52 protein-coding genes and 2 pseudogenes (1 of these 54 running past the window's edge) are annotated in these 55,062 nt (G+C 62.4%); 27 read left to right on the top strand and 27 right to left on the bottom strand.

The window, feature by feature from the left end; all coding sequences use genetic code 11:
* The 4 genes from LPJGGPFB_RS29770 to LPJGGPFB_RS29755 all read left to right on the top strand — a co-directional run.
* Window positions 1-1,489: the 3' portion of a branched-chain amino acid ABC transporter ATP-binding protein/permease gene (locus tag LPJGGPFB_RS29770; RefSeq protein WP_173423544.1), read on the top strand. Its footprint begins 389 nt before the window's first position; 1,489 of the gene's 1,878 nt are visible here — the last part of the coding sequence; its start codon lies off the left edge, out of view; its stop codon occupies window positions 1,487-1,489.
* A gap of 34 nt (window positions 1,490-1,523) precedes the next feature.
* Window positions 1,524-2,687, top strand: a complete 1,164-nt coding sequence (locus LPJGGPFB_RS29765; RefSeq protein ID WP_173423543.1) for an ABC transporter substrate-binding protein — start codon at window positions 1,524-1,526, stop codon at window positions 2,685-2,687.
* 91 nt (window positions 2,688-2,778) lie between these two features.
* The gene (locus LPJGGPFB_RS29760; protein WP_234903143.1) at window positions 2,779-3,516 is read left to right on the top strand and encodes an ABC transporter ATP-binding protein; all 738 of its coding nucleotides are present in this window, start codon (window positions 2,779-2,781) and stop codon (window positions 3,514-3,516) included.
* A 26-nt stretch (window positions 3,517-3,542) separates the two neighbouring features.
* Window positions 3,543-4,430, top strand: coding sequence for a branched-chain amino acid ABC transporter permease (locus LPJGGPFB_RS29755; RefSeq protein ID WP_173423542.1), 888 nt, complete (start codon window positions 3,543-3,545; stop codon window positions 4,428-4,430).
* Window positions 4,431-4,908: 478 nt separating this feature from the next.
* Here LPJGGPFB_RS29755 and LPJGGPFB_RS29750 read toward each other — a convergent pair whose 3' ends face one another.
* Complete coding sequence (locus LPJGGPFB_RS29750) at window positions 4,909-5,919, bottom strand: amino acid ABC transporter substrate-binding protein (RefSeq protein ID WP_173423541.1); 1,011 nt, start codon at window positions 5,917-5,919, stop codon at window positions 4,909-4,911.
* Between the two features lie 212 nt (window positions 5,920-6,131).
* Window positions 6,132-9,189, bottom strand: a pseudogene (locus LPJGGPFB_RS29745) (aminotransferase class III-fold pyridoxal phosphate-dependent enzyme).
* Between the two features lie 80 nt (window positions 9,190-9,269).
* Between LPJGGPFB_RS29745 and LPJGGPFB_RS29740 the strand changes: the two are divergent.
* Complete coding sequence (locus LPJGGPFB_RS29740) at window positions 9,270-9,752, top strand: Lrp/AsnC family transcriptional regulator (protein WP_051509126.1); 483 nt, start codon at window positions 9,270-9,272, stop codon at window positions 9,750-9,752.
* Between the two features lie 54 nt (window positions 9,753-9,806).
* On the opposite strand, the gene LPJGGPFB_RS29735 is transcribed toward LPJGGPFB_RS29740, so the two are convergent.
* Window positions 9,807-10,748 carry an AraC family transcriptional regulator gene (locus LPJGGPFB_RS29735; RefSeq protein ID WP_173423540.1) on the bottom strand — a complete coding sequence of 314 codons (942 nt, stop codon included), beginning with the start codon at window positions 10,746-10,748 and terminating at the stop codon, window positions 9,807-9,809.
* Between the two features lie 219 nt (window positions 10,749-10,967).
* Between LPJGGPFB_RS29735 and LPJGGPFB_RS29730 the strand changes: the two genes are divergently transcribed.
* Window positions 10,968-12,017: an NAD(P)-dependent alcohol dehydrogenase gene (locus LPJGGPFB_RS29730; protein WP_173423539.1), complete on the top strand. Its 1,050-nt coding sequence runs from the start codon at window positions 10,968-10,970 to the stop codon at window positions 12,015-12,017.
* A 56-nt stretch (window positions 12,018-12,073) separates the two neighbouring features.
* Here LPJGGPFB_RS29730 and LPJGGPFB_RS29725 read toward each other — a convergent pair whose 3' ends face one another.
* Window positions 12,074-12,538 (bottom strand): Lrp/AsnC ligand binding domain-containing protein, encoded by a 465-nt coding sequence (locus tag LPJGGPFB_RS29725; RefSeq protein WP_077502818.1) that lies wholly within the window; start codon window positions 12,536-12,538, stop codon window positions 12,074-12,076.
* A gap of 22 nt (window positions 12,539-12,560) precedes the next feature.
* Entirely contained in the window at window positions 12,561-13,724 is a 1,164-nt protein-coding gene (locus tag LPJGGPFB_RS29720) for a M20 aminoacylase family protein (RefSeq protein ID WP_115421169.1), read from the bottom strand.
* A gap of 185 nt (window positions 13,725-13,909) precedes the next feature.
* Here LPJGGPFB_RS29720 and LPJGGPFB_RS29715 point away from each other — a divergent pair, with 185 nt between their 5' ends.
* The 3 genes from LPJGGPFB_RS29715 (at window position 13,910) to LPJGGPFB_RS29705 (ending at window position 17,291) form a co-directional block, all read left to right on the top strand.
* Window positions 13,910-14,986 carry a D-alanyl-D-alanine carboxypeptidase family protein gene (locus tag LPJGGPFB_RS29715; RefSeq protein ID WP_173423538.1) on the top strand — a complete coding sequence of 359 codons (1,077 nt, stop codon included), beginning with the start codon at window positions 13,910-13,912 and terminating at the stop codon, window positions 14,984-14,986.
* Window positions 14,987-14,998: 12 nt separating this feature from the next.
* The gene (locus LPJGGPFB_RS29710; RefSeq protein WP_173423537.1) at window positions 14,999-16,159 is read left to right on the top strand and encodes a CobW family GTP-binding protein; all 1,161 of its coding nucleotides are present in this window, start codon (window positions 14,999-15,001) and stop codon (window positions 16,157-16,159) included.
* A gap of 451 nt (window positions 16,160-16,610) precedes the next feature.
* Entirely contained in the window at window positions 16,611-17,291 is a 681-nt protein-coding gene (locus LPJGGPFB_RS29705; RefSeq protein WP_173423536.1) for a response regulator, read from the top strand.
* 139 nt (window positions 17,292-17,430) lie between these two features.
* On the opposite strand, the gene LPJGGPFB_RS29700 is transcribed toward LPJGGPFB_RS29705, so the two are convergent.
* Window positions 17,431-18,924, bottom strand: a complete 1,494-nt coding sequence (locus LPJGGPFB_RS29700; RefSeq protein WP_234903142.1) for a sensor histidine kinase — start codon at window positions 18,922-18,924, stop codon at window positions 17,431-17,433.
* Window positions 18,925-19,155: 231 nt separating this feature from the next.
* On the opposite strand from LPJGGPFB_RS29700, the gene LPJGGPFB_RS29695 reads away from it, so the two are divergent.
* Entirely contained in the window at window positions 19,156-19,401 is a 246-nt protein-coding gene (locus LPJGGPFB_RS29695; protein WP_173423535.1) for a beta-barrel domain-containing protein, read from the top strand.
* Between the two features lie 115 nt (window positions 19,402-19,516).
* Here the strand turns inward: LPJGGPFB_RS29695 and LPJGGPFB_RS29690 are convergent, their stop codons facing one another.
* The 5 genes from LPJGGPFB_RS29690 to LPJGGPFB_RS29670 form a co-directional block, all read right to left on the bottom strand.
* Window positions 19,517-19,753: a sulfurtransferase TusA family protein gene (locus LPJGGPFB_RS29690; RefSeq protein ID WP_173423534.1), complete on the bottom strand. Its 237-nt coding sequence runs from the start codon at window positions 19,751-19,753 to the stop codon at window positions 19,517-19,519.
* The gene (locus LPJGGPFB_RS29685) at window positions 19,753-21,198 is read right to left on the bottom strand and encodes a L,D-transpeptidase family protein (protein ID WP_173423533.1); all 1,446 of its coding nucleotides are present in this window, start codon (window positions 21,196-21,198) and stop codon (window positions 19,753-19,755) included. Before LPJGGPFB_RS29685 ends, LPJGGPFB_RS29690 begins: the two co-directional genes overlap by 1 nt.
* 212 nt (window positions 21,199-21,410) lie before the next feature.
* Window positions 21,411-22,364 (bottom strand): acetyl-CoA carboxylase carboxyltransferase subunit alpha, encoded by a 954-nt coding sequence (locus LPJGGPFB_RS29680; protein ID WP_173423532.1) that lies wholly within the window; start codon window positions 22,362-22,364, stop codon window positions 21,411-21,413.
* A 64-nt stretch (window positions 22,365-22,428) separates the two neighbouring features.
* Window positions 22,429-23,391, bottom strand: coding sequence for a site-specific tyrosine recombinase XerD (gene xerD / locus LPJGGPFB_RS29675; protein WP_173423531.1), 963 nt, complete (start codon window positions 23,389-23,391; stop codon window positions 22,429-22,431).
* Window positions 23,388-23,537 (bottom strand): hypothetical protein, encoded by a 150-nt coding sequence (locus LPJGGPFB_RS29670; RefSeq protein ID WP_139353876.1) that lies wholly within the window; start codon window positions 23,535-23,537, stop codon window positions 23,388-23,390. The genes xerD and LPJGGPFB_RS29670 overlap by 4 nt, the downstream gene beginning before the upstream one ends.
* 241 nt (window positions 23,538-23,778) lie before the next feature.
* On the opposite strand from LPJGGPFB_RS29670, the gene LPJGGPFB_RS29665 reads away from it, so the two are divergent.
* From LPJGGPFB_RS29665 to LPJGGPFB_RS29655, 3 genes are read left to right on the top strand one after another with little or no spacing between them, the layout of a single operon-like run.
* Window positions 23,779-24,369, top strand: a complete 591-nt coding sequence (locus LPJGGPFB_RS29665) for a shikimate kinase (protein WP_173423530.1) — start codon at window positions 23,779-23,781, stop codon at window positions 24,367-24,369.
* Window positions 24,362-25,495: a 3-dehydroquinate synthase gene (gene aroB, locus LPJGGPFB_RS29660; protein ID WP_173423529.1), complete on the top strand. Its 1,134-nt coding sequence runs from the start codon at window positions 24,362-24,364 to the stop codon at window positions 25,493-25,495. Before LPJGGPFB_RS29665 ends, aroB begins: the two co-directional genes overlap by 8 nt.
* Window positions 25,492-26,799 carry an HlyC/CorC family transporter gene (locus LPJGGPFB_RS29655; protein WP_173423528.1) on the top strand — a complete coding sequence of 436 codons (1,308 nt, stop codon included), beginning with the start codon at window positions 25,492-25,494 and terminating at the stop codon, window positions 26,797-26,799. Before aroB ends, LPJGGPFB_RS29655 begins: the two co-directional genes overlap by 4 nt.
* A gap of 3 nt (window positions 26,800-26,802) precedes the next feature.
* On the opposite strand, the gene LPJGGPFB_RS29650 is transcribed toward LPJGGPFB_RS29655, so the two are convergent.
* Window positions 26,803-27,084 (bottom strand): BolA family protein, encoded by a 282-nt coding sequence (locus LPJGGPFB_RS29650; RefSeq protein WP_025424659.1) that lies wholly within the window; start codon window positions 27,082-27,084, stop codon window positions 26,803-26,805.
* Between the two features lie 143 nt (window positions 27,085-27,227).
* Here LPJGGPFB_RS29650 and LPJGGPFB_RS29645 point away from each other — a divergent pair, with 143 nt between their 5' ends.
* From LPJGGPFB_RS29645 to LPJGGPFB_RS29630, 4 genes are all read left to right on the top strand, one after another.
* A complete protein-coding gene (locus LPJGGPFB_RS29645; RefSeq protein WP_173423798.1) occupies window positions 27,228-27,863 on the top strand; it encodes a J domain-containing protein in 636 nt (211 codons plus the stop codon).
* A gap of 73 nt (window positions 27,864-27,936) precedes the next feature.
* The gene (gene cobS / locus LPJGGPFB_RS29640; protein WP_077501023.1) at window positions 27,937-28,932 is read left to right on the top strand and encodes a cobaltochelatase subunit CobS; all 996 of its coding nucleotides are present in this window, start codon (window positions 27,937-27,939) and stop codon (window positions 28,930-28,932) included.
* Window positions 28,933-29,037: 105 nt separating this feature from the next.
* Window positions 29,038-30,933 (top strand): cobaltochelatase subunit CobT, encoded by a 1,896-nt coding sequence (gene cobT, locus LPJGGPFB_RS29635; protein WP_173423527.1) that lies wholly within the window; start codon window positions 29,038-29,040, stop codon window positions 30,931-30,933.
* Between the two features lie 105 nt (window positions 30,934-31,038).
* Entirely contained in the window at window positions 31,039-32,031 is a 993-nt protein-coding gene (locus LPJGGPFB_RS29630; RefSeq protein WP_173423526.1) for an esterase-like activity of phytase family protein, read from the top strand.
* Between the two features lie 47 nt (window positions 32,032-32,078).
* On the opposite strand, the gene LPJGGPFB_RS29625 is transcribed toward LPJGGPFB_RS29630, so the two are convergent.
* Together LPJGGPFB_RS29625 and rpmB are read right to left on the bottom strand one after the other, a co-directional pair.
* Window positions 32,079-32,717, bottom strand: a complete 639-nt coding sequence (locus LPJGGPFB_RS29625; RefSeq protein ID WP_173423525.1) for a VUT family protein — start codon at window positions 32,715-32,717, stop codon at window positions 32,079-32,081.
* A gap of 150 nt (window positions 32,718-32,867) precedes the next feature.
* Window positions 32,868-33,164 (bottom strand): 50S ribosomal protein L28, encoded by a 297-nt coding sequence (gene rpmB / locus LPJGGPFB_RS29620; protein WP_025424653.1) that lies wholly within the window; start codon window positions 33,162-33,164, stop codon window positions 32,868-32,870.
* A 390-nt stretch (window positions 33,165-33,554) separates the two neighbouring features.
* On the opposite strand from rpmB, the gene LPJGGPFB_RS29615 reads away from it, so the two are divergent.
* Entirely contained in the window at window positions 33,555-34,331 is a 777-nt protein-coding gene (locus LPJGGPFB_RS29615) for a DUF3108 domain-containing protein (protein ID WP_173423524.1), read from the top strand.
* Between the two features lie 97 nt (window positions 34,332-34,428).
* Window positions 34,429-35,319, top strand: coding sequence for an aromatic amino acid exporter YddG (gene yddG, locus LPJGGPFB_RS29610; RefSeq protein ID WP_173423523.1), 891 nt, complete (start codon window positions 34,429-34,431; stop codon window positions 35,317-35,319).
* 119 nt (window positions 35,320-35,438) lie between these two features.
* Here yddG and LPJGGPFB_RS29605 read toward each other — a convergent pair whose 3' ends face one another.
* Both LPJGGPFB_RS29605 and gloB read right to left on the bottom strand, forming a co-directional pair.
* Entirely contained in the window at window positions 35,439-35,882 is a 444-nt protein-coding gene (locus tag LPJGGPFB_RS29605; RefSeq protein ID WP_173423522.1) for a cupin domain-containing protein, read from the bottom strand.
* Window positions 35,882-36,652, bottom strand: coding sequence for a hydroxyacylglutathione hydrolase (gene gloB, locus LPJGGPFB_RS29600; RefSeq protein ID WP_173423521.1), 771 nt, complete (start codon window positions 36,650-36,652; stop codon window positions 35,882-35,884). Before gloB ends, LPJGGPFB_RS29605 begins: the two co-directional genes overlap by 1 nt.
* A gap of 171 nt (window positions 36,653-36,823) precedes the next feature.
* On the opposite strand from gloB, the gene LPJGGPFB_RS29595 reads away from it, so the two are divergent.
* From LPJGGPFB_RS29595 to LPJGGPFB_RS29585, 3 genes are all read left to right on the top strand, one after another.
* The gene (locus LPJGGPFB_RS29595) at window positions 36,824-37,588 is read left to right on the top strand and encodes a class I SAM-dependent methyltransferase (protein WP_139353875.1); all 765 of its coding nucleotides are present in this window, start codon (window positions 36,824-36,826) and stop codon (window positions 37,586-37,588) included.
* A 91-nt stretch (window positions 37,589-37,679) separates the two neighbouring features.
* Window positions 37,680-38,786 carry a histidinol-phosphate transaminase gene (hisC, locus tag LPJGGPFB_RS29590; RefSeq protein ID WP_173423520.1) on the top strand — a complete coding sequence of 369 codons (1,107 nt, stop codon included), beginning with the start codon at window positions 37,680-37,682 and terminating at the stop codon, window positions 38,784-38,786.
* Entirely contained in the window at window positions 38,783-39,709 is a 927-nt protein-coding gene (locus LPJGGPFB_RS29585) for a prephenate/arogenate dehydrogenase family protein (protein ID WP_173423519.1), read from the top strand. Before hisC ends, LPJGGPFB_RS29585 begins: the two co-directional genes overlap by 4 nt.
* A 101-nt stretch (window positions 39,710-39,810) precedes the next feature.
* Here the strand turns inward: LPJGGPFB_RS29585 and LPJGGPFB_RS29580 are convergent, their stop codons facing one another.
* Window positions 39,811-40,824 (bottom strand): DUF2125 domain-containing protein, encoded by a 1,014-nt coding sequence (locus LPJGGPFB_RS29580; protein ID WP_173423518.1) that lies wholly within the window; start codon window positions 40,822-40,824, stop codon window positions 39,811-39,813.
* Between the two features lie 194 nt (window positions 40,825-41,018).
* Between LPJGGPFB_RS29580 and LPJGGPFB_RS29575 the strand changes: the two genes are divergently transcribed.
* Window positions 41,019-41,582 (top strand): gamma-glutamylcyclotransferase, encoded by a 564-nt coding sequence (locus tag LPJGGPFB_RS29575; protein ID WP_173423517.1) that lies wholly within the window; start codon window positions 41,019-41,021, stop codon window positions 41,580-41,582.
* Here the strand turns inward: LPJGGPFB_RS29575 and LPJGGPFB_RS29570 are convergent.
* The 4 genes from LPJGGPFB_RS29570 to ftsE form a co-directional block, all read right to left on the bottom strand.
* Complete coding sequence (locus LPJGGPFB_RS29570) at window positions 41,579-42,370, bottom strand: lysophospholipid acyltransferase family protein (protein WP_173423516.1); 792 nt, start codon at window positions 42,368-42,370, stop codon at window positions 41,579-41,581. The two genes, LPJGGPFB_RS29575 and LPJGGPFB_RS29570, sit on opposite strands and share 4 nt — an antisense overlap.
* 125 nt (window positions 42,371-42,495) lie before the next feature.
* The gene (locus tag LPJGGPFB_RS29565) at window positions 42,496-43,194 is read right to left on the bottom strand and encodes a YdcF family protein (protein ID WP_173423797.1); all 699 of its coding nucleotides are present in this window, start codon (window positions 43,192-43,194) and stop codon (window positions 42,496-42,498) included.
* A gap of 96 nt (window positions 43,195-43,290) precedes the next feature.
* Entirely contained in the window at window positions 43,291-44,238 is a 948-nt protein-coding gene (locus LPJGGPFB_RS29560; RefSeq protein WP_412728434.1) for a cell division protein FtsX, read from the bottom strand.
* A gap of 70 nt (window positions 44,239-44,308) precedes the next feature.
* A complete protein-coding gene (gene ftsE / locus LPJGGPFB_RS29555; RefSeq protein WP_173423514.1) occupies window positions 44,309-44,968 on the bottom strand; it encodes a cell division ATP-binding protein FtsE in 660 nt (219 codons plus the stop codon).
* 294 nt (window positions 44,969-45,262) lie between these two features.
* Between ftsE and LPJGGPFB_RS29550 the strand changes: the two genes are divergently transcribed.
* From LPJGGPFB_RS29550 to LPJGGPFB_RS29540, 3 genes are all read left to right on the top strand, one after another.
* Window positions 45,263-45,928: a hypothetical protein gene (locus tag LPJGGPFB_RS29550; protein ID WP_173423513.1), complete on the top strand. Its 666-nt coding sequence runs from the start codon at window positions 45,263-45,265 to the stop codon at window positions 45,926-45,928.
* A 63-nt stretch (window positions 45,929-45,991) separates the two neighbouring features.
* On the top strand, window positions 45,992-46,537 hold the full coding sequence (gene hpt / locus LPJGGPFB_RS29545; RefSeq protein WP_173423512.1) for a hypoxanthine phosphoribosyltransferase: 546 nt from the start codon (window positions 45,992-45,994) through the stop codon (window positions 46,535-46,537).
* Between the two features lie 293 nt (window positions 46,538-46,830).
* Window positions 46,831-47,190: a response regulator gene (locus tag LPJGGPFB_RS29540; RefSeq protein WP_173423511.1), complete on the top strand. Its 360-nt coding sequence runs from the start codon at window positions 46,831-46,833 to the stop codon at window positions 47,188-47,190.
* 128 nt (window positions 47,191-47,318) lie between these two features.
* Here LPJGGPFB_RS29540 and LPJGGPFB_RS29535 read toward each other — a convergent pair whose 3' ends face one another.
* The 4 genes from LPJGGPFB_RS29535 to argH form a co-directional block, all read right to left on the bottom strand.
* A complete protein-coding gene (locus tag LPJGGPFB_RS29535; RefSeq protein WP_173423510.1) occupies window positions 47,319-49,940 on the bottom strand; it encodes a TIGR02302 family protein in 2,622 nt (873 codons plus the stop codon).
* Between the two features lie 153 nt (window positions 49,941-50,093).
* Window positions 50,094-51,362 (bottom strand): diaminopimelate decarboxylase, encoded by a 1,269-nt coding sequence (lysA, locus tag LPJGGPFB_RS29530; RefSeq protein ID WP_173423509.1) that lies wholly within the window; start codon window positions 51,360-51,362, stop codon window positions 50,094-50,096.
* A 15-nt stretch (window positions 51,363-51,377) separates the two neighbouring features.
* The gene (gene lptM, locus LPJGGPFB_RS29525) at window positions 51,378-51,572 is read right to left on the bottom strand and encodes an LPS translocon maturation chaperone LptM (protein ID WP_077501004.1); all 195 of its coding nucleotides are present in this window, start codon (window positions 51,570-51,572) and stop codon (window positions 51,378-51,380) included.
* Between the two features lie 150 nt (window positions 51,573-51,722).
* Window positions 51,723-53,126, bottom strand: coding sequence for an argininosuccinate lyase (argH, locus tag LPJGGPFB_RS29520; RefSeq protein ID WP_173423508.1), 1,404 nt, complete (start codon window positions 53,124-53,126; stop codon window positions 51,723-51,725).
* Between the two features lie 26 nt (window positions 53,127-53,152).
* Between argH and tlpA the strand changes: the two genes are divergently transcribed.
* Window positions 53,153-53,824: a thiol:disulfide interchange protein TlpA gene (tlpA, locus tag LPJGGPFB_RS29515; RefSeq protein ID WP_173423507.1), complete on the top strand. Its 672-nt coding sequence runs from the start codon at window positions 53,153-53,155 to the stop codon at window positions 53,822-53,824.
* Between the two features lie 74 nt (window positions 53,825-53,898).
* On the opposite strand, the gene LPJGGPFB_RS29510 is transcribed toward tlpA, so the two are convergent.
* Window positions 53,899-54,771 carry a 3-hydroxybutyryl-CoA dehydrogenase gene (locus LPJGGPFB_RS29510; RefSeq protein ID WP_173423506.1) on the bottom strand — a complete coding sequence of 291 codons (873 nt, stop codon included), beginning with the start codon at window positions 54,769-54,771 and terminating at the stop codon, window positions 53,899-53,901.
* A 157-nt stretch (window positions 54,772-54,928) separates the two neighbouring features.
* A pseudogene (locus tag LPJGGPFB_RS29505) lies at window positions 54,929-55,062 on the bottom strand (electron transfer flavoprotein subunit alpha/FixB family protein); the annotation flags it as partial.

The raw sequence follows: 55,062 nt of genomic DNA, 5'->3' as shown, positions 1-55,062 counted from the left end.
CGGTTCATCGGCGTCGATCGCGACGCTCGGCTTTCTTGTCATCGTCCACGTGGTGCTGGTTGCATCGACCGACATCACTCGCGGCAGCCAGACCTTCTTCGGCATTCCGCGCGCGGTCAACCTGTGGGTGGCGCTGCCTTTTGCCATCGCCGCAATTGCCGTTGCGCGTCTCTATCGGGACTCGAGCGCCGGCTTGAAGCTCCGGGCGTCACGCGAGGACGAGATCGCCTCGACGGCTGTCGGGGTCAACGTCAAGCTCCATCGTTTCATCGGCTGGGTGCTTGGCGCCATTCTGGCGGGGGCCGCCGGCGCGCTGCTGGCGCATTTCCTCGGCGCCTTCTCACCCAAGGATTTCTACTTCAACCTGACCTTCGTGCTGCTCGCCATGTTGATCCTCGGCGGCGTCACCACCGTATCGGGTGCCGTCGGCGGCACGGCGGTGATCATGCTGATCGTCGAGCTTCTGCGCAAACTCGAAGGCGGCGTCGACCTCGGCTTCGTCACGCTGCCGACGGTTTTTGGCCTGACCGATATCGGCATCGGCGTCGCGATCCTGGTGGTGATGTACCGGTTGCAGGACGGGCTTTTCGGTGTCCGGGAGCTAGACGAGCGTCTCGGCTGGCTGAAGCGCTTCGCCGCCAAGCCTGCGGTATTGTCTGACGGTGCGCAAAAGATTGCGCCGATCCCGGCGGGCGGAACGCTCAAGGTCGAAAATCTCGGCAAGAAATTCGCCGGCCTCGTTGCGCTGGAAAATGCCAATTTCGAGATCAAGCCTGGCCTCGTCACTGGCCTGATCGGCCCGAACGGCGCCGGCAAGTCGACCCTGATCAATAGCGTTTCCGGCGTCGTGCCGCCCTCGAGTGGCCGCGTGCTGATCGACGGCAAGGATATCGCGTCGCTGCCGGTGCATGCCGTTCCCGTTGCCGGGCTTGCACGCACGTTTCAGAACATCCGCCTGTTCAAGAACCTGACCGTGCTTGAGAACGTCACAGTGGCGGCAAGCGCGCTCAAGGGCAACGGCGAGGACCCGATGGAAAGCGCCCGGCTGGTGCTGGCCGAGGTCGGGCTCGACGGCTTTGCCGATCAGCTCGCCGGCACGCTCTCCTATGGTGCGCAGCGTCGTCTCGAGATTGCCCGCGCGCTGGCGCTGAAGCCGCGTTACCTGCTGCTCGACGAGCCGGCGGCCGGCATGAACCCGGCCGAAACGCAGGAGCTGATGCATGTGCTCGACCGCATCCGCACGAAGTATCGCCTCGGCCTGCTCGTCGTCGAGCACGACCTGAAACTGATCATGCGGCTCTGCGATATCGTCGTCGTCCTCAACAAGGGCCAACAGATCGCCATCGGCACGCCGGCGGAGATCCAGGCCAATCCGGCCGTGATCGAAGCCTATATCGGCCGTCGCCGCTCGGCGGGGCAGGCAAAACGCGAAGCTGTCGAGGCCGGAGGCCTCCAGCCGAGTGCAAGCGGTCTTCAAAATCCAGCTTGATCAGCAAACGAAATCAGAAAGAGGGAGCTTACCGATGAAATCCAGTCTCAGGACATTGTGCCTCACCACCATCCTTGGCGGCTTCGCGCTGTCGCCGCTGCCGGCATTCGCCGAGGATCTGGTGATCGGCCTTGCCACCGCCCAGACCGGCGGCCTTGCACCCTATGACCAGCCGTCGCTGAAGGGCCTGGAAATGGCGGTCGAGGAAATCAATGCGGCCGGCGGTGCTGCCGGCAAGTTCCCGATCAAGCTCGTTGCCAAGGACACCCGCTCGGACGCCGCCCAGACCGCGCTGGTGGCGCAGGAACTGGTCGACGAGGGCGTCAAGATCATGATCACCCCCTGCGACGCCGATCCGTCGATCGCTGCCGGCCAGGTGACGCAGGCTGCGCAGATCCCGGCCTTCTCGTTCTGCGCGACGACCCCGACCATGCCGCTTGCTGTCGGCGACTACATGTTCGGCAACTATCCGGCCGACAACGTCCAGGCCTCGGTGCTTGCAACCTACGCCGTCGAGAAGGGTTACAAGAAGGCCTATATCCTGAAGTCTCCCGACAGCGCCTATACGCTGAAGCTTCCGGAATATTTCGGTGTAGCCTTCAAGGCCAAGGGCGGCGAGCTTCTGGGCGAAGGTACCTTCAGCATGGGCCAGCAGGATTTTGGTGCTGAAGTCACCAAGATCAAGGCGATGAACCCGGCGCCCGACGTGATCATGACGGCTGCCTACGAGCCCGATTTCCCGGCCTTCATCCGTCAGCTGCGTGGCGCCGGCGTCACCATCCCCATCCTCGGCAGTGACGGCATCGATTCGCCGACGACCTTTGGCCTTGGCGCCACCGTCGACGGCGTGGTGTTCACCACCGCCGGCTTTGCCAGCGAGGGCAGCCCGCTTGCCGACTTCAACGTCAAGTACAAGGAGAAGTTCGGCCAGGAGCCGGATACGGTCTACATCGCCAACGGCTACGATCTCGGCAAGGTAATCGACGCAGCGGTGACCGAAGCCAACAGCACTGATCCGGTCGCTATCCGCAATGCCATCGCTTCGCTCGAAAACGTCCAGGGCGTCACCGGTCCGATCAGCTACGCCGGCACGCAGGGCATGCCGCTGCGCTCGGTGTCGCTGGTGCGCATCGGAGGCGGCAACCGCGAGCTGATCAGCCAGGGTGTTCCGGCCGCAGCCGACATCCCGGCTCCCTGAACTGTCGCCGCTTGCGATCTCCGGCGAGGGTGCCGGAGATCGATCGGCCGGAGACGGCCGTCTCGCAATCCATGGCAAGGACTTTGCCCCGATGATGCACAGTGAAATTCCCGCGCAGAAACCGCTGCTCGAAGTCAGTGGCCTCAAGGTCGCCTATGGTGCCGTCGAGGCGCTGAAGGGTGTCGACCTCACCGTCGGCAAGGGCCAGATCGTTACGCTGCTCGGCGCCAACGGCGCCGGCAAGAGCTCGACTTTGAATGCGCTGGTGGGGCTGGCAGCCAAGAGGGCAGGGCGAGTGTCGTTCAATGGCCAGGACATTTCCGGCCTGCCGCCGGAACAGATCGTCCGGCTCGGCATGACGCTGACGCCTGAAGGGCGGCGCATCTTTCCGAGCCTGACGGTGGACGAGCACCTGCTGCTCGGCGGCGCCATGCACAAGGCGCGGGGTGCTATCTCCGAAGTGCGCGAAGACATGCTTTCGCGCTTCCCGATCCTGAAAGAACGTCTCAGCCAGAAGGCCGGTTCGCTGTCCGGTGGCGAGCAGCAGATGCTGGCGATCGCGCGTTCGATGATGTCTTCGCCCGACCTCTTGTTGCTCGACGAGCCTTCGCTTGGGCTCGCGCCGCAGGTTGTCGACCTGATCTTCGACCTGATCGCCGGCCTGCGCCAGAAGGGCCTGACCATCCTGCTGGTCGAACAGAACGTCGCGCTGTCGCTTGAAATCGCTGACGCCGGCTACGTCATGGCGAATGGCCGCATCGTGCTCTCCGGCACTGCCGCCGAGCTTCGCAATTCAACCGAAATCCAGGGCGCCTATCTCGGCGCCTGAGGCCCGGGGGCAAAGAGGTCACGACAATGGACATGTTCCTGCAGCAGTTGGTCAATGCGCTCAGCCTCGGCGGCACCTATGCGCTTCTCGCGCTCGGGCTTGCGGTCGTCTTCTCGATCATGGGGCTGATCAATTTCGCCCATGGCGAGTTGATGACGGCAGCCGGCTACGGCCTGTGCTTCGCGCTGCTGCTCGGCCTGCCGTTCCCGCTCGCCGTCTTCGGCGCGCTGATGATCGCCGTCGTGCTTGCCATGCTGATGGAGCGCGTCGCCTTCCGGCCGGTGCGCGGTGCCAGCGGCACCACGCTGCTTCTGACCAGCTTTGCAGTCAGCGCCATCCTGCGCGTCATCTTCCAGAATTTCATCTCTGCGCGGCCGAAGCCCGTGCCGATGCCGGAGAGCTTTTCCGGCACGATCGAGATCGGCGGCCTACATCTCGGCCTCATCCAGGGTACCTCGATCCTCGTCACCGTCATTATGCTCGTCGGGCTCAATCTGTTCCTGCGCACCACCGTTCTCGGTCGGGCTATGCGCGCGGCATCCGAGGATTTCGCCATCGTCCGGCTGATGGGCATTCGCGCCAACGCAGTTGTGGCGACCGCCTTTGCCATTTCCGGGCTGCTCGCGGGTGTTGCCGGCATTCTCTGGGTGGCGCAGCGCGGCAGCGTCGATCCGTTGATGGGCTTCCTGCCGGTTCTCAAGGCGTTCATCGCCGCGATCATCGGCGGGCTCGGCAGCCTTTCCGGTGCCGTTGCCGGCGGCTTCCTGCTCGGCTTCATCGAGGTGTTCCTGCAGGCCTATCTGCCGGAAAGCCTGCTCAGCTACCGCGACGCCTTCACCATCCTGCTCGTCATCGGTGTGCTTCTCTTCGCGCCGCAGGGCCTGCTTGCACGCAAGACAATCGTCAAGCTCTGAAGGGCTTGCGGCCTACTGGTTGGAAACGCCGCGGATCACGGACCCCGCTGTTTGAACAAGACCGTCCCACTCCCTCATTCCGGCCTTGTGCCGGAATCCAGTGGCCCGACGTCGGTCGGGCCGAAGGACTTTCCAGCCCAAGGACTTGAGCTGGTCCCGCAGTTCCTATGGAACTGCTAGAGATTTCTGTCACAAGCACAGAAATGAGGGGTCTTGTGGTCCGACTGCTGATTTCCCGATCTTGCCGTGATGAGGGATACTTGTCGATCGTCGCCGCGCGGTCCGGCCCTCCAGCGCCCTTGGAAAGCTGCCGCTGGGACGTTACGCCAAGGCCTTGCTCTGGAAAGGCAGAATACTGTCGTCTTTCGCCAAATTCCGGAAACAAAAAAACGCCGCGGTGAGGGCCGCGGCGAGTTGGTTGGCTGGTCTGTTGGTTGGCGCAGTTCCGGGGAAAGGCCTTCCCCGGATTTGCTTTGGATCAGCGCGCCGGCGGCGCGTACATCAGGCCGCCCTGGTTCCAGAGCTTGTTGAGGCCGCGGTCGATCTTGAGCGCGCTGTCCTTGCCTAGGTGCTTTTCGAACACTTCGCCGTAGTTGCCGACGGCGGAGATCGCCTGGAAGGCCCAGGTCGGCCCGAGACCCAGAGCCTTGCCGGCTTCGTTGTCGATGCCGAGGAAGCGCTTCTGGCCGACCGTACCGCTCTCCTGCATCTTCGTCGCATTCTCCTTGGTGATCCCAAGCTCTTCGGCTTCGATCATCGCGAACAAGGTCCAGCGGACGACCTTGAACCACTGCTCGTCGCCCTGGCGCACGGCCGGGCCAAGCGGTTCCTTGGAGATGACTTCGGGCAGGACGACGAAGCGGTCCGGGTCGTTCAGCGTCAGACGCTGCGCGTAGAGCGCCGAGGCGTCGGTCGAGTAGACGTCGCAGCGTGCGGTGTTGAAAGCCTGGATCGTCTGGTCGGGCTTTTCAAAGGCGATGACCTGGTACTGGATGTTGTTGGAGCTGAAATAGTCGGCCATGTTCTGCTCGGTGGTCGTGCCGGTTTCCGTGCAGACTGAGGCGCCCGAAAGTTCCTTGACGCTTTTCACGCCAAGGTCATTGCGCACCATGAAGGCTTGGCCGTCATAGTAGTTGACGCCGACGAAGCTCATGCCGAGATCGCTGTCGCGCGACAGTGTCCAGGTGGTCTGGCGCGAAAGCAGGTCGACTTCGCCCGACTGCAGCGCGGTGAAACGCTCCTTGGTCGAGAGCGGCACGTACTTGACCTTGTCCGGGTTGCCGAGTGTGGCGGCTGCGACCGCGCGGCAGAAGTCGATGTCGAAGCCGCTCCACTCGCCCTTGTCGTTCGGCGCGGAAAAGCCGAGCACGCCCTGGCTGACGCCGCAGCGAAGTTCGCCGCGTTCCTTGACGACGTCGAGCGTGGCGGCGCTGGCGGCCGTTCCGGCGAGAAACGCCGCACTCGCAAGCGCTAGAATTGCTGATTTCATTGTCCTGTTCTCCTCTTGTTATGCTGTTTTGAAGGCATGCGTCTTCGCTGCCGGGGCGCGTGTGCGTCCCGGCCAACTGGCTGTCTTTTCGGCGGTATCGAGCTCGGCCTTTAGAGCGTTTCCGATTTAGACGGAAACACAGAAACGCTCTATGTCTCTGTTTTTAAGCATTTCCTGACGGAAAACCGCTCCGCACTTTTCCTGGAAATGCTTTAACCGAGCCTTTTGCTCACATCCGCAAAGGTCTCTTCGAGCACGGCGAGCAGATGATTCGCGTCGCGTTTCGAGAAGATCATCGGCGGGCGCATCTTCAAGACGTTGTCATGCGGCCCTTCCGTCCCCATCAGCACGCCGCGCTGGCGGGCGCCGTTGGAAACCGCCCGGGCAAATTCGGTGGCGGGTGCCTTGGTCTTGCGGTCGGTCACCAGCTCGATGCCGAGGAACAGCCCCATGCCGCGCACGTCGCCGATCACCTCGTAGCGCGCCTGCATCGCCTTGAAGGAGGAGATGAGATAGTTGCCGACGGCAAGCGCGTTGCCGCGCAGGCCCTGGCCCTCGATGACATCGAGCACCGCGAGACCGACGGCGCAGGAAACCGGGTTTCCGCCGAAGGTGTTGAAGTACTCCATGCCGTTGTTGAAGCTGTCGGTGACCTCACGAGTGGTGACGACGGCGGCGAGCGGATGACCATCGCCGATCGGCTTACCCATGGTGACGATGTCGGGAACCACGCCTTGGGTCTCGAACGCCCACCAATGGCTGCCGACGCGGCCGAAACCGACCTGGACCTCGTCGGCGATGCAGACGCCGCCGGCTTCGCGCACCAGGCGGTAGACTTCCTTCAGGTAGCCGTCGGGCAGGAACACCTGGCCGGCGACGCTCGGGATCGATTCCGCGATGAAGAAGCCGGGACCTTCGCCCTTGGCCTGCATGGCGGCGATCTGCTCGGCAACGCTTTCGGCAAAACGCTTGCCGTGTTCCTCGGCCGGCCAGTCCGCCGGGGCGCGATAGCTGTCGGGAACATTAGCCACATGCACATGCGGCTTCGGACCCTTGCCACCCTTGCGACGGAACTTGTAGGGGCTGATGTCGATCAGCTCCTGCGTGGTGCCGTGATAGGACCAGTCGAGCGTGATGGCATTTTCGCGGCCGGTATGGGCGCGCACTAGGCGCAGTGCCAGGCTGTTTGCTTCCGAGCCGCTGTTGACGAAACCGGCAACCGTCAATTCCTTGGGCAGCGTCGCTGTCAGCCGTTCCGCATAGGCGACGATGTTGTCGTGCAGGTAGCGGGTGTTGGTGTTGAGGGTCGCTGCCTGCTTCGCCATGGCCTCGACCACGGCCGGATGGGCATGGCCGATGTGGCAGACATTGTTGAAGCAGTCGAGATAGGCGCGGCCGCTGATCGTCGATCAGCCAGACGCCTTCGCCGCGCACGAACTTGATCGGCTTTTCGTAGGAGATCGAGAGGTTCGGCAGCAGCAGTTCCTTGCGCAGCTTGACGATCTCGTCATGCGCGCGACCGGTTTTCGCGTAAAACTCTTCGGCAATACCGGCGAAGGTGCGCGCATCGGGGAAGAGTTCGGCCCAGACGTCGAGATATTGCGGTTCGCCGACGCCGAGGATTTCGGTGGCCGAGAGGCTGGGGTCGATGGAAAGCTGCAGGTGCAGGTGCGGCGCCCAGCCGCCGTTTTCCTTCGGCGTTCCCATTTCACCGACAAGCGCGCCGGCTTCGAGCCGGTCGCCGGCCCTGATCCGGCCGATCGCCTCATGCGCCATATGGCCCCAGAGCGACACGAAGGGCGGGCAGCCCTCGGGCTCGTGGCGAAGCGCAATCAGGCAGCCATAGCCAAGCGGGTCCTGTTCGATCTCGACGCTGACGACAGTGGCGGCCACTGGTGTGAAGACCTTGGTGCCGGCGGCCATGAACAGGTCGAGGCCGAGATGGTGGGTGCGGCGGTTGTTCTCGACCAGCCGCGAGACAAACATCTCGCCGGCATAGACCGTGCGGGCCTCACCCCAGGGGCCGATGCCGAGGTCGATGCCGTTTTCGCGGCAATAGTCTTCCCAGATGGACTGGGCTTCATCCGGCTGTTCGCCTGCGGATTTGACCGTCATCGGATGATCAGGATCGCCATAGGGCACGAGCGCTGCCGGATAGGTCGCAGCCGGGCGCTCCAGAAGGGGCGTAAGCGTCTTGCGGTTGTCGGCGATCCAGGCGGCAACGCTGCGCGTTCCGGGTGCAGCCTCAAAACCGCAGGCCTTGCGCAGGATCGCGGTGGCGAAGCGACGGTTCATCCGGTCGAGCTTGCGCAGCAGTGTCCAGGCCGGCTTTTCGCTGATCGCGAGATAGGGATTGTCGGCCGTGTGCGCGCGGCGCGAGGCGGAGATGGTCACCGATGTGACGAGGCGCATGACGATAAGGTCGAAGAGAAGATCGACTTCTTCTTCCAGCAGCGGATATTCGGCGTGGAAGCCGCGGGCGATGGCGGCCGTGGCGCCGATCGGATCGGGATGGTCGAGCCCGGCATAGGCGGCGGCAATCGCGACTTCGGCGATGACAGGCGCATAAAGCGCGTCGCCAAAATCGATCAGGCCCGAGATACGGTCATGATCTGATTTGTCGACCAGCACGTTCCAGTCGTTGGCGTCGTTGTGAATGACGGCCGAGCGCAGCGTCGCCAGCTTCGGCTCAACCGATTGCGTGAAGCGGGCGAGGAAACGTTCCAGCAGCGCCCGGTCTTCAGGGGCGGAGATATGGGCGAGCCTGTCCCTCGAACGGCCGGCGTTGCGGATGTCCCAGTCGAGGTCGCGCAGCGCGCCCGGATGCATGAAGCCCTTCAGCGAGGCGTCGAAGCGGCCGAGCATATGGCCGAGCGACTGGAGCGCTGCGGCGTTGCGGCCGGTTTCGGCAAGCGGAACGCCCGATACCCAGCTGACGAGACGCAGCCGGTGGTGCACGCCGTGCTGGCTGGTGGTTTCGGCAAGGCTGGTGCCGGCCAGGGTCGGCCGGATGTGCGGCACCGGCAATTCACCGGCGAAGGTTGCGACGTGGCTCAGCAGCGCCGTCTGGAAATCGCTCTCGACCTCCGGTTCGGCGGCATTGACGACCTTCAGGATATAGCTGGCGCCGCCTTCTGCCTCGACCTTGAAGTTCTGGTCGCGTTCGCTGGCAAGCAACGACAGCGTGCCGGAAAGGCCGTAATGCTGCTTCAGCAACGCTGCCGCCTGGTCGATGGAAAAGTCTGGTGTCGTCTTCAGCATGTCGTTCATAGGGAGCCCTTTGTCTTGGCGGCAGAGTTGCACGAGCGGCCCAGGCATGCATCCGGCAATATGCCGGTTGCACCGGCATTATGTTTATAATAACCGTCATCTTGTCGGCGCGCTCGGAGGCAGAAATCATGCAGGACATCGACGCGATCGACCGGACGATCCTGAGCATCCTGTCGCGGGAGGCGCGCATCCCGATGAAGTCGCTGGCGGGCCGGATCGGGCTTTCCAGAAGTGCGACGACGGAGCGGGTCACGCGTCTCGAAAAGGCGGGCATCATCCGCGGCTACCGCGCCGATATCGGCCAGCTGGAGGAGGGACAGATCCAGGCCTTCCTGCTCGTCACCCTCCAGCGCACGCCATCGATCGGCGTGCTCGACCGGCTCGCGGGCTTTTCCTCGGTACGCAAGGTTTCGTCCGTCAGCGGCCAGCTCGATCTGGTGGTCGAGGTCGAGGTCGGATCGATCAATGCGCTGAACGAACTGCGCAATGAGGTGGCGACCATGGATAATGTCGAGGACCTGACGACGTCGATCGTGCTCCGGCGGGATATCGAACGGAGCTGATATTCCCGGGGATATCGAAACGGGGGATATGGAAGGAAGCTGAGACCTTTTCGCTCAGCCTTCGCTCAGTATTTCCGCCCCGCCGGCGAAGCGCTCGACCAGCGTTCGGCGCACGCGGCCGATGTCGCGCATCGGCGGCTCGCCGAAGTGGCGGGCATACTCGCGGCTGAACTGCGACTGGCTTTCGTAGCCAACCTGATGGCCGGCGTCGCCCGCATCGAGGCTTTCCTCCAGCATCAGGCGCCGTGCCTCCTGCAGTCGCAACTGCTTCTGGTACTGCAGCGGGCTCATGGCCGTGATCGCCTTGAAATGGTGGTGCAGCGACGAGACGCTCATCGAGACGCGGCTTGCCAGGTCGTCGATGCGCAATGGCCGGGAGTAGTGCTCCTTCAGCCAGGCGACGGCGCGGCCGACCTGGTGAGGCTGGCTCTCGGCGGTTGCCATCTGGCGAAGCCGATGGCCGTGTGGGCCGGTGACCAGGCGATAGAGGATCTCCTGCTCGACCAGCGGCAGCAGTGCCGGAATGTCATCGGGCCGGTCGAGCAGGCGCAGGAGCCGGAGGGCTGCGTCCTCGAGGTCAGGCGTGATCTTGCTGACCGTCATACCCCGCGGCGAGGCGGTCGTTGGCAGTGGCCCCTGCGCCAGAAAATCGAGCAATGCCGGGATCTTGGCCGTATCGATCTGGAAGGCGAAGCTGAGATAGGGTTCATCGGCCGAAGCCTTGCAGACCTGCGACAACACCGGCAGGTCGATCGACGTCAGCAGATAATCGGATGCGCCATAGATCAGCGTCTCGTCGCCCAGCACCACGCGCTTGGCGCCCTGAACGATGACCGCAAGGCTCGGCTTGTACGCGGCGCAGTTGACCGGCGCATCGCCGGAATGACGATGAATGCTCAAACCGGGGATTGCAGTCCGGTGATCGCCGTCTTTCCCGGTGATCCGGGCAATGACGTCCATCATGTCCTGTCTGGCAGTCTGTCGCGTGGCTGTCATATTCTTTGGTCTTTCCAGTGGCTTAGCATTGTGTGAGGCTATGCTCAGATAGGGCTTCGGAGCGTACTTGCCATTATGCATTTTTCATTCTTGCAGGATCGGGCAAAAACTTTGCAGGATCGCGATAACGCTTTTGTCGATGGCGAACGCATAGTCCCTGCCTGCGATCTGCCGGTAACGCTCGGCTTTTCGCATCTCCCAAAATTGAAGGACAGACTGATGGCCATTGCAAGAGGATATGCGGCGACCGACGCGTCGAAACCGCTTACGCCCTTCACCTTCGAACGTCGCGAGCCGCGCGACGACGACGTGGTGATCGACATCAAATATTGCGGCGTCTGCCACTCCGACATTCACCAGGCACGCAACGAATGGGGCAACTCGGTGTTCCCGATGGTTCCCGGCCATGAAATCGTCGGCATCGTCACCGCCGTCGGCTCCAAGGTGACCAAGTTCAAGGTCGGCGACCGCGCCGGCGTCGGCTGTTTCGTCGATTCCTGCACCACCTGTGCGACGCGCGATCTCGATCTCGAACATTACATGCCGGGTCTGGTCGTGACCTATAACGGCCTCGAGGCGGACGGCAAGACCGCGACCCAGGGCGGCTATTCCGATAGCATCGTCGTCAAGGAAGGCTACGTGCTGTCGATCCCGGAAAACCTGCCGCTCGATGCGGCGGCGCCGCTGCTGTGCGCCGGCATTACGCTCTACTCGCCGCTCCGTCACTGGAAGGCTGGTCCCGGCAAGAAGGTCGCGATCGTCGGCATGGGTGGTCTCGGCCATATGGGCGTCAAGCTTGCCCACGCCATGGGCGCTGATGTTACCGTTCTCAGCCAGACGCTTTCCAAGAAGGAAGACGGGCTGAAGCTCGGTGCGGACCACTACTATGCCACCAATGATCCGGAAACCTTCAAGGCGCTGCAGGGCACGTTCGATCTGATTATCTGCACGGTGGCGGCCGAGATCGACTGGAACGCCTATGTCAACCTGCTGAAGGTCGACGGCAATTTCGTGCTGGTCGGCATCCCGGAAAATGCCGTGCCGGTGCATGCCTTCTCGCTGGTGCCCGCGCGCCGCAGCATTTCCGGCTCGATGATCGGTTCGATCAAGGAAACCCAGGAAATGCTCGACTTCTGCGGCGAGCACGACATCGTTTCGGAGATCGAAACGATCAAGATCCAGGAGATCAATGAAGCCTATGAGCGGGTCGTCAAGAGCGACGTGCGCTACCGCTTCGTCATCGACATGGCTTCGCTTAACGCGGCATAAGCTTGTCGGAAATGGTCCCGGGTGCCGATCGGGTCCCGGGACCATTCTTGTTTTGTTCAAACGAGCGGCAGCGGGCCGTCGTTCTTGATCTCTTCCATGACGGCGTAGGTGCGGGTCTCCTTGACCCCCGGCAGCGTCCACAGCACCTGGCCGAGGAAGTTGCGGTAGGCCGCCATATCCTCGAAGCGGGTCTTGACGAGATAGTCGAAGCCGCCGGCGACCATGTGACATTCGAGCACGGCCGGCGCCTGCTTGATGGCGGTCGCGAACTGGTCGAAGACATCGGGCGTCGTCTTGTCGAGCATGACCTCGATGAAGACGAGCAGGCCGAAGCCGAGTTTCTGCGGATCGAGGCGGGCGCCGAAGCCCGAAACATAGCCTTCCTTCAACAGCCGGCGCAGCCGCTCGCTGGTCGCCGTCGGCGACAGGCCGATGCGATCGGCAAGCTCCAGATTGGTGATCCGGCCGTCCGCCTGCAGGATGTTGAGAATTCTACGGTCTATCTTGTCGATCTGATGCATGGTGCCGCCTCCCGCCCGCGCCTCAGGCGGCAAGTCGCGTTTCCGCGAGTTTCACCCAATAGGAGATCCCGTGCGGGATCGCTTCGTCGTTGAAATCATAAGCGGGGTGGTGCAGCCCGGCGGTGTCGCCGTTGCCCATGAAGATGAACGCGCCCGGGCGGGCGAGCAGCATATAGGAGAAGTCTTCTCCGCCCATCATCGGGTCGAGCGACGGCCTGATGTTGCCTTCGCCGGCGATTTCGGCAGCCGCCTTCAGCGCGTAGGCCGTTTCGTCCTCATGATTGACGGTCACGGGATAGTTGCGGCTGTACCAGACGTCGACGGTGGCACCATAGACGTCGGCGATGCCTTCGGCGATCAGCCGGATGCGGGTCTCGCCGATATCGCGCACTTCCGGCTTCAGTGTGCGCACGGTGCCGCCGAGCACAGCTTCCTCCGGGATCACGTTGTGGGCGAAGCCGGCGTTGAACGTGGTGACCGAGACGACGACCGATGCGAGCGGATCGACGGTTCTCGACGCGATCGTCTGTAGCGCGGTGACGATCTGGGTGCCGATGACGATCGGGTCGATCGTCTTGTGCGGCTGGGCCGCATGGCCGCCGCGGCCCTTGATGGTGATGGTGAACTCGTCCGTTGACGCCATGATCGCGCCGACGCGGCTGCCGAAATGACCAATGGGCATGCCCGGCATATTGTGCATGCCGTAGACTTCGGCGATGTCGAACCGCTCCATCATGCCGTCCTTGACCATCTCATGGCCGCCGCCGCCGCCTTCTTCGGCTGGCTGGAAGATCACGGCGACGCTGCCGGCAAAGTTGCGCGTCTCGGCCAGGTACTTGGCCGCGCCAAGCAGCATGGCGGTGTGGCCGTCATGGCCGCAGGCGTGCATCTTGCCGGATGTTTCCGACGCCCAGGGCTTGCCAGTGGTCTCGGTGATCGGCAGCGCATCCATGTCGGCACGAAGGCCGATGGTGCGGCCGGGACCGAGATTGCCCTTGATGAGGCCGACGACGCCCGTCTGGCCAAGGCCAGTCACGATTTCGTCAACGCCAAATTCCTTCAGTTTATTTTCGACGAAGGCTGCCGTATTTTCCACCGCGAACAGGAGCTCGGGGTTCTTGTGCAGATGACGCCGCCATTCGGTGACTTCGTTTTGCAGTTCGGCGGCACGGTTGAGAATCGGCATGAGATACGTCCTGTCGGTCTGTTCGATCACATCTATCTGCGGTGGATTGGCGCAGCAGCCAATGAATGGGCTTTGCCATCTCCTCGCCATATAGGCTAAATAGCCGAACGAGACGAGGCAACAGCGGAATTTCGAGGTCTATGGTAGTGACAGCAGGATTTTTCACGCGTGGCAAGGCAAAGGCAATGGGTGTCGTGGCTGGCACCTGCGCGAGCCTTCTCATGGCTTTGCCGGCATTTGCCAATCCGCGGCTCGTCGTCGACGTCAATACACTGAAGGTTTACGAGCACCAGGATATCTTCCAGAAATGGTATCCGGCATCGCTGACCAAGCTGATGACGGCCTATACCGCCTTCCGGGCGATCAAATCGGGACAGCTGGCGCTGACGAGCCCGGTCGTGATGACCAAGAACGCCGCCTCCGAGCCGCCGAGCAAGATGTTTTACAAGCCCGGCCAGGCGATGACGCTCGACAGCGCCCTGAAGATGATGCTGGTGAAGTCGGCCAACGACGTGGCGGTGGCGATCGCCGAAACCGTTGGTGGCTCCGAGCCCGCCTTTATCGACCGGATGAATTCCGAGGCGCGCCGCATCGGCATGACGTCGTCGCATTTCGTCAACGCCAACGGCTTGCCGGGGCCGGGCCAGTACACCACAGCGCGCGACCTTGCGGTGCTGGCGATCACGCTGAAGCGCGAGTTTCCCGAATATGCTTCCTATTTCTCGCTGGAAGGATTTACCACCGGCAAGAAGGACTACCCGAACTACAACATGCTGATCGGCCGCTTCGAAGGCGCTGACGGCATGAAGACCGGCTTCATCTGCGCGTCCGGTTTCAACCAGGTCTCCTCAGCGACGCGCGACGGCCGCAGCGTCGTTTCGGTCGTGCTTGGCGAGGACAGCCTCGGCGCCCGTGCCGATGAATCCGCGCGGCTGCTGCAAATGGCGCTGACGACCTCGGGAGCGGCCAAGCCATCGCTGGTGCAGATTGCGCCCTATGGCGAAACACGCGACCTGGTTGCCGACGTCAGCAAGCAGATCTGCTCGCAGGCCGCCGCCAAGGTGCGCAGCGAAGGTCGCGACGAAGCCGGACGGCAGAAGCTGCTTTCGCCGTTCATCCACGAGATCAACCGCCCGCTGAAGCTGGCCTTTGCCGGCCTCATCCCCGGCAGCGGCGACAAGCTGGCCAAGGCCGGCTCTGATCCGGCCGGCCAGGGCGACGTCGCCAATGTGCCGATCCCGGTGCCGCGGCCGAGCCTCTGATCGGAGTTTTCCATGGTTAGCCCACTGCCGGCGGTGCCGGTTTCGATCCTGACCGGTTTTCTCGGTGCGGGCAAAACGACGCTTTTGAACCGTCTGCTGAAGGATCCGGATCTCTCGGACACGGCCGTGATCATCAACGAGTTCGGCGATGTCTCGATCGATCACCTCCTGGTGGAAGCCTCGAGCGACGGCGTCATCGAGCTTTCCGACGGCTGCCTGTGCTGCACGGTGCGCGGCGAACTGGTGGATACGCTTGCCGACCTCATGGACCGGATGCAGACGGGGCGCATCAAGCCGCTGAAGCGCGTCGTCATCGAAACGACCGGGCTTGCCGACCCGGCGCCGGTGCTGCAGTCGGTGATCGGCAATCCGATAATCGCCCAGAGTTTCCGCCTCGACGGTGTGGTGACGGTGGTCGATGCGGTCAATGGCTTGCAGACGCTTGCCAACCACGAGGAAGCGCTGAAGCAGGTCGCGGTCGCTGATCGCATCGTCATCAGCAAGGCTGGCCTCGCCGATGGCAAGCAACTGGACGAGCTGCGGTCGCGCCTGCGCGGGATCAATCCGCGTGCGCCATTCATCGACGGAGACGGTCCCGAGGCGGGCAAGGGTGAACTATTTGCCTGCGGCCTCTATGACCCGGCCTCGAAGATCGCCGATGTCGGCCGCTGGCTGCAGGACGAGGCGGATCACGACCACGACCACCATGGTCACGACCACCATCACCATGGTGGGGATCACCATCACCATCACCACGACCATGGCCACCACCACCACCACGATGTGACCCGTCATGGTGCGGACATTCGTTCGTTCAGCATCCTGCATGACAGGCCGATCGAACCGATGGCGCTCGACATGTTCATCGATCTCCTGCGCTCGGCCCATGGCGAAAAACTGCTGCGGATGAAGGCGATCGTCTCCGTTTCCGACAACCCGGAGCGACCGCTGGTGCTTCACGGCGTGCAGAACGTCTTTCATACCCCGGAGCGGCTGACCGCCTGGCCGGATCCGGTCGATCGGCGGACACGCATGGTCTTGATCACCAAGGGGCTGAGCGAAGCTTTCGTGCGCGACCTTTTCGATGCCTTCACCGGAAAGCCGCGAATCGATCGTCCCGATGCCCAGGCGCTTTCGGACAATCCCTTGGTTGTCCCCGGCATGAAGTTCTAGGATTTTAACGCTGCAGTCGGCGGCGTCTTTCTGCCAATGCTGTGCAATAAGGTTAAAATCCGTAGTACTTTCGGGTGATCATTGGCGGCGACGGCAAACATTTTTGGGCTAATATTCTGGCGTTACTTAAAATGTACCGAGATTCTCCAGAAAACGCTGCCTCGCGTTTCCCTCCTCCCGGGTTGCGCCCAGCCGAGTGACCCTTTGGTCGCATAAGCAATTGTAAAGATTGTAATAGTCTGGATTTTACGGGTTCCCGTCTAAAGGGTGCTTGTCTATTTCTTAGATCACAACGCGAATATTTCGGCTGTGTTTCAGACGTACCACCCGTATCTTCGTTCGTGCCGCCGCGGTATCCGTTCACTTTCTAAATTAACTAGAAGTTAAGTGTGTTCTTTTAAACGCGAACCTGATGAACTAGCATGTTCGTTGCGGAGGGAGAGCAACGACCATGTCGATATCAGTTGCATTTGTTGACGACCATCCGATCCTTCTGGAAGGGCTGGTCAGTTTATATTCTGGAAAAAGTGACCTCGAGATCGTCGCGAAGGGCGAAAACGCGGTCGATGCTTTGAAAATAGTTGAAGAATTTTCACCTCAAGTTCTCGTGCTCGATTTGAGCATGCCCGGCGACGCCATTGCGGCTATCGAGCTGGTTGCGCAAAAATACAAAGACACGCGGATCATCGTCTTCACCGCAAATTCAAGCATTGAAACCGCGATACAAGTCCTGAATTACGGAGTCTCTGGCTATGTGCTGAAAGGCAGCAGCGCCAGCGACCTTCACGAGGCCATACGCACCGTCTATGACGGCGAGACGTTCATCACGGCGGGGTTCGCGACCAAGGTCATCATGGCCATGAAAACAGCGGAAATCCGCCGGCGGTCTCAGGCACAACGACGCCTGAGCCTGCGCGAGGAGCAGATCGTTCGCCATCTCATGCGTGGCAGCACGAACCGCGAAATAGCGGCCTGTCTTGATATCAGCGAAAAGACCGTCAAACATTACATGACGGTCTTGATGCAGAAACTCGATGTCAGGAACCGTGTGGAAGTGGTGCTGGCAGCGCAGCGCCTGGATGTCCTGCCCGACGGCTCTGCCGAGCGCGGCGCATCACGGCGCATCAACTAGAGCATCCTGCCTTCGAGTGGTTTCACCGAAGGCGGACAAGATGCTGCAGAAACAATGCACCAGAGCGCCGCATTCCGCGCGAATGCGGCGCTCTGAGCCGTGACGGCGATTGTGCAAGTCGACGAACAATCAACCAAATCTATGGACGATCGAACGGGCCGCCGCTGTGATCGAGCGGCAGAACCGCGGTCACCACCATGCCGTTTGGCCGGCGGATCATCCGCATGCGGCCGCCAAAGGCGCGAATGCGGCGTTTCTGCGTGATGGTACCGAGCCCGGTCCGCGCCGTGCTGCGCGGGGTCACTGATGTCGATGGTGCGTCGCCCACATCGGCCACTGTAATGAACAGACGGTTGTGGCGCGTGCCGTAGCGCAGATGCTGGCCGTTGCCCGGCGCATGCCGTTCGCTGTTCATCAACGCTTCCTGGATGAAGCGATAGACGCAGATGTTCAGGTGTGCATCCACCTTCTGCGATGCGATCAGCCCGACCACATCGACATCGCGGCCTATGAGATCCACATGCCGCCTTACCGCGAGCAGGATCGTATCGTTCAGCGACATGTCGTCGAGTTCCGGCAGCACGAGATCGGAGGATATGTTCCTCAGATCTTCAAGAACCGTCGTAACCGTGCTGACCAGCCTGTCGATTTCTTGCGGCTTGATGGCCGCTGCGGTTTGGCCGCCGGTCGGCGGCGAGGCCATGTCGCTGAGCTTCAACTTGAGCAAGGTCAGCAGTTGGACCGGGCCGTCGTGCAGATCGGATCCGATCTGGTCGAGGATCATCTCATTGAGCTTGCCGGCCTCGAGTCGGGCCGTTTCTGCCGCTGCGCGCAGCCGACGGTTCTGGTTGGACAGTTCAAGTGCCCGTCCAAGACTGTGGCGGATGGCCGCGTGTTGCCGATCGATGAGCAGGCTGCCGCTACGCACGATCAGGAAGAGCAGCGCCAGCATCGGCACCGAAACGAGGAGCACGATGGTGACCGTCTCGCGCCAGGCAGTTGACAGCTCACCCCTCAGAAAATCGGGACGCTCGTAGAATTCGCCGACCACCAGCACCTTGCCGGCCTCATCGCGCACGAGGGGCGCGTAGACCTCGATGTACATGCCGCGCTGCTCTTCGCCGGTATATTCATGCTTCTCGATCATGGTGCGAGAGACGACGATTTCTCCCGCCAAGGCACGCTGCAGCTCTTCAAAGACAACCTCTTCGTCGATCTGCTTGCCTGACGTCGAATACATCAGGCCCCCGTCGGGACCCCAGATTTTCAGTTCGTGCACATGCTGACCGAGAGCGCTGGTGCCGAGAAGCAGCTTCAGCTTGTCTTCTACGACGGGCGGAAGGACGCCACTCTTGATGTCTTCCTCGGAGATCAGCGGTGCAACGAACGTCTGAAGATAGGCGGCGCCGAGCGAGCCGACGCTGTTGAACACGGTTCTCTCAAGGCGGCTTGTCGTCCAGATCGCGAGCGCGATCATCAGCGCCACGACGATAAACGAGGCGATGATGATGAACCGAACTTCAAGCCGGAGCCGTTGGAATGTCGACGCCAGCTTTTGCAGAGTGGCTGAACTGCTCAGGTTCAGCGGAAAGATGCGCTTGGCCATTTCGGTGTTGTTCCCGCCGGCATCCATGAGACTTGTCCGATCGCGTTTCTGCGATCTTATATGCTCTATTCCTTAAAAATGCCTCCGCCAATTCCGGCATCGTCCGTCAAAAGAAGCCAAAAGTCGCAATTGAGGCAAGGGAATTCTGTAGTCAATCAAATGGTTACGGTTAACTTTCCAACCGAGAAGGACCTGCGTCACAGGCAGGGCTGCCCGAGGCGGGTGCCAAAGCTTTGCGGACATTCGCGCAACGCCGGCATGCGAAATCTTGCTCAGACTAAGGTCCGAGAACGGTGGGGACCAAAGTCGCTCGACCGCAACACCGGACAACCCTTCTATCTCGCAACCGTCGAGATCACCGAACCGCTCGACAAGCTCGGCGGCCGCAAGCTCATGCCCGGAATGCCCGTCGAAGTGTTCGTCCAGACCGATGAGAGAACCGCGATCTCGTACCTCACAAAACCATTCTCCGACCAGATGCTCAGAGCCTTCCGCGAGGAATGAGGGGGCGTTTGGTAAAGCGCGGACCGCAGGGATGAAGCCGATAATCCGGCTTCATCCCTGTTCTTTGACGTGCGGACGCCATCGGCTTGGATGAGAGACGTAGGCGCTGTGTGCTTCAGCCGCCCTTGCGGATCAGGAAGCGATGACCGCCGTCGGCAGGCGAGGCGGCCTCGAGGCTATGGCCGTCTTCCCGGCAGAAATGCGGGATGTCGATGACTGCCATCGGATCGGTCGTTTCGATCTCGAGCAGCGCGCCTGCGGCCATGGAGGCGATGCGCTTGCGGGCCTTCAAAACGGGAAGGGGGCACTTAAGCCCCCTGAGGTCGTAGACCGTCTTTGCTTCCTCAGGCATCAATTGCCCCAGATCTTCCAGAACGGCCGCTTCTTCGGCGGCTCTTCTACGGCGACCGGCGCTTCGGTCGTCGGCGCAACGGTGACTTCGGCATTTGCCGCGGACACGGCGGTCACTTCAGGCTGTGCCTTCTGCGGGGCTGCGACTGAGCGGGTCTGTTTCGCCGCTGCTCCGGCAGGTTGCGCCTGTGGCTGCACGGCTGCCTGCAGTTCAGGGGGTGGTTGTGTGAGCTGCGCCTGTTCTGCCGGTTCGCTCTTGGAGAACAGGTTCCAGAAGGAGTTCTTGGCCGGCTGTTCGACGGCTGCCTGCAGCACCGGCTGGGGTACAGGATTGGCGGCGGGAACCGGCACATGGGTGCCGCCCTTGGTTGCTTTTTCGAGTTCCTTCTTCTGGATCTCGACAGCAACCTTGGTTTCTTCGGCTTCCTTCTGTTCGGCCAGCTTCTTTTCGAGGTCGCTCGCCTTCATCAGCTTGCCGGCATCGATCGAGTTGCCGGTCGGGGCATAGGCAAGCTCGCGGCCGGCGCGCTGCTTGGCGACGATCGCCTTACGCTCGGCCTCGCTCGGCTCATACCAGACCATGCCGTCATACTTCTTCATGGCCTTGTCGTAGTCGAGCTTGTAGCCTTTTTCGAAGGTCGACATGGCCATCTGAAGCGCGGGTGGGGTCGACATGGCAGGGCATGTTCCGCCCGGATTGAATGCGCCGCTGCCCTGCTGGTTGAAGACGTACTTCTTCTCGCAGACATTGATTTCCGGAGGACGCTTGGTGACTTCGAACTGATCGTAGCCGACCTTCAGCATGTTCCAGAATTCGATGTTCGGATTGTTGCGATGACGCGCCATGTTCTCGGCGGTCATGCGGAAGGGGAACGCCTGCAGCTGGACGCTCTGCTGCCCGCCCTTGAAGGCGTCGCGTGCCATCGCGAAAATCTCGATCATCTGCTCGTCGGTCATCGAGTAGCAGCCGGACGACGAACAGGCGCCGTGGATCATCAGATGCGTACCCTGCCGGCCGTTGGCGCGGTCATAGGTGTTGGGGTAGCCGGTGTTGATCGCCAGGTAGTACTTCGAATTGGGGTTCAGCTGCTGCGGGAACAGCGGATAGAAGCCTTCCGGGGCCTGACGATCGCCTTCCTTCACCTTCGGGCCGAGCTTGCCCGACCAGGCACAGATCTTGTAGCTCTTCAGCAACTGGAAGCGGTTGGAGGTATTGGCCTTCCAGACCTCGAGCGTGCCTTCTTCCTTGAAGATGCGCAGCGCGATCGGGGCTGTCTTTTGCATCCCGAGCTCGCTCATCTTGGCGGCCATCTTGCTGGAAAGCTGGTACTCGGTCTTGTTCTTGACGGTCGAAAGATCGACCGTCGCCGTATCCAGGGCATCGTTGGTGCAGCCCGCAAGCAGCGCGGCAACAGTGGCGGTGGCTACAAGGTTTCTCAAGCGCATCAGCGAAAGCCCGTTCAAACCAAAACTCGTCAGTGCGAGCCGCGTCCGACGGGGAGGGCTCTTAGGGAATCAGTAAGCCATTATACTTCACGAATTCTTAACCTTGCAGGGCGCCCTGCACAGACAGTTGTTCATGACGCCACGAATATGGCCAAGGTTTGGCCACAGTCCGATTTGCGGTTGCGAATTCTCTGGCGAACAATCGCCGGGAATCAGAGGTTCCGGCCGATATTGAGGTACTTTTGTCGGCGATCTGTGCGCAGTTCGTCGCCATTGCGTCCGGACAGTTCCTTCAGCGCATCGGCGATCACCGTTCCGGTGCGGGCGATGACCGACTGCGGATCGCGGTGCGCGCCGCCGACGGGCTCGGGAATGATGCCGTCGATCACACCCAGCGCCTTCAGATCTTCAGAGGTGATCTTCATGTTGCTGGCGGCTTCCTTGGCGCGGGTCGAATCGCGCCAGAGGATCGAGGCCGCCCCTTCCGGCGAGATGACGCTGTAGATGGCATGCTCGAGCATGTAGACGCGGTTGCCGGTGGCGATCGCGATCGCGCCGCCGGAGCCGCCTTCGCCGATGACGACGGTGACGATCGGGACGCGCACGTTCAGGCACATTTCCGTCGAACGGGCGATGGCTTCCGCCTGGCCGCGTTCTTCCGCGCCGACGCCGGGATAGGCACCGGCGGTGTCGATCAGCGTGATCAGCGGCAGGCCGAAGCGGTCGGCCATTTCCATGATGCGGATCGCCTTGCGGTAGCCTTCAGGGCGCGGGCTGCCGAAATTGTGCTTGATGCGCGACTTAGTATCGCTGCCCTTTTCCTGGCCGAGGACGGCGACCGGCATGCCGCGAAAGCGCGCAAGCCCGGCCTGGATGGCCTCGTCGTTGCCATAGTTGCGGTCGCCGGCAAGCGGTGTGAACTCGGTGAAGAGCTCTGCCGAATAATCGAGGAAATGCGGGCGCGAGGGGTGGCGGGCGACCTGGGTCTTCTGCCACGGCGTCAGCTTCGAATAGATCTCGGCCATCGCATCGCGGACCCGTGTCTCGAGCCGTTCGACCTCATCCGAAGTGTTCACACTCTCGTCTTCGCCGGCGAGCTTCTTCAGTTCGAGAATCTTGCCTTCGAGGTCGGAGATTGGTTTTTCGAAATCGAGATAGTTGTGCATGAGATGCGTTTCCGATCGTTTTGCGACAAGGATCTGCCGGCCGAAACCAGCCTGCCCGGCGGTCCTAATCCTGTTTTTTCGCCTGTTTGGCAAGAGGGTGATGGTTTTGCACGAGGTCGTGCAGCCGTTCTTCCAGAACATGTGTATAGATTTGTGTCGTGGAAATGTCCGAATGACCCAACAGTTCCTGCACGGCACGAAGGTCGGCGCCGTTGGCAAGCAGGTGGCTGGCGAAGGCATGGCGCAGCACATGCGGCGAGATCGTCGCCACGCGGATGCCGGCGCGCGATGCCAGCGATTTCAGGTCCCGGGCAAAGACCTGGCGGGGAAGAAACCCTGCCTTTGCCGATGACGGAAACAGCCACGGGCTTTCGCGCTCGCCCTTGTCCGCTTTCGCAAACTCTTCAGCCAGAGCCGAACCGTACGTGCGCATCGCGCGGATTGCTGCCTGCGACAAGGGCACAAGCCGCTCCTTATTGCCTTTGCCGCGGATGACGAGAAAACGCCCGTCCTGGGCAAGCACGCTTGCAGGCAGCGACACCAATTCGCTGACGCGCATGCCGGTGGCGTAGAGGAGTTCCATCAACGCATGCATGCGCAGCCTGGACAGCCGCTCCGGACCGCCCGTCGTTGCCGCGGCTTCGCTCTCTGCCTGACCGATCAGTCGCGATACGTCGTCAATGCTCAGCGTCTTCGGCAGGCTTCTGCCTTTCTTCGGCGCATCGAGAATGCCGGTCGGGTCGTCGCCGCGCAGACCTTCGGCATAGAGGAATTTGTAGAATTGCCGGAGCGCCGACAGCCGGCGGGCCTGTGAAGAGGGCTTGAAACCCTGGCCGGCGAGATGGGCGAGATAATGCCGGAGATCGTCGGTCACCGCACCCGTCAGGCCCGTTCCTCGACTGCGCATGTGGGATAACGCGTCTTCCAGGTCGCGCTCGTAAGATTGCAGCGTGTTGACGGCGGCGCCGCGTTCGGCGCTCATCATTTCGAGGAAGGCCTCGACATGTGCCGCGGAAAGGTCGCTCATTGTGTCTTGTTGACCCGCTCGGAGGGGATCTTCACGGTCACATTCCGCTCGACCGGCTCGACGAAGGTGACGAGCGCGATCATCGTGCCATAGACCAGCCCGGCGATGACGCCGCAGAAAAACAGGAACCGGAAGAGGGTGGGCATTTCAGTCTCCTCTGCATGGTTGCTTAAACCGGAGCGAATCCAGGTATAAAATCATGCAGCCGTTGAATGTGTTGCGGCAGCCTGTTGCGCGTCTGGATGGACACGTGGCCCGTTGGCGGATGCCCAATCTATATGAACGCCCCTTTCGCCAAGTTCAAGAAGCTTGCACGGAGGGCCGCGACGGCTTGACGCTCCACCCCGATTTGTCGATACCGGAAGGGAATGGGGAACAAGAAGTCCAATGAACGACGTGATCGAACCGGTTTCCGCGACGCTTGCCGAACGGGCGAAGCTTGCACTCGGTAAACGCAATCTCGTTTTCATCGGCCTGATGGGTGCCGGAAAATCGGCGATCGGTCGGCTGACGGCGCAGGCGCTCGGCATACCCTTCGTCGATTCCGACCACGAGATCGAGCGCGTCTCACGCATGACGATCAGCGATCTCTTTGCCCGTTATGGCGAGGACGAGTTCAGGGCGCTGGAAACGCGCGTTTTGAAGCGCCTGCTGCGCACCGGACCTCGCGTCGTTTCGACCGGCGGCGGCGCCTATATCAACGAGCGATCACGGCGCCAGATCAAGCGCGGCGGCCTGACGATCTGGCTCAATGCGGAACTCGACGTGCTGTGGGAGCGGGTCAACAAGCGCGACACCCGACCGCTCTTGAAGACCGAGAACCCCAAACAGACGCTCGAAAACCTGATGCGCGCTCGCTATCCGATCTATGCCGAAGCCGATCTGACGGTGATGTCGCGCGATGTGAACAAGGAGACGATGGTGGAGGATGTTCTCACCGCCGTCATAGATTTCCGGAAAGTGCCCAACGATGAATAACCATGTGATGCCTGCTGCCGAACGCAAGGTGCGTGTCGATCTCGGCGATCGTTCCTATGACATCCTGATCGGCCCGGGGCTGATCGCGGCTGCCGGCAACGAGATTGCGTCGCGCCTCAAGGGGCGCAAGGTCGCCGTTATCACCGACGAAAATGTCGGTCCGCGCTATCTCGAGCCGCTGATGGCAAGCCTCAAGCAGAGAGATATCGAGGCCGTGTCGCTGGTGTTGCCCGCCGGCGAAAAGACCAAGAGCTTCGAGCATCTCATTCCTGCCTGCGAGGCCATCCTCGGCGCCCGGATCGAGCGCAACGACGCGGTGATCGCCCTTGGCGGCGGCGTCATCGGCGACCTCACCGGCTTTGCGGCCGGCATCGTGCGTCGCGGCTCGCGTTTCATCCAGATCCCGACATCATTGCTGGCGCAGGTGGATTCCTCGGTTGGCGGCAAGACCGGCATCAATTCGCCGCACGGCAAGAACCTGATCGGCGTCTTCCATCAACCGGATCTGGTGCTGGCCGACACAGATGTGCTGGACACGCTGAGTGAGCGCGAGTTCCGCGCCGGCTACGCCGAAGTCGCGAAATACGGGCTGATCGACAAGCCGGACTTCTTCGCCTGGCTGGAAAAAAACTGGCAGGCGGTGTTTTCCGGCGGTGCGGCTCGCATCGAGGCGATTGCCGTCAGCTGCCAGGCCAAGGCCGATGTCGTGGCGGCGGACGAGCGCGAAAACGGCCTGCGCGCGCTGCTCAATCTCGGGCACACCTTTGGCCACGCGCTCGAGGCTGCCACCGAGTACGACAGCGCCCGTCTGGTGCATGGCGAAGGCGTTTCGATCGGCATGGTGCTGGCGCATCAGTTTTCGACGCGCATGAACCTTGCGAGCGCCGACGATGCGACCCGTGTGGAAGCGCATTTGCGCGCCGTCGGCTTGCCGACGCGCATGGACGAAATCCCGGGCAGCCTGCCGCCGGCCGAAAAGCTGATGGACGCGATTGCCCAGGACAAGAAGGTCAAGGGCGGCAAGCTGACGTTCATCCTGACCCGCGGCATCGGCCAGTCCTTCGTCGCCGACGACGTGCCGGCCTCCGAGGTCCTGAGCTTCCTTCGGGAAAAGCGTCCGCAATGAGTGGCGAAGCGTTCCTGGCGTTTCTTGGCGAATACTGGCTGTCGATCTTCGCGGTCTTCTGTCTCTTGTTGTTTTCCGCCTTCTTTTCCGGCTCCGAAACAGCGTTGACGGCTGCCTCGCGCTCGCGCATGCATTCGCTCGAAAACAATGGGGATGAGCGGGCTGGTATCGTCAACCGGCTGATCGAGCGGCGCGACCGGCTGATCGGCGCTCTGTTGATCGGCAACAATCTCGTCAACATTCTCGCCTCGTCGCTGACGACGAGCCTGCTGATCGGCCTGTTCGGCAATTCGGGCGTGGCGATCGCCACCGTCGTCATGACGGTGCTGCTGGTGATCTTTTCCGAAGTGCTGCCGAAGAGCTGGGCGATCGCCTCGCCGGACCGCTTCGCACTTGCCGTGGCTGCTCCGGTTCGGTTGTTCGTTGCCGTGGCCGGCCCGATTTCGAGCCTCGTCAACGGCATCGTGCGCCGCATCCTTTCGCTTTTCGGCGTCAACCTTTCGTCCGAGATGTCGATGCTATCGGCGCATGACGAGTTGCGTGGCGCGGTCGACTTGCTGCACCGTGAGGGGTCGGTGATCAAGGCCGACAGGGATCGTCTTGGCGGCGTGCTCGATCTCGGCGAACTCGAGATTTCCGACATCATGATCCACCGTACCAACATGCGGGCGATCAATGCCGACGATCCGCCGGAGATCTGTGTGCGCGAGATCCTGCAGAGCCCGTTCACGCGGCTGCCGCTGTGGCGCGGTGCTGCCGACAACATCATCGGGGTGGTGCATTCCAAGGATCTTCTGCGCGCGCTTGCCGAACCTGATGTCGAGCCGGAAAATCTCGATATCGTCAAGATCGCACAAAAGCCGTGGTTTGTTCCCGACACGACCAATCTCAAGGATCAGCTCAACGCCTTCCTGCGTCGCAAGCTGCACCTTGCCATCGTCGTTGACGAATATGGCCAGGTTCAGGGACTGGTAACGCTCGAGGACATTCTGGAGGAGATCGTCGGCGATATCGCCGATGAGCACGACCTCGACATCCAGGGCGTTCGCCAGGAGGCGGACGGCTCGATCGTGGTCGATGGCTCGGTGCCGATCCGTGATCTCAACCGCGCGCTCGACTGGTCGCTGCCGGACGAGGAAGCGACGACGGTTGCAGGTCTGGTGATCCACGAATCGAAGAGCATTCCGGAGGAACGTCAGGCCTTCACCTTCCACGGCAAGCGCTTCATCGTGATGAAGCGGGTGAAGAATCGGATCACCAAATTGAGGATCCGCCCGGCAGACGACCAGACGCCGATCGCCTGACGACTACCAGCGTGTCGGCTCGCCCGGTGCCGCCGGCTCGACGGCCAGCGCGTGCAGGCCGGCATCCAGTTCGGGCTTCAGGAGGTCGTTGATGGCGCGGTGGCGCGCCACCCGGCTCATACCGGCAAAGGCATCGGCAACGATGCGCACGCGCATATGGGTTTCACCGCCGCCGTCGAAATCCGGTTGGTGGCCCGCATGCAGGTGGCTTTCGTTGATCACGGCCAGCCGTTCGGGATGGAAGGCTTCGGTCAGTTTCTGTTCGATCGTATCCCTGAGCGACATTCTTCCGTCCCATTTCCTTGGTTGCTGGACGCCCTTGTTTCGTGCGGGTCCGGCGATGCTGCCTCGGCGGCGCAAAAGGCCCGCACAAAGCCAGCAACATTCCGGTTTGTCAATTCTTGTTGTGGCTCCGGCCAAGCCCCATAATGAGCGCCATGAGACTCGATTCAAAATACTTCGATCGCATTCGGACACGGCGCAAGGTCGAGCCGCGCGCTGAGCCTACCGCTCCCACCTGTCAATGGGACGGCTGCGACAAGAACGGCGTTCATCGTGCACCCGTCGGCCGCAACGCCGAGGGGCAATACTTCATGTTCTGCTTCGAGCATGTGAAGGAATACAACAAGGGTTACAATTTTTTCTCCGGTCTCTCCGATAGCGAGGTCGCGCGCTACCAGAAGGAAGCGATAACGGGACATCGCCCGACCTGGACCGTCGGCGTCAACAAGAACGCCAAGAACGGTCCGACCCAATCGCAGACCCGTTCGGGCTCCGCGGGCGCCCAGGCGCGCATGCGCGATCCCTTTGGCTTCGTCAGCGAGGCAAAGGCGCGCGCCGGTCGTCCAGAGCCGCGGCAGCGCAAGCTGAAAACGCTCGAAGCCAAGGCCTATGAAACGCTCGGCCTTGGCGCGTCGGCGACCGCCAGCGATATCAAGGCGGCGTACAAGGAGCTGGTCAAGAAACATCACCCTGATGCCAATGGCGGAGACAGGGGATCGGAGGAGCGTTTTCGTGCAGTAATTCAGGCCTACCAATTGTTAAAACAGGCTGGTTTCTGCTAACAACGCGGATTATTACAGAAGCACTTTTGCAGGCGAATGCGCGGGTGCCGCCGGTGGCCGCTCTGGAGACATGATGAGCAAGATTGACCTCGACATTTCCAACCTCCCCGACACGACCGTCTCGGTTCGGGAGGTTTTTGGCATTGATACGGATTTGCGCGTTCCCGCCTATTCCAAGGCTGACGCCTATGTGCCGGACCTTGACCCTGACTACCTCTTCGACCGCGAAACCACGCTCGCCATTCTCGCAGGCTTTGCCCATAACCGACGCGTGATGGTTTCGGGCTATCACGGTACCGGTAAGTCCACCCACATCGAACAGGTCGCAGCGCGCCTGAATTGGCCGTGCGTACGCGTCAACCTCGACAGCCATGTCAGCCGTATCGACCTCGTCGGCAAGGATGCGATCGTCGTCAAGGACGGCATGCAGGTCACCGAGTTCAAGGACGGCATTCTGCCTTGGGCCTACCAGCACAATGTCGCGCTCGTCTTCGACGAGTACGACGCCGGCCGTCCGGACGTGATGTTCGTCATCCAGCGCGTGCTGGAATCTTCCGGCCGCCTGACGCTGCTCGACCAGAGCCGCGTCATTCGCCCGCACCCGGCGTTCCGCCTGTTTGCGACCGCCAACACGGTCGGCCTCGGCGACACCACCGGCCTCTACCACGGCACGCAGCAGATCAACCAGGCGCAGATGGACCGCTGGTCGATCGTCACGACGCTCAACTACCTGCCGCATGACAAGGAAGTCGACATCGTCGCTGCCAAGGTCAAGGGCTTTACGGCCGACAAGGGCCGCGAGACCGTTTCCAAGATGGTGCGCGTCGCGGATCTTACCCGCGCCGCCTTCATCAACGGCGACCTTTCGACGGTCATGAGCCCGCGTACGGTCATTACCTGGGCCGAGAACGCTTACATCTTCGGCGATATCGCCTTCGCCTTCCGCGTAACCTTCCTCAACAAGTGCGACGAGCTGGAGCGGGCGCTGGTCGCCGAGCATTACCAGCGCGCTTTCGGCGTCGAGCTCAAGGAGAGCGCCGCCAACATCGTGCTTGAAGCCACCGCCTGATCCATGGGTCGCCTTCCCCCCCAGGGAAGGCGACCTGTGACTTTGTGGCAAACTCGATGATATCCCGCCGGGGTATCATCGCCTCTGGCTGAAGAAGGAACTGTCGTGAGCTCGAACTCCAAGGCAAAGCCGACCACGCGTGAAAATGCCGCCGAACCGTTCAAGCGGGCGCTTTCCGGCTGCATCCGATCGATTGCTGGCGATGCCGAGGTGGAGGTGGCCTTCGCCAACGAGCGGCCGGGGATCACCGGTGAGCGCATCCGCCTGCCTGAAATATCGAAGCGTCCGACGCGGCAGGAACTCGCCGTGACGCGAGGGCTTGGCGACAGCATGGCGCTGCGGAAGGCCTGTCATGATGCGCGCATCCACGCGACGATGTCGCCGCAGGGTGCCGATGCGCGGGTGATCTTCGACGCTGTCGAGCAGGCGCGTGTCGAGGCGATCGGCTCGCTGCGCATGGAAGGTGTTGCCAAGAACCTGAGCTCGATGCTCGAAGAGAAATATTCCAAGGCCAATTTCGGCGCGATCAGCAAGCAGGCGGATGCACCGCTCGGCGAGGCCGTTGCGCTTCTGGTGCGTGAAAAGCTGACCGGTGAGAAGCCGCCGGCATCCGCCGGCAAGGTGCTCGATCTCTGGCGCGACTTCATCGAGGAGAAGGCCGCCGGAGACATCAAGAACCTGTCGTCGACGCTCAACGACCAGCAGGCCTTCGCCCGTGTCGTGCGCGACATGCTGACATCGATGGATGTGGCCGAGAAATACGGTGACGATGACATCGAGCCGGACGAGCAGGAAAGCGAGACCGACGAGGATCAGCCGCGCAGCCAGGAGCAGGACGAGAGCGCCAGCGACGAGGAAGCCGGCGACGACGCCGCTCCTGCCGACGAGAACCAGGCTGCCGAAGAGCAGATGGAAGAAGGCGAGATGGACGGCGCGGAGATTTCCGACGACGACCTGCAGGACGAGGGCGACGAGGACAGCGAGACACCAGGCGAGGTCAAGCGCCCGAACCAGCCCTTTGCCGACTTCAACGAAAAGGTCGACTACACCGTCTTCACCCGTGAATTCGACGAGACCATCGCTTCCGAAGAACTGTGCGACGAGGCGGAACTCGACCGCCTGCGCGCCTTCCTCGACAAGCAGCTGTCGCACCTCCAGGGCGCGGTCGGGCGGCTGGCCAACCGCCTGCAACGCCGCCTGATGGCGCAGCAGAACCGCTCGTGGGAGTTCGACCTGGAGGAGGGCTATCTCGACAGCGCCCGCCTGCAGCGCATCGTCATCGACCCGATGCAGCCGCTGTCGTTCAAGCGCGAGAAGGACACCAATTTCCGCGATACGGTCGTGACCCTCCTGATCGACAATTCCGGATCCATGCGGGGCCGGCCGATCACGGTTGCGGCGACCTGTGCCGACATTCTGGCGCGCACGCTCGAGCGTTGCGGCGTCAAGGTCGAGATCCTCGGCTTTACCACCAAGGCGTGGAAGGGTGGGCAATCGCGCGAGAAGTGGCTGGCTGGCGGCAAGCCGCAGTCGCCGGGCCGCCTCAACGACCTGCGCCACATCATCTACAAGTCGGCCGATGCGCCATGGCGGCGTGCGCGCCGCAATCTCGGGCTGATGATGCGCGAGGGACTGCTCAAGGAGAACATCGACGGCGAGGCGCTGATCTGGGCGCATGAGCGGCTGATGGCGCGGCGCGAACAACGCCGCATCCTGATGATGATTTCGGATGGCGCGCCGGTCGACGACTCGACGCTGTCGGTCAACCCGGGCAACTATCTCGAGCGGCATCTGCGCGCCGTCATCGAGCAGATCGAGACGCGCTCGCCGGTCGAACTCCTGGCGATCGGCATCGGTCACGACGTGACGCGCTACTATCGCCGGGCCGTGACGATCGTCGATGCCGACGAGCTGGCCGGCGCGATGACCGAGCAGCTTGCCGATCTGTTCGAAGACGAAAGCATGCGCCGCCGTCCCGGGCGAGCTCGCCGCGCAGGATAATCGCTTAACCGGGGCGACTTGTAGCCGCCCCGTTCATCCCAGAAGACGGCGGCACGCTTGTCGTTCCCTCCCTGCCTTTCCTGCCCGCCGAAGGAACATCCTCATATGCTTGGTCGCGGCCTCCTCGTTCTTTGCCTGCTGGCGTCGGCCTGTCCGGCTATGGCTGCCAGTGACAGCGAGACGCTGCCGATCCGCAGTCGGCAGATCGATGCTTTCAAGGTTGGTTCCAGCCAGACGCGGTTTGGCCAGCTGGAGTTCATCGGCGGCCTGGAGATGACGTCGTCCAATGCGCTGTTCGGCGCCGTCTCGGCGATCCGCTTCCGTCCGGATGGAGCCTCTTTTGTTGCAGTCATGGATACTGGTCATTGGCTCGAAGGGGCCGTGACCCGCGACGCCGCCGGCAAGCTTTCCGGCCTGACGGACCTGACGGCGACGCCGATGGCCGACAGGAGCGGCGCGGTCGGGCTGGAAAAGTGGAAGGTGGATTCGGAAGGTCTGGCGCTACGCGAAGGCGAAGTGATCGTCAGCTACGAGCAGTCCCACCGCATCGATATCTACCCGGACCCCGGGTTTTCCGTTTCGGGGCCAGTCGGCAGCGTGCCGTTGCCGTTTCCGGCAACCGAACTGCGCAGCAATGGCGGGCTCGAAACCGTGGCCGTTTCACCGGCTGACAGTCCGCTCGGCGGCGCTGCCGTCACGGTGTCGGAGCGCAGCGTCGACAAGGCGGACAATCTGCTGGCCGGCATTCTCGACGGGCCGATGAAGGGCGCCTTCGCAGTTGTTCGCACAGAACCCTACGCCGTCACCGACGGCGCTTTCCTGCCCGATGGCGATCTCCTGCTCCTGGAGCGGCGGTTCAACTTCGCCTCCGGGCTCGGCATGCGCATCCGCCGCATTCCCGGTGCCACCATCCGGCCAGGCGCCGTGGTCGACGGCGACGTCATTCTCGAAGCCGACATGGGCTATCAGATCGACAATATGGAGGGCCTCGACGTGGTCGCTGGCCCTGACGGTGATATCAGGGTCATCGTCGTTTCCGACGACAACCACTCGATCCTCGAGCGCAATCTCATGCTGGAATTCCGGCTGATCAAATGAAAACGGGGCCAATCGGCCCCGTCGTCAATTCAGCTGTCTGAGATGGATCAGGCCGCGGCCTTGCCCGCAGGCATGGGCTTGATCACGCTCATCAGCGCGCCATAGGGCAGCAACATCACGATGCCGCAGAGGATCTTCACCGAGAGGTCGCCGAGCGCCCAGGAGATCCAGCGCGGGGCCTCTGTGGCAAGAATGCCGAGCAGGGGCGCCGTCTCCAAGGCAAAGCTGTCGTTCGGTCCGAAGAACACGAAGAACGGCGCGAAGGCGAAGGAGAAGAACATCGCCGTGTCGAGCGCCGAGCCGATCAGCGAGCCCGCCAGCGGCGCCTGCCACCAGCTCTGGCGGCGGAGCCGGTTGAACACCGAGATATCCAGCAGCTGGCCGAACAGGAAAGCGGAGCCGGAGGCAATCGCGATGCGCGGCGTGGCGGCGAAGAAGGAAAGGACGATCGCCACGAGGAAGCCGACGACGACGACACGACGCGCAATGCGCGGGCCGAAATGGCGGTTGGTCAGGTCGGTGACGAGGAAGGCGAAGGGATAGCTGAAGGCGCCCCAGGTCAGGAGATCGCCGAGCTGCATGCCGGCGATCGAGCCTGGCAGCGGGTACTGAACGAGGAAGTTCGACGCAACGACCACCAGGGTCATGAGTGCGACGTAGACAAAGAACGTGCGGTTGATAAGCATTTTTTTATCCTGGGAGATGCCACCAGTTGCGCGGAAGCCAGGCTTGGACGCCTGGCCGATGAAATCTGCAAATTACACACGAGAAAAAGGCTTGCCGGATAAACCCGCAAGCCTTTTTAAAGTCGTGTCGAAGACAGACGCTAACGCCGATTAAGCGGCGGCAGCTTCAGCGTTCTTCTTGACGATCTGACGGCGCAGCAGGCGAGCGCGCATGCTCAGCTCGTTCTCGTCAGCCTTCACGAGGAAAGCGTCGAGGCCGCCACGGTGTTCAACCGAGCGAAGAGCGGCTGCGGAAACGCGCAGACGGAAGCGCTGGCCGAGAGCATCGGAAATCAGCGTGACGTTGCACAGGTTCGGAAGGAACTTGCGCTTGGTCTTGTTGTTGGCGTGGCTGACATTGTTGCCCGACTGGACGCCCTTGCCGGTCAATTCGCAACTACGGGACATGGTACACCTATTCTCTTTATCGCCGCCGGACGATGCGGTAGCGGGCCCAGAGCCCAGGCCGCGTTCCTGTTGGCCATTATTGGAAAGTTGCGGTTCTATAGTCAGAGACAGCCCGCCCGTCAAGCCAAACCTCTTGCATTCTCGGAAAACCGCGGTTTCTTGCGGCTGTTTCTGCATCAGGCAGGCTTGATAGCGGCCACACTAATGCTTCGCGATGGCCATTCCAAGCCCATTCGTGATGCGCTATCTGTTGTCCTGTGGATGCAGAAGAAGTCCTTGGCGCGGCTTTGGCCCCGGCGGCCGGATCTCCCGGAAAAGGCGTAGAAAAGCCGCAAACGACCTGCATTCCAAGGCATTGCGACGACATTCGAGTGATGGATCTCTTAGGGTATGAAGTTGCGCATCGGTTCTCGCGCGGTAGCGCTTTTGTCGGCGGCATTGTTTTCCACAGCATCGCTTGCTGCGGATATCGAGCATCAGACCGATTACAGCATTTCGCTTGCCGGATTGCCGCTTGCGAGAGCGTCATTCCATACGGCCCTTGAAAAGAATCGCTACACCATTTCAGGAACACTGCATTCGGCCGGTCTCGTCGACATCTTCAGTCGGACATCGGGCCAGACCCGTGTTTCGGGCGTCATCGGCCGCGACCATCTGCGCGCAAACGAATATTCGATGTCCTATCGCAGCGGCAAGAAGGGCCGGGCGATCAATGTCACCTATGCCAACGGCAACGTCGTGCATGCCAGCATGACACCGAAGCGCACGCCGCTACCGAAGAACTGGGTGCCGGTGACCTCTCGCGACATGCGCAACGTGCTCGACCCGCTGTCCGGCCTGATCATTCCGGGTAAGGCCCGCGTCTGCCCCAACACGCTGCCGATCTTCGATGGCGAATCGCGTCTCGACATCAAGCTGTCGGCGAAAGGAACCAGGCCGTTCAAGACCAAGGGCTTCGACGGCGAGGCGATCGTCTGCGGCATCCGCTTCGTTCCAAGGGCGGGCTACAAGAAGGGGCGCGAGGACGTCGAGTATCTCAAGCGTCTGCAGACCATGGAAATCTGGTTTGCCAAGTCGGACGCCGTCGATGTCTATGCGCCGGTCTATGTTCGCATACCGACCAAGCTTGGTCCGGTGACGGTTTCGGCCACGCGATTCGGCGGTTGAAACCACCAGTCGGTGGCGACCGGGCACTAACATTTTTCGGCGAGTCGTGATTTTATCCGCGCCGGCTTTCGCCAAGGAGCCGCACAGGGGATAAGACATGAAATTCAAGGCGACGTTGATCGGTGCGACCGCGATTTTGATGTGGTCGCTTCTGGCGCTGTTTACCGCAGCGTCCGGCAAGATGCCGCCGTTCCAGTTGTCGGCGATCTGTTTCCTTATCGGCAGCATCCCGGGTTTGATCGTTCTCGCGCTGAAGCCAGAGCGCCTTGCGCTGCTGAAGCAGCCGGCCAAGGTGTGGATCACCGGCATCGCCGGTCTTTTCGGCTATCATTTTCTCTACTTTACCGCGCTTCGCAACGCACCGGCCGTCGAGGCGGGCCTGATTGCCTATCTCTGGCCGCTATTGATCGTTGTCGGCTCAGCTCTTCTGCCGGGCGAGCGGCTGCGCTGGTATCATGTCGCTGGCGCGTGTTCGGGCCTGATGGGTACGATCATGATCATCGCCCGCAACGGCATCGCCTTTGACGACGCCTATCTCATGGGCTACGGCGCCGCGTTGCTGTGCGCCTTCACGTGGTCAGGCTATTCGCTTCTGACGCGCCGCTTCGAAGCGGTCTCGACCGACGTCGTCACCGGCTTTTGCCTGGCGACGTCGCTGCTCTCGTTCCTGTGTCATCTCGGCCTGGAGACGACGGTGTGGCCGGCAACGACATTCGAGTGGCTGGCGGTTGCCGGTCTCGGGCTGCTGCCGGTGGGGGCTGCCTTTTATGCCTGGGACTTCGGCGTCAAGAACGGCAATATCCAGCTGCTCGGCGTTGCCAGCTACGCAGCACCGGTTCTGTCGACGTTGATCCTCATCCTGTTCGGTTTTGCCGAGCCATCGTGGCGCATTGCCGCCGCATGTCTCTTCGTCACCGGTGGTGCCGTGCTGGCCGCCAAGGACATGATCTTTCGCAAGGGGCGAGCGGCGGCGCAGCCGGCGGAGTAAAACGGGCTCGTTGGATCAAAGCATGTCGCGCAAAAGTGTGCCGCGGTTTTGCGATAACGACATGCGCAAAAGCAAGAATTTAAAGCGCGCCAAGCGAATCTGAAAGATCGCGACGCGCTTTAAGCCTCAGGCGGTGCCCAGTCGGGGGCCGCCATCTCGAAGACCGAGAAATCGAAGCCCGGCGCCACGGTGCAGCCGACCAACGTCCAGTCGCCGAGCGAGACGGCCGATTGCCACCAGTTGGGCGGCACCAGCCCCTGTGGGCGCTCGCCGTCCAGAATGCCGGGACCGAGGCGCAGCACCGTTGCCGGCGCGCCGTCGGCTGCGATGCTGAGCTCCAGCGGCGCACCAGCATAGTGATGCCAGATCTCGGCTGCATCGCGCACCCGATGCCAGTGCGAGCGTTCGCCGCGCTCCAACAGGTAGTAGATCGCCGTCGAGTGGCCACGCGGCCCGCCATTGCCGTCTCGGAAGGTCTGAACATACCAGCCGCCCTCGGGATGGCGGGTCAGCCCGAGGATCTCGATGATGGCGGCGGGTGTCAGCTCGTTGTCGGTCGTCATCAGAAGTTATCCTTGCGCTTGCGGACCTCGGCAAAGACAGCCGCGTCGGCAGCGCCTTCCATGCCGAGACGGGCACGAATCTTCGGGTCTGCGGCGCGCAGGAACGGGTTGGTACGCTTTTCAAGGCCGATGGTCGTCGGCGCGGTAAAGCCGCCATCGCAACGCGTTTCCTCGATTTCGGCGGCACGCGCCTTCAGTTCGGCATTATCGGGATCGATGGTCACGGCGAAATGCGCGTTCGACAATGTGTATTCGTGGCCGAAATAGACGGTTGTGTCGTCGGGCAGGGCGAGAAGGCGGCTGAGCGATTGCCACATCGTCTCCGGTGTTCCCTCGAACAGGCGGCCGCAACCGAGCGCAAACAGCGTGTCGGCGGCAAAGAGCAGTTTGTCTTCGGGGAGGTGGAAACAGATATGGCCGGCGGTGTGGCCAGGCGTCTCGATGACGTCGACCGGGTGGCCGGCAAAGTCGAAGCGCTCGCCGTGACGCACGCTCTTATCGATGCCGGGGATACTCGACGCCTCCGCCGCCGGGCCGATGATGGTGGCGCCGAAACGCTCCTTGAGCGCGACGTTGGCGGCCACGTGGTCTCCATGGTGGTGCGTGGTGAAGATGTGGGTGAGCGTCCAGCCCCGCCGCTCCAGCGCCTCCAGGATCGGCTGCTCCTCAGGCGCATCGATCGACGCCGTGGCGCCGCTTGCGAGGTCATGCACGAGAACCCCGAAATTGTCGGTACGGCAAAGAAAAAGGTCGAGTTCGAGTGCGGCCATGGCAAATCTTCCGATCGGGTTTCCGCCGCATGATGTTCGATCGGATCGACGAAAATCATGCGGCGCGTTTGACGCGGCCGCGCGCTTTGACGCTCACAAGAGCGCGGCGCGGCTGGGACTGCCGTCGAATGTAGCGAGGCTTGCCTTGAAGTCTACCGCTTCAAGGCTAACATGTTGCGCATGCACACCGATATCGTCGACCTCCGCGAATTCTACCACTCCGAACTGGGCCGCATGGCGGAACAGTCCGTGACCATGGCGCTGTCGTCCGTCTGGGCGCGGCTGCCGGAGGAGCGGCTCGTCGGCCTCGGCTATGCCGTGCCTTATCTCGAGCGCTTCCGGAAGGACACGGAGCGGACCTTCGCCTTCATGCCGGCGGGGCAGGGCGCGGTGAACTGGCCGGTTGCCGAGCTGTCTTCGACGGCGCTGGTGTTCGACGAGGAGCTGCCGCTGCCCGATTCGTCGATTGACCGGGTGCTGATGGTGCATTCGCTGGAATTTGCCGAAAGCCCGCGCGAGACGATGAAGGAGATCTGGCGGGTGTTGGCGCCGGGTGGGCGGCTCGTCATCGTCGTGCCCAACCGTCGCGGCGTCTGGGCGCGCATGGAGCATACGCCCTTCGGCTCCGGCCGGCCCTATTCGCGCAGCCAGCTGACGGCGCTCCTGCGTGAGACGAACTTTACGCCCGGCGCCTCGGCGGAGGCGCTGTTCTTCCCGCCATCGAAGCTGAAGATGATCCTGCGCTTGCGCCGCGGCTTCGAGCGGCTCGGTCGGTCGCTGTGGCCTGTCTTCTCAGGGGTGATCGTGGTCGAGGCACAGAAACGGCTCTATCAGGGCCTGCCGGTCGCTGCGCGCGCATCACGCCGCGTGTTCGTGCCGGTGCTGGCCCCGCAGGGTATCCCAAGCACCCGGGACCGGCCTCGCGCTCAGTCGTGATCGCTGCCCTCACAGGGCCTGCCGACCCTCGACAAATCCCGATTGCGCCGGTATTGGCTTGGCCTTCTTTCCTGCCTTGAAAGCTGACCCGATGAGCCTTGCCTCCAAGAGCCCGCAGCCGCGTCCCGGCATACTGGATATTGCCGCCTATGTGCCCGGCAAGGAGCATGCCCCCGGCGTCGCCAAGGTTCACAAGCTTTCCTCCAACGAGACGCCGCTCGGCGCGAGCCCGAGCGCGATCGAAGCCTTCCAGGCGGCGGCCTTCAACCTGGAGCGCTATCCCGACGGCCAGGCGCGGGCGCTGCGCGAGGCGATCGGCGCCGTGCACGGCCTCAACCCGGCCAACATCCTGTGCGGCAATGGTTCCGACGAATTGCTCGGCCTGCTCTGCCACACATACCTTTCGCCCGGCGACGAGGGCGTTATCACCGAGCACGGGTTCCTGGTCTACAAGATCCAGATCACCGCCGCCGGCGGCATACCCGTTACGGTCAAGGAACGGAATGCGACGGTCGACGTCGACGCGATCCTCGCTGCCGTGACCGAGCGCACCAAGATGGTCTTCCTCGCCAATCCCGCGAACCCGACCGGCACCTATATCCCGGTCGACGAAGTCCGCCGCCTGCATGCGGGCCTGCCCGAGGGCGTGCTTCTGGTGCTCGACGCTGCCTATGCCGAATATGTTCGCCGTAACGATTATGCGGCCGGGCTCGAACTGGTGTCGGCCAACCGCAACGTCGTCATGACCCGCACTTTCTCCAAGATTTACGGGCTTGCCGGCCTGCGCATCGGCTGGATGTACGCGCCTCCGGAAGTGATCGACGCGGTCGACCGGGTGCGCGGGCCGTTCAACCTCAGTGCGGTATCGATCGCAGCCGGTGCCGCTGCCGTGCGCGATCAGGCCTTCGTCGCTAAAGCCGTGGACCATAACCTGACCTGGCTGGAGCACGTCAGCCGCGCGCTGGAGGCGCTCGGCCTCACGCTGACGCCATCGGTGACCAACTTCGTGCTCATCCACTTCCCGGACGAGGACGGCAAGCGCGCGATCGACGCGGACACGTTCCTCACCGCTCGCGGCTACATCCTGCGCGCGGTTGCAGCCTACGGCTTTCCCAATGCCTTGCGCATGACCATCGGCTCGCAGGAGGCCAATGAGGGCGTGATCGCGGCACTGACAGATTTCATGGGACGGAAATGATGACACAGCAGTTTGAAACGATCGCGCTTATTGGCATCGGCCTCATCGGCTCATCGATTGCCCGGGAAATCCGCGAGAAGCAGCTCGCCGGGACCCTGGTGATTTCCACCCGCAGCGAGGCGACGCTTGCGCGGGCCGAAGAGCTTGGGCTTGGCGACCGCTATACGCTGTCGGCTGCCGACGCGGTGCGCGGTGCCGATCTCGTCATCGTCTCGGTGCCGGTTGGTGCGTCGGGTGCAGTCGCTCAGGAAATCGCCGCCCACCTGAAGCCGGGTGCGATCGTCACCGATGTCGGCTCGACCAAGGGCTCGGTCATCGCCCAGATGGCGCCGCATCTGCCCGACACGGTCCATTTCGTGCCGGGCCATCCGATTGCCGGTACCGAGCACTCCGGCCCGGATGCCGGCTTCGTTGGCCTATTCCGCGGCCGCTGGTGTATCCTGACGCCGCCCGCCGGCCAGGACGAGGAAGCGATCGCCCGGCTGCGGCGGTTCTGGGAAACGCTTGGCTCGATGGTCGAGGAAATGGATGCCGAGCATCACGACAAGGTCTTGGCGATCGTCTCGCACCTGCCGCACATCATCGCCTACAACATCGTCGGCACGGCGGACGATCTGGAGGCGGTGACCGAATCCGAAGTCATCAAATATTCCGCGTCCGGTTTCCGCGACTTCACGCGTCTTGCTGCATCCGACCCGACCATGTGGCGCGACGTCTGCCTGCACAACAAGGATGCGATCCTGGAAATGCTGTCGCGGTTTTCCGAGGACCTTGCCTATCTGCAGCGGGCAATCCGCTGGGGCGACGGCGACAAGCTGTTCGACCTCTTCACCCGCACCCGCGCGATCCGCCGCTCGATCATTCAGGCCGGCCAGGATACGGCCATGCCCGACTTCGGCCGCCACGCGATGGACCAGAAATAGTCATTGCGCACAAGAAAGCCCGGGTGGTGGACTTGATCCAAGACCCGGGCTTTTTCTATTCTTGCTCTTCCTGTCAATGCCGCAGGAGGCGCCGCTCTTGATCAGAGCGTCGGCAGCACGCCGATCGGGATGAAGGCGAGGAAGGCGGTGCCGTCGCGCACGTTGAGCTTCACCGTCGCCTCGTTCTTGCCGTTGGCAAGGGCCTTCAGCATGTTGGCGGTGTTGTTGACGAGGTTCGCGTCGTCAGGGATGAGCGTGACGAGGTTCTGCCGCCAGGCATCGATGTTGCTCATCGTCAGCGAAAGTTCACCGGAAATCAGCCCCTGGTCGTTGACCGAGAAAGGACCTGACAGCTTGGCGTTCATGCCGGAGCCGAGGTCGAGTGTCATCTGGCGCAGTTCCCCCTTGCTGCCGCGCAGCATGGCCGGCGTCGGGATGCCCGAGCCCATCCAGCTTGCCTTGTCGACGAATGTCAGGTCGGCGGCGATGTTGGCGGGCGGCGCGAAGCTCGCGCCGTTTTCCGGGCGGAGGTCGAGCTTGTCGACGCTCAAGGCTGCGTCGAGGTCGTTGCCGTTGCGGCGCAAATGCACTTCGCCGTGGCTTGCGCCGAAACCGAAGCTGTCGCCGCTCACGGGAAGGCGCACGGTGCCGGTCAGGTTGTCATAGGTGAGCGAGCTGCGGTCGAGCCCAGAGAGCGTCGCGCGGACGCTGGCATGCAGCAGCGTCCAGTCAGCCGACACTTTGAGGTCGGGCGCCACGCGCAGTTCAGCCGGGCCGTCGAGCTCGATGATCGCATGGCCGGGCTGGTACACCTGGGCTGCCGTGCGAAGCGCCCCGAAGGAGGCGGAGGCGCCGCGGCGAGTGTCGTCGAGATTGACCTTGTCGCAGAAGAGGCCGATGCGGAAGGGGAAGCCGCGCACATCCATGTTGATGCATTCGCCGCCAAGCCCGTTTGCCCGGCCGTCTGCCAGGTGTGCCGTCAGGCGCTTTTCGACCCGGTCGGCCACGACGAACCAGCCGGCCGAGTAGGCGGCACAGACGATTACGATGCCGGCGATCAGCCAGCGGAACTTGCGGGCGACCGGCGAGGGATTGGCGACTGCGGTTGCGGTCATGATAGCGCGTACTCCACAAAACTTGAGACCGCGGCCGCCTTTCGGGTGGCGCCGCCGATCCTGCTTATTATCTTTCATTCTATGCACGGGGACGACTTGTCTCTTCCGTGCCGGGATGCTGTGCCGTAGAAAAACCGACATGGCTGGCCACCGATGAGCCGACGATTCGGCGACGAGCAGACAGCGCGGATTGAATGACAGTGGATATGGACGAATTTTGGGTCTTTGGCTACGGGTCGCTGATGTGGAACCCGGGCTTCCGGTTCGAGGAAAGATCGACGGCGCGGGCGTTCGGTTATCGCCGGGCGTTGTGCGTGCGCTCGTGGGTCCATCGCGGCACGCAGCAGCGGCCAGGACTGGTGCTCGGGCTCGACTATGGCGGCTCCTGTATCGGCACGGCCTTTCGCGTCGATGGCAGCGACAAGACCGCGGTCGTCGACTATTTGCGCGAGCGCGAACTCGTCACCCATGTCTACAAGGAGAAGACGATGCCGGTGCAGCTTGCCGACGGGCGGCGCGTCCCGGCGCTGGCCTACGTGATCGATCGCGCCCATGTGCAATATGCCGGTGCGCTCAGCGCCCCGGAAGCGGCGGCGATCGTCGCCGTCTCGTCGGGAAAGTCGGGCCCGAACAGCGAATATGTGTTCAACACGCTTGCCCACCTCAAAGAGATGGGCATTCGCGATCATTGGCTCGAAGAAGTCGTGGCGACGCTGAACGCGAAGTCGCCGGCTGCAGCGCAGCCGCAGCCGATCTAGCTGCGGCCCATCGCCTTCAACTCGGCGAGGCGCTGCTTTGCCGTCGGCGGCAGCGGCAGATGCGGGTTGTCCCTGACGGTCTCGAGCAGAAGCTCGTCGCTTGCCGTCTCGGTCACGTCGATCAGCCGGGCGAGGAATTCGTCCGGATCGAGGCCGGCCTCGATCGGCGGCAGCACGCGCACCTTGAAATGACCGGGGAAGCGCAAGAACTTGCGGCGCGGCCAGAACAGGCCGGGATGCATGGCGACCGGCACGACAGGCACATTCAGGTCGCGATAGAGCCGGGCGATGCCATACTTGTAGTGCGGCGGCGCGCCGGGCGGACGCCGGGTGCCCTCGGGATAGATGATCAGCTCGCGGCCGGAGGCCATTTCCTGCTTGGCACGATCCATGACCTCGGTCATGGCGCGGCCACGGGCAGCCCGGTTCACCGGCACCATGCGCTGCTTGCGGATGTACCAGCCAAAGAGCGGGATCCAGGTCAGCTCGCGCTTGAGGATGAAGAAGGGGTCGTTCAGCCAGGGCAGGAGCGCGTAGACGTCCCAGAACGACTGGTGCTTGGGCGCGAAGATGTAGCCGCTTTTCGGAATGTTCTCCAAACCTTCGATCTCGAAGGTCGTGCCCACCATCTTTTCGAACAGCCAGTGATTGCTGCGCGCCCAGTTCTTCGGAACGAACCAGGCCGTCTTTCGCGACACCAGAAAATAGGCCGGCGTAAAGACGACCATCTGCAGGATCAGATTGACGTAGAAGACCAGATTGAAAAGGACCGAACGCAGGACGATCATCAGGAGGCTCTCGAGAGGCGAGTTCAGTTACATCCGGCCCGTGGACCGGTGGATCGCTGCGTACACGAATAAAGGCCGAAGGAAAACCGCTCGTTCTCACTTTGCTGATGGAAGCGTGCCGACGTCTATTCTTCGGCCGGTGTCGCCCGCGAGGGAACGGTGCGCAAACCGCTCGCCGGCCGAGCGCCAGCGATGTCGCGCACGGAGGCGACGGTATATTTGCCGAATTCCAGAAGGATCGATTTCAGCACCATCGGATTGCGCAGCCAGTTCGTCGTCTTGAGATCGGAATTGACGACGGGATAGGCGATGAATTCGGTCTCAGGGCGAGCGCGACGCAGCTCCAGCAAGCTACGCGGCATATGGTAATTGTTGGTCACGACGAGCACGCGCTTGTAGCCGCGGTCGCTGATCCACTGGCTGGCCTCGGTGGCGTTGCCGATCGTGTCGATTGCCTCGTGACCGATGTCGACGCAGCATTTGAAGAGATCCGCCGAGCTTTGGGTGTTGCGCCGGATTTGGCTGCCGGTCGTTGCCGGGTGCACGCCCGAAATCAGCAGCCTTTTGCCGGCCCCGGACTTCAGCAGATCGACCGCCTGGTCGATGCGCTGGAAGCCGCCGGTCAGGACGACGATCGCCTCTGCCTTCGGGTTGTCGGGAGGCTGCAGCGAGGCGACAGTGTCGGCGAAATTGAGGAAGGCCGCGACGACGATCGCAAACGGCACAAGCAGAACGAAGAACGTGCGGCGGAGAATTTTGCGCAAAGGACCACGGCGTCGGCGTTCCTGCTCGGCCCCGCCTTGCCATTTACCTCCTCCGGCCATCCCGCTCCCGCGAAGTCCTTGCGCCATCATGATTCTCTTCAGATAGCGCCAGATTGCGGCAAGTCATGGATCGAATAAAGGCGAAACATCGGGGCGTCAGCTTTGGTAGGTATCCGTACGTCCGGGGTCGGAGCGGATCAGGTCGATCTCATAGATCGTGCGGGTTACCGTGAGCCGCGCCGTCAGCGTCGTCAACACCGCAATCACGATCATGATGGCAAGAATGCCGAGATACCCACCGTAACCGATGGTGAACGTGCCGAAGAGGGCTGTCGCCTGATCGGTTTCCGGGGTTGCGAGGGTGCGGGATTGCCAATAGCCGGCAAGCGCGAAGAACAGTGCCGCCAGCAGCCCGCCGGCACCGGCCCCCTTGAGGCTTATCCTCAGGAAATGTTTCTGGAATTCCGACGCCACAAAACCGGCCTCGGCGCCGACGAAATGCAGCACTTCGACGATATGGCGGTTTCCGGAGAGAGCCCCGCGCGTGGCGAAGATGACGGTCAGCACCATGGTCGAAAAGACAAGGACGAGCACGCCGGTGCCGATCATCGCGGTGGTGTTGGCCATCGCCACCAGCCGGTCGACCCAGGTGCGGTGATCGTCGAGAAAGGCCTGGGGGATGATCTCGGTCAGCGCCTTGCGCATGGCGGCGAAATCGGGTGGGTTGTTTTCATCGATGGTGATGATGACAAGGCGTGGAACCGGCAATTCGTCGAGGTCGAGGCCCTCGCCAAGCCAGGGTTCGAGCAGGCGTGCGGTGGCTGCCCGGTCGACGATGTTGCCACCGGTCGCGCCACTGAAGGTCAGGGCCAGGTCGCGCGCGTCGGCCAGCGCCTTTTCCATGTCGAGATTGTCGTCCGGCTTGATCTGGATGGTGATCTCGCGGGAAATCTGGCTCTGCCAGCTTTGTGCCGTGGCCCGCACCATGCTGACGCCGCCGAGCGTCAGGCAGGCGAGGAACGACATGATGGCGATGACGCACATCAGCGCGTGGCCGGAGACGTTCGTCGAGGGAACAATGGGCCCCATCGGGCGCACGCGCATCTCGGTGCGGCGCGGCTGCTGCGGTTCCGGCTGTTGCTCCGGCACCTCGTGGGTGCGTTTGGTGCGGCTCTCACTCATAGATATCGAGCCGCCCTTGCGAAAGGATCATGCGCCGCGCCTCGACCTGATCCATCAGCGACAGATCGTGTGTGGCGATGACGACGGCGGTTCCGAGCCGGTTGAGTTCGAGGAAGAGGTTGAGGAGACGGCGGGCCATCGGCGGATCGACGTTGCCGGTCGGCTCATCCGCGAGCAGGATTTCGGGGCGGTCGATCAGCGCCCGGGCGATGGCGGCGCGCTGCTTCTCACCGCCCGACAGCACCGGCGGCAACACATTGATACGTTCGCCAAGACCGACCCATTTCAGCAGTTCCAGCACGTCGGCGCGGTAGCTCGATTCGTCCTTGCCGCGCACGCGCAAGGGGAGGGCGACGTTTTCGTAGGTGGTGAGGTGGTCGAGCAGGCGGAAATCCTGGAAGACGATACCGACGCGGCGGCGCAGCATCGGGAATTCTTCGCGCGGGATCGTCGAAATGTTGCGGTCGAACATGCGGATCAGGCCGCGCGTCGGCTGCAACGAGAGGAAGAGCAGGCGCAGAAGCGTCGTCTTGCCGGCGCCGGATGGGCCGGTCAGGAACTGGAACGACCGACGCGGAATATCGAAGGTCAGGTCCCGAAGAATTTCCGGCCCCATACCATAACGCAATCCGACGTTCTCAAAATGAATCAAAGGGTAGCCCAGTCTCTCTCACGACCCATGCAGTTTTGCTGAAGGCCGGTCATCTGCGCATAGGACGACAAGCAACGAAAGGCAAAACCGCCAGCGGAACCATGGTTAAGCAGCGGTTAATTTTTCATGAAAAGACGCCGGTTTCGCGACCTCTTTCCGAAGCATTAACCATTTTGGTTTACGTGTCGGAAAGATTTGATGCAATGCCCAGATTCTTGCACCGCACGGGATCGGCGCATTGCCCGATGGTTTCGCACTGATGGTACGTCCGTCGGCGATCCGGGAGGAAAAGCGATGCAGGCATTCCGCACGAAAACGGCTGGCGCCAAGGCCTATGCCGATCTGCTTCCGCCGGACCGCGCCCGGCGAAAGCCTGCAACCGCCGCGCGCCGCGTCGACTACATCGAGGCAGAGTTCGAGACGGTTTCAACGACGGCCCGTCGCAATCCCTATCCGGTTTTCAACGACAACAAGCAGACCCGACGCGATGCCCCGATCCTGACGGTCGTTCGCGACGAGCAGACCGCGGCAAGGCGTCTGCTGTCCTTCGCCGAGGCGCGGCTGCGCGCCATGCCGGCCCGCCAGTTTGCAGGGCTTGTCGCCGGTTTCGCGCTTGCGGTCTTTGCGGGCATTATCGCGCTTTCGACCGGTGGCGGGGTTGCGCGCGATCCGCTCGCCATCTCCGACATCACCACCTCGCTCGATTATTCCGGCGGCATGAGGGTGCTTTCCGTCTACGGCTCCATCGACAATTTCTCCTCCGACCTGCAGCGCTTGCCGTTGATCGTGGTGGATATTGTCAGCAACGGCCGCAAGGTTACGGCGACGCGACTGATGCCGGAGGGCGCTGCCATTGCGCCCGGCGAGAGCCGCCGCTTCGTGACCAGGCTCCCATATGCAGGTGGAAAAATGCCGGAAGTGAAGGTTTCCTTCGCCGAAAACGGTGTCTCCGCGCGCTGATTGTGCTAAGCGGGCGCGAAAGGGAAGGCGCTGGTCTTCCGGAAGAAACGCTGGAGAAACCGCATGCCCGTCGTTCGCGGAAAGAATATCGAGCCCCTTTACACGGCAGAAACGATCGCCGCACGCAACACCGAGCTTGCCGACATGATCGTCGAAGGTCCCCACAAGGATCTGCTGGTGATCGCGGTGTTGAAGGGCTCGTTCATCTTCGCTGCAGACCTGATCCGTGCCATGCACAACACCGGGCTTGCACCTGAGGTCGAGTTCATCACGCTGTCGAGCTACGGGCTTGGCACGGTCTCCCAGGGCGTGAAGATCATCAAGGACATCGACAGCGACGTGCATGGCCGCGACGTGCTTCTGATCGACGATATTCTCGAGTCCGGCCGCACCCTGCGCTTTGCCAAGGAACTGATGTTCGAGCGCGGCGCGCGCAACGTCACGATCGCCGTGCTGCTCGACAAGCGCGTCAAGCGCAAGGTCGAGCTTGAGGCTGATTATGTCGGCTTCGAATGCCCTGACCATTTCGTCGTCGGCTACGGCATGGACGTGGCCTACGCGTTCCGCGAATTGCCTTTCGTGGGTGTTGTCACCGGCGACGCCGAGTAAAAGGCGAGCGTAGGCAGCGCTGCGGCATTTGCGACCGTGGCGCTGCAACGACCTCCGGGATCGCCCGGAACCGGGCCTGCCGATCCGACATTCCGAAATCCAGCCGCCCGGCGTTTACCGAACACAAAGAAAAAGCTGGTTGTTTGGGGGGGTGTCGCGCTTCGTCCCCTCAAGGGTCTTGCGCGCCGCTGCGGCCTGCCGTCACATTTCTCGTGAGCGTTGCCGTATCCATTGGAATGGGCCGGTCTCTCCGCGATAGAGCCGTGCCGTCGCAGCGAACGCGGGAGGCCATGATGGCGAAGATCCTGATTACCGAGGACGAGGATGCATTGCGCTCGTTCGTCGCGCGAGCCCTGAGGCTCGATGGGCATGAGACCGTGGAGGCTGGAGACGGCGCAGACGGACTTGCCTGCCTGCAGACCGAGAATTTCGATCTGCTTCTTTCGGACATCCGCATGCCTGTGATGGACGGTATCGAGTTGACCCACCAGGCGTCCGCCGCCTTTCCGGCGATGAAGATCCTGCTGATGACCGGCTATGCCGAGCAACGCGAACGAGCCGACGATCTCGCCGACAAGATCGTCGACGTCATCTCCAAGCCCTTTTCTCTGCCAGATATCCGCAAGGCCGTGGCACAAGCGCTGGCTGCCTGACGTCTCTGTCCCGCGGCCCGAATGCGGGCAGTGCCTTGGCGGTCTGACGCTCTTACAAATTGAAGACGCCCTTGGCGCGGTTCCGAGCCAAGGGCGTTGTCGTTTCCGGCTGTACTTCTGACCGAGGGTCAGCGCATGTCGAGCAATCGCTCGAGGTACTGCCGCTCGGCTTCCGGCGACAGGGTGTTGCCGAGCCGGCGGCGGATCTCGTCGAGAATCTCGCGCGCCCGCTGGGTATCGATTTCATCCGGCACCTTGACCTGGTCGCCGAAGTCAGGACCGGCATTCTGTTGGCGCCGGCCGAGCGGATCGCGGCCGTTCTGCCCATATTGTGGCACGCCCTGACCCGGTCCCTGTCCCTGGGCCTGCATCTGGTTCATCATGTCCTGGGCGCCTTCGCGCAACGCCTGCAGTGCGCGGCCCTGGCTGCCGACGGCCGGTTCGCCCTGGCCCTTGCCGAGAGACCCGGAGGCGCCGTCCATTTCGCGCTTGGCGTCGCCGAAACCCTTGCCCGGCTTGATGCCGAGGCTTTCCAGCCCTTTCTGCAGTTCACCGAGCTGCTTGCCCAGTGCGTCCTGCTGCTGCTTCAGCTGCTTCAGCGCTTCTTTCAGTTGCTCGGCCGTCATGTCGTCAAGCGGGTTTGGCTCGCCGTTTTCGTCACCGCGCTGGCCCGGATCCTGTGGCATGTCCTGGCCGTAGAGCTCGTTGTCTTCGCCCTGCAGCGGGTCACCGCGCTGCATGCGGTCGCGCTGCGCCTGGTCGAGCTTGAACGTCTCGTCCATCAGTCGCTGCTGCTCCTGCATCAGCTGTCCGAGCTTGTCCATCTGCTGGCGCATGGCGCTGTTCTGTTCGCCCTGCTGTTGCTGGCCGCGGCCGGCCTGCAGATTGTTCATCATCCGCTGTAGTTCGGACAACATCTGGCGGGCCTGATCGCGCGCGCCCGAGCGCGCCAGGTTCTCGATCTGGTTCATCATCTTTTCCAGATCCTGCTGGCGCAGAACATTGTTTTGATCCGGATTGGCAGCCATGCGCGGGTTTTTCGCCGCTTCCTTGGCAAGCGCCTGCATGTACTCCTGCATCGCTTCGCGCAGTTCCTTCATCAGCTTGGCGATTTCCTCGTCGGGCGCATTGCGCTCGAGCGCATCCGAGAGCGCCTGCTGTGCATCACGCAGGCGACGGTCGGCAAGCGACAGATCGCCGTCTTCGATGCCAAGCGCGATTTCCCAGAGATGTTTGACCGCATCGCGCAGCATGTCGTCGTTGTGGGCCAGGGCCATGCGCGAGCGGGCCGATTTCAACAGCAGGAAATGGGTAAGATTGGGGATCGTTTCCTCGGCGAAACTGGCGATCGCGTCATTGAGGTCGATCGCCCGCGGCAGGTCGTTCGCGTTGAGGGCGAAGACCTGGCGCTGCTCAGCGACGGAGCCTGCCAAGGGGTTGAAGAATTGCCGTGCCGGCAGGATCATGTCCTGCGGCACACTGCGACCTTCTTGTCCGGCGGCATCGCGGGCAACGAGCGTGATGCGAACGCGCTTGCCGGCGAGCGGATGTTCGCTGAGGTTGCGGCTGGTCGTGCCCTTGGCCTCGCGGGCATTGCGGCGCGGCAGATCGAGCCGGTATTCGGGAAGCGGATAGAGCGGCCGTGCGTCCTTCACAGGCTCATCCAGCGGCTTGATCTCGGCCCAGGCCTGCGCGATCCCATAGTCGTCGGATGCGAGGAACGTGATGTCGAGCGACGCGTTGGGCGTCGGCTTCGGCACCCCGTCGAAGGCGATCTGCGGCACGCTGTCAGGGGTTATCTTGAACGTCCACTTCTGACCCCCGACGGAAAGCTCACCGTCCTTGACGATCTTGTAGAGGTGATTGCGAACCGTCTTATTGTCGGGCGCCGTCTGTGCGACGGGTTCTGCAGATGCAGTCTTTTCGTCCGGTTTTTCACCGGCGGTCGGGATGACGATCGGCTCTGCCGTTCCGTTCTCGGAGTAGCGGACGGTCTCTTCCACCCCGGCTCCGGTGACGCGCACGGTCAGGTCGCTGAATTGCGGAATGGTGATTGCAGCCGTTTCGTCGGCCTGGGAAGTGACGCCCTGGCGGCCGGTGAGGAAGACGGGTGCGCGTCCGGTGTAGGCGGGCGGCGTCACCCAGGCGTCGACCCTTATGTCGGCGACTTCGCTTGCAGGCTGCGGCAGGTGGAAGGCGTCCGAGAGCAGCCCTGCCCGGTTGGAATAGGAATAGGCGAAAGCGACGCAGGCGATCAGCACCGGCAGGGCGCGCAGCGCGAAGGGGTCGTGGCGGGCAATGTCGGGACGCGGCAGCCCTGTGTCGAGTGCGCGGATCATGCCCGCCATGCGCGTCTGGTGTTCGCGCCACAGCGCCTGGCCGAAAGCGCCGCCGGTTGCCGGCATGTCATCCTGGACGCGGATCGCCTGGTGCGGCAGGTCGTTGCGCTCCTCCAGCATGCGGTCGGCATCGACATTGCCAGGCAATCGCAACCGGGTCAGCGGGACGAGCGAAGCGACGAAGGCGACGAGAAAGCCTAGGAGCAGGCTGGCATGCAGCCAAAGCGGAGCGATGCGGAAGAGGCCGAGCCAGGCAGCCGACAGAAACAAAAGGACGATCGAAGCGGGAACGAGGGCGCGCGGCAAAACCTGCTCGGCGATCAGGACCGCCCGCGCGACAAATCTCTTCAGTGCCAGCGTCCTGGCAAACGACTTCGGTTGTGGCGTTTCATCCTGCCGGAATTGCGTCATCCGCCCAAGTTCCCTTTCGGCCGTTCATGACCGTTCGTGACCGACCTATTGAAGGTTCAGGATAACATCGTTTGTGGCGAAGACGAGGGTGACAACAAAATCGTGATCGCCCGGGCGGGCGATCCACAGATCATCGTTCGATCCGATGATTGGTCAGTCGAGCCAGTCCGGGACGGAATCGAGCCCGATCAGGTCGTCATAGCTCTGGCGCGGCCGAATCACGTGGAAGCGGTCGCCCTTGACCAGCACTTCCGGGATCAGAAGCCGGCTGTTGTAAGTGCTGGCCTGGACGGCGCCATAGGCGCCTGCCGAGCTGATGGCGAAGAGATCGCCCGGCTTCGGCATGGCCATTTCGCGGTCGAGCGCCAGATAATCGCCGGTCTCGCACACCGGGCCGACGACATCAGCCTTGATGCGGGGCGCGTTGGCGGCCGAGATGCGGACCGGTCTGATCTCGTGATAGGCTTCATAGAGCGTTGGGCGGATCAGGTCGTTCATGGCACCGTCGACGATGACGAAAGTCTTGTCGCCGCCATCCTTGACGTAGATGACTTCGGTCACGAGGATGCCGGCATTGCCGACGATCAGCCGGCCCGGCTCGGTGACGATCTTGCAGCCGAGCGATTGCAGCTGGTTCTTGACGATATCGGCGTAGGCGTCGGGCAGCGGCGGCGGATTGTTGTCTTCCTTGTAAGGAATGCCGAGACCGCCGCCGATGTCGACGTGATCGATCGCATGGCCGTCGCTGCGCAGCGTGTCGACCAGCTCGCGCAAGAGCTTGAAGGCGTCATCGAAGGGCTGCAGCTCGGTGATCTGGCTACCGATATGCATGTCGATACCGGTGACCTGAATGCCCGGCAGCGTTGCGGCATGGGCGTAGACCGCGCGGGCGCGCTCCCACGAAATGCCGAACTTGTTTTCCTTCTTGCCGGTCGAGATCTTCGAGTGGGTGCGCGCGTCGACATCCGGGTTGATGCGGAAGGACACGTGGGCACGCTTGCCGGCGCGAACGGCGCGCTGGTTCAGGACCTCGAGTTCCGGCTCGGACTCGACATTGAAGCAGTAGATGCCGGCTTCGAGCGCAAGATCCATTTCCTGCGGCGTCTTGCCGACACCCGAAAACATAATGCGGGATGCCGGAATGCCGGCGGCCAGCGCGCGGCGCAGTTCACCGCCCGACACGACGTCGACGCCGGCGCCCAGGCGCGCAAGCGTCTTCAGCACCGCCTGGTTGGAATTGGCCTTCATGGCATAGCAGACCATCGCATCGACGTCGGCAAAGGCCTTGGAGAAGACCTTGTAGTGCCGCTCGAGCGTTGCGGTCGAATAACAGTAGAAGGGCGTTCCGACGGCGCGGGCGATGTCGGTCACCGGCACGTCTTCGGCGTAGAGGATTCCGTCGCGGTATTCGAAATGATTCACGGGGCGTGGCTCGGCTTAGAGGAGGGGATCGAGCAGGAAACGGCGGTCGTCTGCCTGTTCTTTCTTTTCGACGGTTCCGGCAGGGGTCAAGGTGTTGATCGGTGCCGTCGAGCCGGGTCGGTCGAGGTCGCCCTTGCGTCCACAACCGGCAAGAACCAGCCCGGGGATCGCCAGAAGAAGCGCAAACCGGGCCGCCTTCGTGAATGTCATCGTGATTTTCCTTCGCGGAGACTGATGCTGGTGCGATGTCTTATCGATTTTTCCGGCGCTTGTGCACCCTGATTCTGCGACCTGTTTCAGGCGCTTGTGTCGAGGCAGGCCGTTGCCCCGAAACTGACGGGCAGTTTCGGGAGACAAGCATCAGTTGCGGGCGCGCCACCAGGCGATCTGCTTGCGAACCTCGTTCGGAGCCGTGCCGCCGAAGGAGGTGCGGCTGGCAACCGAGGCCTCGACAGTCAACACATCGAACACCTTTGCGGTGATCTGGGGATGGATCGACTGCAGGTCTTCGAGCGTGAGATCGGCGAGGTCGCAGGTCTTCTGCTCGGCAAGGGCTACGGCACGGCCGGTGACGTGGTGGGCATCGCGGAAGGGCAGGCCCGCTTCGCGCACCAGCCAGTCGGCAAGGTCGGTCGCAGTCGAATAGCCAGAGCCGGCAGCCGCCTTCATCCGGTCGGCGCGGATGGTCATGTCACGCACCATGCCGGTCATCGCGGCAACGGCGAGTTCGAGGCTCTCGGCGGCGTCGAAGACCTGTTCCTTGTCTTCCTGCATGTCCTTGGAGTAGGCGAGCGGCAGGCCCTTCATGACGGTCAGAAGGGCGATCAGCGAACCGTTGATGCGGCCGGTCTTGGCGCGCACCAGTTCGGCAGCGTCCGGGTTCTTCTTCTGTGGCATGATCGACGAGCCGGTCGAAAACGCATCGGACAGGCGGATGAAGCCGAACTGCGGCGTCGACCAGATGACGATCTCTTCGGCCAGGCGCGACAGGTGGGTGGCGGCGATCGCCGCGATCGACAGGAATTCGAGCGCGAAATCGCGGTCGGAAACCGTATCGATCGAGTTGCGGGTCGGGCCGGCGAAGCCAAGGGCGCTGGCGGTCATGTGGCGATCGATCGGGAAGCCGGTGCCGGCAAGGGCGGCGGCACCAATCGGGCTTTCGTCCATATGCTCGATGGCGTGGCGCACGCGCGTGCGGTCGCGGCCGATCATTTCGACATAGGCCATGCAGTGATGGCCGAAGGTGACGGGCTGGGCCGTCTGCAGATGGGTGAAGCCGGGCATGACGGTCTCGGCATGTTCCTCGGCGCGGTCGAGGAAGGCGGCGATCAGGCCGGTCAGGGCCTTTTCGGTCCGCTGCAGCTCTTCCTTGACCCAGAGGCGGAAGTCGAGCGCAACTTGGTCGTTGCGCGAGCGGGCGGTGTGCAGCCGGCCGGCGGCCGGCCCGATCAGGGTCGCAAGCCGCGCCTCGATGTTCATGTGGATGTCTTCGAGGCGGCGCGAGAACTCGAACTGGCCGCTTTCGATCTCTGACAGGATCGTGTTGAGACCGTGAACGATCTTGTCTTTGTCCTCAGCCGAAATGATGCCTTGATGCGCAAGCATGGTCGCATGCGCTATTGAGCCGCGGATGTCTTGGCCATAGAGCTTCTTGTCGAAGCCGATCGAGGCATTTATCTCCTCCATGATCGCGTCCGGACCCGAGGCGAAGCGACCGCCCCACATCTGGTTGGAGGATTTCGTCTCGGAATTGCCGTCAGCCATGAAGAATGCCCGCCTTGGAGAATGAAATGTCCGACCAGAAGAAATCCCCCCCGGCCGTGAAATTGTTCGCGCTCGCCGCCGTGTTCGGCGTGATCGTCGGTGCGGCTGCGGTATACGTGAAGGAGACGGGGTCTGGCAATGCCGAGACGACCGAAACGGCGGCTGCCGTATGCCCCTTGACCGGCGAAAAGGTAACCTCGCTGACACCGTTCATGAAGGGGCAGGTGGCCGCGATGTCGCCGGCCGCGTCGCCGCGCCCGATCGCGCTCGATTTCAACGATCCTGAGGGCAAGCCGACGACGGTTTCAGCCTTTGCCGGCAAGACCCTGCTTGTCAATCTCTGGGCCACCTGGTGCGGACCCTGCCGCGAGGAGATGCCAGCGCTGAATGCGCTGCAGAAGTCTCTCGGCAGCGACAAGTTCGAGGTGGTCGCCATCAACATCGATGTCGGCGACGACGAAAAGCCGAAGGCCTTCCTCAACGAGACCGCAGTCCATGACCTTCGCTACTATCGCGATGCGTCGATGGGCGTCTTCAACAATCTGAAGAAGGAAGGTCTTGCCTTCGGCCTGCCAGCAACGTTGCTGCTGGACGACAAGGGATGCCTGATCGGTTCTATGAATGGCCCGGCCGCGTGGGACAGCGACGACGCCAAGGCGCTGATCGGCGCGGCAATCGCGCCCGCCGCCGGCAGCTGATCGCCGGGCTATCACTCTCCGACAACTGAAAAGCCCGGCATTTCGCCGGGCTTGGAATTTCTGAATTGGGTCGATTAGCGGGTCGGCACCGGGACGTCGCCACGGTAGTCGTAGAAGCCGCGACCGGACTTGCGGCCGAGCCAGCCGGCCTCGACGTATTTGACCAGCAGCGGGCAGGGGCGGTACTTGGAGTCCGCCAGGCCGTCGTGCAGCACCTGCATGATTGACAGGCAGGTGTCGAGGCCGATGAAGTCGGCAAGCTGCAGTGGGCCCATCGGATGGTTGGCGCCGAGCTTCATGGCGGTATCGATCGCCTCGACCGTACCGACGCCTTCGTAGAGCGTGTAGATCGCTTCGTTGATCATCGGCAGCAGGATGCGGTTGACGATGAAGGCCGGGAAATCTTCGGCGACGGTCACGGTCTTGTCGAGCGTGCCGACGAATTCCTTGGCGGCCTTGAATGTGCCTTCGTCGGTGGCGATGCCGCGCACGAGCTCGACCAGCTTCATGACCGGAACCGGGTTCATGAAATGGATGCCCATGAACTTTTCCGGACGATCGGTGGCCGATGCCAGGCGGGTGATCGACAGCGACGAGGTGTTGGTCGCAAGCAGCGCTTCCGGCTTCATGACAGGACATACCTGGCCGTAGATCTTGCGCTTGATGGTTTCGTCTTCGGTGACCGCCTCGATGACGAGGTCCACCTGCGAGAGGTCGTTGATGTCGGACGAACCCTTGATCAGCGCAAGTGCTGCCTTGCGGGCCTCGTCGGTCATTTTGCCGGACGACACCTGACGAGCAAGGTTGCCGTTGACGGTGGCAAGGCCCGCCTCGATGCGGTCAGCGGCAAGATCGTAGATCTGCACCTTGTATCCGGCCATGGCCGAAACATGCGCAATGCCGCAGCCCATTTGCCCGGCACCAATAACTCCGACCGTCTTGATCATCGCGGCGAACATCCATCTTCAAGAATTTTGGCGGCCGTGCCGCCGTCATATACGAAAATACCGGGCCGGTCTGGCCGGCCCGGTAGATTGTTAATGCCAAGTCCGCGCTTTTGCCAGCCCTTTTCCTTGAGGCTCAGGCCGTGCGGTTGGCGAATGGTTACAGCGCCTTTGCAAGCTCCGGCAGAGCTTCGAACAGGTCTGCAACGAGGCCGTAGTCGGCGACCTGGAAGATCGGTGCCTCCTCGTCCTTGTTGATGGCGACGATGACCTTACTGTCCTTCATGCCGGCCA

The organism is Ensifer adhaerens (assembly GCF_013283195.1).
GTDB lineage: Bacteria > Pseudomonadota > Alphaproteobacteria > Rhizobiales > Rhizobiaceae > Ensifer > Ensifer adhaerens_G.
This window is presented reverse-complemented; position numbering and strand designations above follow the sequence as displayed.

Excerpts from the sequence above, each read along its gene's own strand:
- LPJGGPFB_RS29665 (WP_173423530.1), top strand. The coding sequence starts at position 23,779 with ATGAACGACGTGATCGAACCGGTTTCCGCGACGCTTGCCGAACGGGCG.
- LPJGGPFB_RS29650 (WP_025424659.1), bottom strand. The coding sequence starts at position 27,084 with ATGTCGCTCAGGGATACGATCGAACAGAAACTGACCGAAGCCTTCCAT.
- LPJGGPFB_RS29730 (WP_173423539.1), top strand. The coding sequence starts at position 10,968 with ATGGCCATTGCAAGAGGATATGCGGCGACCGACGCGTCGAAACCGCTT.
- LPJGGPFB_RS29550 (WP_173423513.1), top strand. The coding sequence starts at position 45,263 with ATGCAGGCATTCCGCACGAAAACGGCTGGCGCCAAGGCCTATGCCGAT.
- LPJGGPFB_RS29580 (WP_173423518.1), bottom strand. The coding sequence starts at position 40,824 with ATGACCGCAACCGCAGTCGCCAATCCCTCGCCGGTCGCCCGCAAGTTC.
- LPJGGPFB_RS29655 (WP_173423528.1), top strand. The coding sequence starts at position 25,492 with ATGAGTGGCGAAGCGTTCCTGGCGTTTCTTGGCGAATACTGGCTGTCG.
- LPJGGPFB_RS29570 (WP_173423516.1), bottom strand. The coding sequence starts at position 42,370 with ATGATCGTCCTGCGTTCGGTCCTTTTCAATCTGGTCTTCTACGTCAAT.
- LPJGGPFB_RS29735 (WP_173423540.1), bottom strand. The coding sequence starts at position 10,748 with ATGACAGCCACGCGACAGACTGCCAGACAGGACATGATGGACGTCATT.
- gloB (WP_173423521.1), bottom strand. The coding sequence starts at position 36,652 with ATGGCCGCACTCGAACTCGACCTTTTTCTTTGCCGTACCGACAATTTC.
- LPJGGPFB_RS29595 (WP_139353875.1), top strand. The coding sequence starts at position 36,824 with ATGTTGCGCATGCACACCGATATCGTCGACCTCCGCGAATTCTACCAC.
- LPJGGPFB_RS29680 (WP_173423532.1), bottom strand. The coding sequence starts at position 22,364 with ATGCACAACTATCTCGATTTCGAAAAACCAATCTCCGACCTCGAAGGC.
- rpmB (WP_025424653.1), bottom strand. The coding sequence starts at position 33,164 with ATGTCCCGTAGTTGCGAATTGACCGGCAAGGGCGTCCAGTCGGGCAAC.
- aroB (WP_173423529.1), top strand. The coding sequence starts at position 24,362 with ATGAATAACCATGTGATGCCTGCTGCCGAACGCAAGGTGCGTGTCGAT.
- LPJGGPFB_RS29645 (WP_173423798.1), top strand. The coding sequence starts at position 27,228 with ATGAGCGCCATGAGACTCGATTCAAAATACTTCGATCGCATTCGGACA.
- LPJGGPFB_RS29510 (WP_173423506.1), bottom strand. The coding sequence starts at position 54,771 with ATGATCAAGACGGTCGGAGTTATTGGTGCCGGGCAAATGGGCTGCGGC.
- LPJGGPFB_RS29625 (WP_173423525.1), bottom strand. The coding sequence starts at position 32,717 with ATGCTTATCAACCGCACGTTCTTTGTCTACGTCGCACTCATGACCCTG.
- LPJGGPFB_RS29565 (WP_173423797.1), bottom strand. The coding sequence starts at position 43,194 with ATGGCCGGAGGAGGTAAATGGCAAGGCGGGGCCGAGCAGGAACGCCGA.
- LPJGGPFB_RS29765 (WP_173423543.1), top strand. The coding sequence starts at position 1,524 with ATGAAATCCAGTCTCAGGACATTGTGCCTCACCACCATCCTTGGCGGC.
- LPJGGPFB_RS29715 (WP_173423538.1), top strand. The coding sequence starts at position 13,910 with ATGGGTGTCGTGGCTGGCACCTGCGCGAGCCTTCTCATGGCTTTGCCG.
- xerD (WP_173423531.1), bottom strand. The coding sequence starts at position 23,391 with ATGAGCGACCTTTCCGCGGCACATGTCGAGGCCTTCCTCGAAATGATG.
- LPJGGPFB_RS29725 (WP_077502818.1), bottom strand. The coding sequence starts at position 12,538 with ATGCATCAGATCGACAAGATAGACCGTAGAATTCTCAACATCCTGCAG.
- LPJGGPFB_RS29685 (WP_173423533.1), bottom strand. The coding sequence starts at position 21,198 with ATGCGCTTGAGAAACCTTGTAGCCACCGCCACTGTTGCCGCGCTGCTT.
- LPJGGPFB_RS29695 (WP_173423535.1), top strand. The coding sequence starts at position 19,156 with ATGCGAAATCTTGCTCAGACTAAGGTCCGAGAACGGTGGGGACCAAAG.
- lptM (WP_077501004.1), bottom strand. The coding sequence starts at position 51,572 with ATGACATTCACGAAGGCGGCCCGGTTTGCGCTTCTTCTGGCGATCCCC.
- LPJGGPFB_RS29760 (WP_234903143.1), top strand. The coding sequence starts at position 2,779 with ATGATGCACAGTGAAATTCCCGCGCAGAAACCGCTGCTCGAAGTCAGT.
- LPJGGPFB_RS29750 (WP_173423541.1), bottom strand. The coding sequence starts at position 5,919 with ATGAAATCAGCAATTCTAGCGCTTGCGAGTGCGGCGTTTCTCGCCGGA.
- LPJGGPFB_RS29705 (WP_173423536.1), top strand. The coding sequence starts at position 16,611 with ATGTCGATATCAGTTGCATTTGTTGACGACCATCCGATCCTTCTGGAA.
- LPJGGPFB_RS29630 (WP_173423526.1), top strand. The coding sequence starts at position 31,039 with ATGCTTGGTCGCGGCCTCCTCGTTCTTTGCCTGCTGGCGTCGGCCTGT.
- LPJGGPFB_RS29690 (WP_173423534.1), bottom strand. The coding sequence starts at position 19,753 with ATGCCTGAGGAAGCAAAGACGGTCTACGACCTCAGGGGGCTTAAGTGC.
- LPJGGPFB_RS29585 (WP_173423519.1), top strand. The coding sequence starts at position 38,783 with ATGATGACACAGCAGTTTGAAACGATCGCGCTTATTGGCATCGGCCTC.
- cobS (WP_077501023.1), top strand. The coding sequence starts at position 27,937 with ATGAGCAAGATTGACCTCGACATTTCCAACCTCCCCGACACGACCGTC.
- LPJGGPFB_RS29710 (WP_173423537.1), top strand. The coding sequence starts at position 14,999 with ATGGTTAGCCCACTGCCGGCGGTGCCGGTTTCGATCCTGACCGGTTTT.
- LPJGGPFB_RS29615 (WP_173423524.1), top strand. The coding sequence starts at position 33,555 with ATGAAGTTGCGCATCGGTTCTCGCGCGGTAGCGCTTTTGTCGGCGGCA.
- LPJGGPFB_RS29670 (WP_139353876.1), bottom strand. The coding sequence starts at position 23,537 with ATGCCCACCCTCTTCCGGTTCCTGTTTTTCTGCGGCGTCATCGCCGGG.
- argH (WP_173423508.1), bottom strand. The coding sequence starts at position 53,126 with ATGGCTGACGGCAATTCCGAGACGAAATCCTCCAACCAGATGTGGGGC.
- yddG (WP_173423523.1), top strand. The coding sequence starts at position 34,429 with ATGAAATTCAAGGCGACGTTGATCGGTGCGACCGCGATTTTGATGTGG.
- hpt (WP_173423512.1), top strand. The coding sequence starts at position 45,992 with ATGCCCGTCGTTCGCGGAAAGAATATCGAGCCCCTTTACACGGCAGAA.
- LPJGGPFB_RS29605 (WP_173423522.1), bottom strand. The coding sequence starts at position 35,882 with ATGACGACCGACAACGAGCTGACACCCGCCGCCATCATCGAGATCCTC.
- tlpA (WP_173423507.1), top strand. The coding sequence starts at position 53,153 with ATGTCCGACCAGAAGAAATCCCCCCCGGCCGTGAAATTGTTCGCGCTC.
- LPJGGPFB_RS29535 (WP_173423510.1), bottom strand. The coding sequence starts at position 49,940 with ATGACGCAATTCCGGCAGGATGAAACGCCACAACCGAAGTCGTTTGCC.
- LPJGGPFB_RS29720 (WP_115421169.1), bottom strand. The coding sequence starts at position 13,724 with ATGCCGATTCTCAACCGTGCCGCCGAACTGCAAAACGAAGTCACCGAA.
- LPJGGPFB_RS29560 (WP_412728434.1), bottom strand. The coding sequence starts at position 44,238 with ATGCGCGTGCGCCCGATGGGGCCCATTGTTCCCTCGACGAACGTCTCC.
- LPJGGPFB_RS29755 (WP_173423542.1), top strand. The coding sequence starts at position 3,543 with ATGGACATGTTCCTGCAGCAGTTGGTCAATGCGCTCAGCCTCGGCGGC.
- LPJGGPFB_RS29740 (WP_051509126.1), top strand. The coding sequence starts at position 9,270 with ATGTTTATAATAACCGTCATCTTGTCGGCGCGCTCGGAGGCAGAAATC.
- hisC (WP_173423520.1), top strand. The coding sequence starts at position 37,680 with ATGAGCCTTGCCTCCAAGAGCCCGCAGCCGCGTCCCGGCATACTGGAT.
- LPJGGPFB_RS29700 (WP_234903142.1), bottom strand. The coding sequence starts at position 18,924 with ATGGATGCCGGCGGGAACAACACCGAAATGGCCAAGCGCATCTTTCCG.
- LPJGGPFB_RS29575 (WP_173423517.1), top strand. The coding sequence starts at position 41,019 with ATGACAGTGGATATGGACGAATTTTGGGTCTTTGGCTACGGGTCGCTG.
- LPJGGPFB_RS29540 (WP_173423511.1), top strand. The coding sequence starts at position 46,831 with ATGGCGAAGATCCTGATTACCGAGGACGAGGATGCATTGCGCTCGTTC.